This is a genomic window from Hahella ganghwensis DSM 17046, assembly GCF_000376785.1.
GTDB classification, from domain to species: Bacteria; Pseudomonadota; Gammaproteobacteria; order Pseudomonadales; family Oleiphilaceae; genus Hahella; species Hahella ganghwensis.
On record NZ_AQXX01000117.1, the window covers coordinates 1 to 57,671 of the forward strand.

The 57,671-nt window shown below is 49.5% G+C and carries 50 protein-coding genes, 1 tRNA gene and 1 pseudogene (1 of these 52 running past the window's edge); 23 read left to right on the forward strand and 29 right to left on the reverse strand.

Annotated elements, in window-relative coordinates; translation table 11 throughout:
* The 13 genes and pseudogenes from F566_RS36345 to pnp all read left to right on the forward strand — a co-directional run.
* Window positions 1-287 (forward strand): annotated as a pseudogene (locus F566_RS36345) (IS4 family transposase); the annotation flags it as partial.
* Between the two features lie 79 nt (window positions 288-366).
* Window positions 367-1,203: a dihydropteroate synthase gene (gene folP / locus F566_RS0114525; RefSeq protein ID WP_026180019.1), complete on the forward strand. Its 837-nt coding sequence runs from the start codon at window positions 367-369 to the stop codon at window positions 1,201-1,203.
* 19 nt (window positions 1,204-1,222) lie between these two features.
* Complete coding sequence (glmM, locus tag F566_RS0114530; RefSeq protein ID WP_020407730.1) at window positions 1,223-2,557, forward strand: phosphoglucosamine mutase; 1,335 nt, start codon at window positions 1,223-1,225, stop codon at window positions 2,555-2,557.
* A gap of 106 nt (window positions 2,558-2,663) precedes the next feature.
* The gene (gene tpiA, locus F566_RS0114535; RefSeq protein WP_020407731.1) at window positions 2,664-3,410 is read left to right on the forward strand and encodes a triose-phosphate isomerase; all 747 of its coding nucleotides are present in this window, start codon (window positions 2,664-2,666) and stop codon (window positions 3,408-3,410) included.
* A gap of 12 nt (window positions 3,411-3,422) precedes the next feature.
* A complete protein-coding gene (gene secG / locus F566_RS0114540) occupies window positions 3,423-3,803 on the forward strand; it encodes a preprotein translocase subunit SecG (protein WP_020407732.1) in 381 nt (126 codons plus the stop codon).
* A 33-nt stretch (window positions 3,804-3,836) separates the two neighbouring features.
* Window positions 3,837-3,922: transfer RNA gene (locus tag F566_RS0114545), tRNA-Leu, on the forward strand.
* 224 nt (window positions 3,923-4,146) lie between these two features.
* Complete coding sequence (rimP, locus tag F566_RS0114550) at window positions 4,147-4,599, forward strand: ribosome maturation factor RimP (RefSeq protein WP_026180020.1); 453 nt, start codon at window positions 4,147-4,149, stop codon at window positions 4,597-4,599.
* A gap of 18 nt (window positions 4,600-4,617) precedes the next feature.
* Window positions 4,618-6,111 carry a transcription termination factor NusA gene (nusA, locus tag F566_RS0114555; protein WP_020407734.1) on the forward strand — a complete coding sequence of 498 codons (1,494 nt, stop codon included), beginning with the start codon at window positions 4,618-4,620 and terminating at the stop codon, window positions 6,109-6,111.
* Between the two features lie 25 nt (window positions 6,112-6,136).
* Window positions 6,137-8,749 (forward strand): translation initiation factor IF-2, encoded by a 2,613-nt coding sequence (gene infB / locus F566_RS0114560; protein WP_020407735.1) that lies wholly within the window; start codon window positions 6,137-6,139, stop codon window positions 8,747-8,749.
* 61 nt (window positions 8,750-8,810) lie between these two features.
* Window positions 8,811-9,230, forward strand: a complete 420-nt coding sequence (gene rbfA, locus F566_RS0114565; RefSeq protein ID WP_020407736.1) for a 30S ribosome-binding factor RbfA — start codon at window positions 8,811-8,813, stop codon at window positions 9,228-9,230.
* 59 nt (window positions 9,231-9,289) lie between these two features.
* Window positions 9,290-10,270 carry a tRNA pseudouridine(55) synthase TruB gene (gene truB / locus F566_RS0114570; protein WP_020407737.1) on the forward strand — a complete coding sequence of 327 codons (981 nt, stop codon included), beginning with the start codon at window positions 9,290-9,292 and terminating at the stop codon, window positions 10,268-10,270.
* Between the two features lie 92 nt (window positions 10,271-10,362).
* On the forward strand, window positions 10,363-10,632 hold the full coding sequence (gene rpsO / locus F566_RS0114575) for a 30S ribosomal protein S15 (RefSeq protein ID WP_020407738.1): 270 nt from the start codon (window positions 10,363-10,365) through the stop codon (window positions 10,630-10,632).
* Window positions 10,633-10,922: 290 nt separating this feature from the next.
* Window positions 10,923-13,031, forward strand: a complete 2,109-nt coding sequence (gene pnp, locus F566_RS0114580) for a polyribonucleotide nucleotidyltransferase (RefSeq protein ID WP_020407739.1) — start codon at window positions 10,923-10,925, stop codon at window positions 13,029-13,031.
* 29 nt (window positions 13,032-13,060) lie between these two features.
* Here the strand turns inward: pnp and F566_RS0114585 are convergent, their stop codons facing one another.
* The 8 genes from F566_RS0114585 to F566_RS0114620 all read right to left on the reverse strand — a co-directional run bounded on the left by F566_RS0114585 (window position 13,061) and on the right by F566_RS0114620 (window position 21,565).
* Entirely contained in the window at window positions 13,061-13,906 is an 846-nt protein-coding gene (locus F566_RS0114585; RefSeq protein WP_020407740.1) for an alpha/beta hydrolase, read from the reverse strand.
* On the reverse strand, window positions 13,893-15,785 hold the full coding sequence (locus F566_RS32980; RefSeq protein WP_020407741.1) for an Lnb N-terminal periplasmic domain-containing protein: 1,893 nt from the start codon (window positions 15,783-15,785) through the stop codon (window positions 13,893-13,895). Before F566_RS32980 ends, F566_RS0114585 begins: the two co-directional genes overlap by 14 nt.
* A gap of 173 nt (window positions 15,786-15,958) precedes the next feature.
* Window positions 15,959-16,432 (reverse strand): DUF3015 domain-containing protein, encoded by a 474-nt coding sequence (locus F566_RS0114595; protein WP_020407742.1) that lies wholly within the window; start codon window positions 16,430-16,432, stop codon window positions 15,959-15,961.
* Window positions 16,433-16,600: 168 nt separating this feature from the next.
* On the reverse strand, window positions 16,601-17,302 hold the full coding sequence (locus F566_RS0114600; protein WP_020407743.1) for an ABC transporter ATP-binding protein: 702 nt from the start codon (window positions 17,300-17,302) through the stop codon (window positions 16,601-16,603).
* Complete coding sequence (livG, locus tag F566_RS0114605) at window positions 17,302-18,057, reverse strand: high-affinity branched-chain amino acid ABC transporter ATP-binding protein LivG (protein WP_026180021.1); 756 nt, start codon at window positions 18,055-18,057, stop codon at window positions 17,302-17,304. Before livG ends, F566_RS0114600 begins: the two co-directional genes overlap by 1 nt.
* Before the next feature lie 4 nt (window positions 18,058-18,061).
* The gene (locus tag F566_RS0114610) at window positions 18,062-19,357 is read right to left on the reverse strand and encodes a high-affinity branched-chain amino acid ABC transporter permease LivM (protein WP_020407745.1); all 1,296 of its coding nucleotides are present in this window, start codon (window positions 19,355-19,357) and stop codon (window positions 18,062-18,064) included.
* The gene (gene livH / locus F566_RS0114615) at window positions 19,357-20,283 is read right to left on the reverse strand and encodes a high-affinity branched-chain amino acid ABC transporter permease LivH (protein ID WP_020407746.1); all 927 of its coding nucleotides are present in this window, start codon (window positions 20,281-20,283) and stop codon (window positions 19,357-19,359) included. Before livH ends, F566_RS0114610 begins: the two co-directional genes overlap by 1 nt.
* A 160-nt stretch (window positions 20,284-20,443) precedes the next feature.
* On the reverse strand, window positions 20,444-21,565 hold the full coding sequence (locus tag F566_RS0114620) for a branched-chain amino acid ABC transporter substrate-binding protein (RefSeq protein WP_020407747.1): 1,122 nt from the start codon (window positions 21,563-21,565) through the stop codon (window positions 20,444-20,446).
* 394 nt (window positions 21,566-21,959) lie between these two features.
* On the opposite strand from F566_RS0114620, the gene F566_RS32985 reads away from it, so the two are divergent.
* The gene (locus tag F566_RS32985) at window positions 21,960-22,736 is read left to right on the forward strand and encodes a DUF3047 domain-containing protein (protein WP_020407748.1); all 777 of its coding nucleotides are present in this window, start codon (window positions 21,960-21,962) and stop codon (window positions 22,734-22,736) included.
* On the opposite strand, the gene lon is transcribed toward F566_RS32985, so the two are convergent.
* Window positions 22,737-25,166 carry an endopeptidase La gene (gene lon / locus F566_RS0114630; RefSeq protein WP_020407749.1) on the reverse strand — a complete coding sequence of 810 codons (2,430 nt, stop codon included), beginning with the start codon at window positions 25,164-25,166 and terminating at the stop codon, window positions 22,737-22,739.
* A gap of 266 nt (window positions 25,167-25,432) precedes the next feature.
* On the opposite strand from lon, the gene F566_RS0114635 reads away from it, so the two are divergent.
* Window positions 25,433-26,293, forward strand: a complete 861-nt coding sequence (locus tag F566_RS0114635; protein ID WP_020407750.1) for a tetratricopeptide repeat protein — start codon at window positions 25,433-25,435, stop codon at window positions 26,291-26,293.
* Window positions 26,294-26,320: 27 nt separating this feature from the next.
* Here F566_RS0114635 and F566_RS0114640 read toward each other — a convergent pair whose 3' ends face one another.
* From F566_RS0114640 to F566_RS0114660, 5 genes are all read right to left on the reverse strand, one after another.
* A complete protein-coding gene (locus F566_RS0114640; RefSeq protein WP_157496801.1) occupies window positions 26,321-26,869 on the reverse strand; it encodes a hypothetical protein in 549 nt (182 codons plus the stop codon).
* 270 nt (window positions 26,870-27,139) lie between these two features.
* Window positions 27,140-30,019 (reverse strand): FAD-binding and (Fe-S)-binding domain-containing protein, encoded by a 2,880-nt coding sequence (locus F566_RS0114645; RefSeq protein ID WP_020407752.1) that lies wholly within the window; start codon window positions 30,017-30,019, stop codon window positions 27,140-27,142.
* A 103-nt stretch (window positions 30,020-30,122) separates the two neighbouring features.
* Entirely contained in the window at window positions 30,123-30,776 is a 654-nt protein-coding gene (locus tag F566_RS0114650) for a LutC/YkgG family protein (protein ID WP_020407753.1), read from the reverse strand.
* Between the two features lie 4 nt (window positions 30,777-30,780).
* A complete protein-coding gene (locus F566_RS0114655; protein WP_020407754.1) occupies window positions 30,781-32,253 on the reverse strand; it encodes a LutB/LldF family L-lactate oxidation iron-sulfur protein in 1,473 nt (490 codons plus the stop codon).
* Window positions 32,250-32,999, reverse strand: a complete 750-nt coding sequence (locus F566_RS0114660) for a (Fe-S)-binding protein (protein WP_157496802.1) — start codon at window positions 32,997-32,999, stop codon at window positions 32,250-32,252. Before F566_RS0114660 ends, F566_RS0114655 begins: the two co-directional genes overlap by 4 nt.
* Window positions 33,000-33,322: 323 nt before the next feature.
* On the opposite strand from F566_RS0114660, the gene pdhR reads away from it, so the two are divergent.
* From pdhR to aceF, 3 genes are all read left to right on the forward strand, one after another.
* Window positions 33,323-34,087 carry a pyruvate dehydrogenase complex transcriptional repressor PdhR gene (pdhR, locus tag F566_RS0114665; RefSeq protein WP_020407756.1) on the forward strand — a complete coding sequence of 255 codons (765 nt, stop codon included), beginning with the start codon at window positions 33,323-33,325 and terminating at the stop codon, window positions 34,085-34,087.
* Window positions 34,088-34,382: 295 nt separating this feature from the next.
* On the forward strand, window positions 34,383-37,061 hold the full coding sequence (aceE, locus tag F566_RS0114670; RefSeq protein WP_020407757.1) for a pyruvate dehydrogenase (acetyl-transferring), homodimeric type: 2,679 nt from the start codon (window positions 34,383-34,385) through the stop codon (window positions 37,059-37,061).
* A 15-nt stretch (window positions 37,062-37,076) separates the two neighbouring features.
* Window positions 37,077-39,044, forward strand: a complete 1,968-nt coding sequence (gene aceF, locus F566_RS0114675; protein WP_020407758.1) for a pyruvate dehydrogenase complex dihydrolipoyllysine-residue acetyltransferase — start codon at window positions 37,077-37,079, stop codon at window positions 39,042-39,044.
* A 303-nt stretch (window positions 39,045-39,347) separates the two neighbouring features.
* Here aceF and F566_RS32990 read toward each other — a convergent pair whose 3' ends face one another.
* Window positions 39,348-39,575: a DUF1127 domain-containing protein gene (locus F566_RS32990; protein WP_020407759.1), complete on the reverse strand. Its 228-nt coding sequence runs from the start codon at window positions 39,573-39,575 to the stop codon at window positions 39,348-39,350.
* A gap of 88 nt (window positions 39,576-39,663) precedes the next feature.
* Here F566_RS32990 and F566_RS0114685 point away from each other — a divergent pair, with 88 nt between their 5' ends.
* A complete protein-coding gene (locus F566_RS0114685; protein WP_020407760.1) occupies window positions 39,664-40,578 on the forward strand; it encodes a LysR substrate-binding domain-containing protein in 915 nt (304 codons plus the stop codon).
* A gap of 30 nt (window positions 40,579-40,608) precedes the next feature.
* Here the strand turns inward: F566_RS0114685 and trpC are convergent, their stop codons facing one another.
* The 6 genes from trpC to rpe form a co-directional block, all read right to left on the reverse strand.
* The gene (trpC, locus tag F566_RS0114690) at window positions 40,609-41,409 is read right to left on the reverse strand and encodes an indole-3-glycerol phosphate synthase TrpC (protein ID WP_020407761.1); all 801 of its coding nucleotides are present in this window, start codon (window positions 41,407-41,409) and stop codon (window positions 40,609-40,611) included.
* Between the two features lie 24 nt (window positions 41,410-41,433).
* Entirely contained in the window at window positions 41,434-42,471 is a 1,038-nt protein-coding gene (gene trpD, locus F566_RS0114695) for an anthranilate phosphoribosyltransferase (RefSeq protein WP_020407762.1), read from the reverse strand.
* Between the two features lie 64 nt (window positions 42,472-42,535).
* Window positions 42,536-43,114: an anthranilate synthase component II gene (locus F566_RS0114700; protein ID WP_020407763.1), complete on the reverse strand. Its 579-nt coding sequence runs from the start codon at window positions 43,112-43,114 to the stop codon at window positions 42,536-42,538.
* A 23-nt stretch (window positions 43,115-43,137) separates the two neighbouring features.
* Window positions 43,138-44,613 (reverse strand): anthranilate synthase component I, encoded by a 1,476-nt coding sequence (trpE, locus tag F566_RS0114705; protein WP_020407764.1) that lies wholly within the window; start codon window positions 44,611-44,613, stop codon window positions 43,138-43,140.
* Between the two features lie 318 nt (window positions 44,614-44,931).
* Window positions 44,932-45,639, reverse strand: a complete 708-nt coding sequence (locus F566_RS0114710) for a phosphoglycolate phosphatase (protein ID WP_020407765.1) — start codon at window positions 45,637-45,639, stop codon at window positions 44,932-44,934.
* Window positions 45,640-45,641: 2 nt separating this feature from the next.
* Window positions 45,642-46,319 carry a ribulose-phosphate 3-epimerase gene (rpe, locus tag F566_RS0114715; protein ID WP_020407766.1) on the reverse strand — a complete coding sequence of 226 codons (678 nt, stop codon included), beginning with the start codon at window positions 46,317-46,319 and terminating at the stop codon, window positions 45,642-45,644.
* A gap of 330 nt (window positions 46,320-46,649) precedes the next feature.
* On the opposite strand from rpe, the gene F566_RS35495 reads away from it, so the two are divergent.
* Window positions 46,650-47,873, forward strand: coding sequence for a DUF3530 family protein (locus F566_RS35495; RefSeq protein ID WP_157496803.1), 1,224 nt, complete (start codon window positions 46,650-46,652; stop codon window positions 47,871-47,873).
* A 66-nt stretch (window positions 47,874-47,939) separates the two neighbouring features.
* Here F566_RS35495 and murU read toward each other — a convergent pair whose 3' ends face one another.
* The 7 genes from murU to F566_RS0114755 all read right to left on the reverse strand — a co-directional run bounded on the left by murU (window position 47,940) and on the right by F566_RS0114755 (window position 54,902).
* Window positions 47,940-48,629 carry an N-acetylmuramate alpha-1-phosphate uridylyltransferase MurU gene (gene murU, locus F566_RS0114725; RefSeq protein WP_020407768.1) on the reverse strand — a complete coding sequence of 230 codons (690 nt, stop codon included), beginning with the start codon at window positions 48,627-48,629 and terminating at the stop codon, window positions 47,940-47,942.
* The gene (locus F566_RS0114730) at window positions 48,617-49,660 is read right to left on the reverse strand and encodes an aminoglycoside phosphotransferase family protein (protein ID WP_020407769.1); all 1,044 of its coding nucleotides are present in this window, start codon (window positions 49,658-49,660) and stop codon (window positions 48,617-48,619) included. The genes murU and F566_RS0114730 overlap by 13 nt, the downstream gene beginning before the upstream one ends.
* A 331-nt stretch (window positions 49,661-49,991) precedes the next feature.
* The gene (locus F566_RS0114735; RefSeq protein WP_020407770.1) at window positions 49,992-51,689 is read right to left on the reverse strand and encodes an AMP-binding protein; all 1,698 of its coding nucleotides are present in this window, start codon (window positions 51,687-51,689) and stop codon (window positions 49,992-49,994) included.
* A 319-nt stretch (window positions 51,690-52,008) separates the two neighbouring features.
* Window positions 52,009-52,800, reverse strand: a complete 792-nt coding sequence (locus F566_RS0114740; protein WP_020407771.1) for a substrate-binding periplasmic protein — start codon at window positions 52,798-52,800, stop codon at window positions 52,009-52,011.
* Window positions 52,801-52,994: 194 nt separating this feature from the next.
* Complete coding sequence (locus F566_RS0114745; protein ID WP_020407772.1) at window positions 52,995-53,360, reverse strand: cupin domain-containing protein; 366 nt, start codon at window positions 53,358-53,360, stop codon at window positions 52,995-52,997.
* Window positions 53,361-53,598: 238 nt separating this feature from the next.
* Complete coding sequence (locus F566_RS0114750; protein WP_020407773.1) at window positions 53,599-53,937, reverse strand: P-II family nitrogen regulator; 339 nt, start codon at window positions 53,935-53,937, stop codon at window positions 53,599-53,601.
* Between the two features lie 353 nt (window positions 53,938-54,290).
* Window positions 54,291-54,902, reverse strand: coding sequence for an NADPH-dependent FMN reductase (locus F566_RS0114755; protein WP_157496804.1), 612 nt, complete (start codon window positions 54,900-54,902; stop codon window positions 54,291-54,293).
* 91 nt (window positions 54,903-54,993) lie between these two features.
* Between F566_RS0114755 and F566_RS0114760 the strand changes: the two genes are divergently transcribed.
* Window positions 54,994-55,926, forward strand: coding sequence for a LysR family transcriptional regulator (locus tag F566_RS0114760; protein WP_020407775.1), 933 nt, complete (start codon window positions 54,994-54,996; stop codon window positions 55,924-55,926).
* 27 nt (window positions 55,927-55,953) lie between these two features.
* Here F566_RS0114760 and F566_RS0114765 read toward each other — a convergent pair whose 3' ends face one another.
* Window positions 55,954-56,427, reverse strand: coding sequence for a hydrolase (locus F566_RS0114765; RefSeq protein WP_026180024.1), 474 nt, complete (start codon window positions 56,425-56,427; stop codon window positions 55,954-55,956).
* A gap of 467 nt (window positions 56,428-56,894) precedes the next feature.
* On the opposite strand from F566_RS0114765, the gene F566_RS0114770 reads away from it, so the two are divergent.
* Both F566_RS0114770 and F566_RS0114775 read left to right on the forward strand, forming a co-directional pair.
* Entirely contained in the window at window positions 56,895-57,431 is a 537-nt protein-coding gene (locus F566_RS0114770; RefSeq protein ID WP_020407777.1) for a tetratricopeptide repeat protein, read from the forward strand.
* A gap of 137 nt (window positions 57,432-57,568) precedes the next feature.
* Window positions 57,569-57,671: the beginning of a tetratricopeptide repeat protein gene (locus F566_RS0114775; RefSeq protein WP_169334446.1), read on the forward strand. The gene runs 908 nt beyond the window's last position; the window shows 103 of its 1,011 coding nt (coding positions 1-103); its start codon is at window positions 57,569-57,571; the stop codon falls past the right edge of the window.

Here is a 57,671-nt window from a genome sequence, read left to right on the forward strand (position 1 = left end):
TGCTGTGCTACAACATCATAAGGCGAGAAGCATCGATTGCGGCGGTAAGCTTTGATCGAGCCCCGTCTGACATTCGCTTCAAACCAGTGTGTGATTATATTGCTGTTCAGTTAATTGTGATGGCGGCTTCCAATCCGATATCTGGAACAGGTCGGCGCTTGTCAGAGTTAAGATCGGGAATTAGTAGTCTGTTTTTGGAGAGGCGTCCGAGGCCTACGACACCTCGGACGGTTAAGATATCAAAGACCCGATATCCAGTAGATCGCAATGCTGCTCCTCTTAAGTGAACAGCATTGCGGTATGTCCGGGTCTTTTTATTTGTGGCGCTACACTGAATTTATTTTTTCTTGTATTGGTGACGGTTTCATGCAAATAGAATTTCCCCATAAAACTCTAGGCTTATCCGATCCTTGTGTGATGGGAGTATTGAATGTTACCCCTGATTCTTTTTCTGATGGTGGTCGTTTCAATCGGGTTGATGCAGCTCTTCGGCAAGCTGAAAAAATGGTCGAAGAGGGGGCTGCATTTATTGATGTCGGTGGTGAATCGACCCGGCCGGGGGCTGCCGTTGTTTCAGAATTAGAGGAGTTGAATAGGGTTTGTCCTGTGGTTGAGGCAATTTGTCGTGAGCTGGATGTCATTGTTTCGCTGGACACCAGTACTCCGGCAGTTATGCGCGAAGGGGTCGGGCTTGGCGCAGGCATGATAAATGATGTGAGGGCCCTGGAGAGAGAAGGGGCTGTTTCTGTGGCCGCAGAAGTTGGAGTGCCTATATGTCTTATGCATATGCGCGGCACTCCTCAGACAATGCAGGATGATCCACGCTATGTTGATCCCGTCGAGGACGTGAAAAAATATTTGCTGGAAAGAGTTGATGAGCTTAGAGCGGCTGGAGTGCCCAAAGAGAAGCTCGTCATTGATCCTGGTTTTGGTTTTGGTAAGACGCTGGAGCATAATCTTCGCCTTCTGGATCGAATTGCGGACTTTGTGGCTTTAGGGTTTCCGGTTCTAGCGGGAATTTCACGTAAGAGTATGCTGGGAGCGATAACTGGGCGGGAAGTTGGAGAAAGGTTGTCAGCGAGTCTCTCTGCTGCCGCATTGGCTGTGTATAATGGCGCTCATATAGTTAGGGCGCATGACGTTGCAGCGACAGTGGACGCAATTAAAGTGGCGGCAGCTGTCCGGAGGTCGCGAAGCGAATAGAATTATGACGAGGTGGTAAGTGGGTAAAGAGTTTTTTGGTACCGATGGTATTCGTGGCAAAGTTGGTGAAGGAGTGATTACGCCTGAGTTTATGCTGAAGCTTGGGTGGGCAGCTGGAAAGGTTTTTCGGCAGGAAGGAAAGCGAAACAGGGTTTTGATTGGTAAGGATACTCGCATATCCGGCTACATGTTTGAGTCTGCCTTGGAATCCGGGTTGGCGGCCGCTGGAGTTGATGTAGCAATGTTGGGGCCTATGCCTACTCCGGCTATAGCGTATCTAACGAGAACTTTTCGGGCCTGTGCTGGTATCGTGATCAGTGCTTCCCACAATCCTCATTACGATAACGGGGTTAAATTCTTTTCCGCGCAAGGGACCAAGCTACCTGATGAAGTGGAGCTGCAGATAGAAGATTACCTCCGTCAGCCCATGCAGGTATGTGACTCCAGTATGCTGGGTAAGGCGGCAAGATTTGAAGACGCAAAAGGTCGATATATCGAATTTTGTAAGAGTACAGTGCCCTTTAATATTTCACTGTCAGGATTGAAGATCGTTTTGGATTGTGCTGACGGGGCAACGTACCAAGTGGCGCCTAGTGTATTCAGGGAGCTTGGAGCCAAAGTTGAAACCATGGGGGTCAGTCCTGACGGTTTGAATATAAATCATCAGGTTGGTTCAACGCACCCTGAAGCGTTGGCGGCGAAAGTGCTGGAAAGTGGGGCGGATCTTGGTATTGCATTTGATGGTGACGGCGATCGAGTGGTTATGGTGGACCACAAAGGCGAAATCGTTGATGGAGATGAGTTGATCTTCGTTATCGCCAGAGATAAGCAGGATAAGGGGAGGCTTAGTGGCGGTGTCGTCGGAACCTTGATGACTAATTTTGGTGCGGAGCTGGCCTTTCAGAAGCTGGGGATTCCTTTTGTCAGGGCAAAAGTGGGCGACCGTTATGTTATGGAAATGCTCCAGAAGAATCAGTGGGCCCTGGGGGGAGAGGGGTCTGGTCATATTGTTTGTCTGGATTGTACAACCACTGGTGATGGGGTTATCTCTGCTCTTCAGGTGCTGGTTGCAATGGTTAGTCAGGAAAAATCTCTGAATGAGCTCAAACAGGGAATGGCTAAGTTACCTCAGCATATGATCAATGTGCGTGTCGCAAATAAGGTTGATGTGGAGATTGATTCAATCCAAGCGGCAGTTAAGGTAGCTGAAGAACAGTTGGCTGGCAAAGGACGTGTTCTGTTGCGGCCCTCGGGAACCGAGCCTGTGATACGAGTGATGGCAGAGGGGGAAGACGAAGGCCTGGTTGTTGCCGTAACTCAGGAGCTGGCCAAGGCCGTTGAGAAGGCTGTTTAAAGTCTGTTTTGTCTCGTTTTTATATGTTGGTAGATTGAGATAATCCGCTTGTATCTTGATACTACTTTCGGTAGTATTTGCGCCTCGCTGCGATCTGGGAGATAAAATGCGTTCAAAATTGGTGGCTGGAAACTGGAAGTCCAACGGTAGCTTGGTGTCAAACAAGTCTCTGTTGAGTGCTCTTAAAGAGTGTTCCATTGGGCCTGATGTGAACGTATTGGTTAGTCCTCCTTTTGCGTACCTCTCAAGTGTTGTTGAAGACTTGAAAGGAAGCAGGATCGAAGTTGGGGCTCAGAACTGTTCGGCCTATAATAGCGGAGCCTTCACTGGAGAAGTGACGGCAGAAATGCTAAAGGAAGTTGGTGTCGAGTGGGTCATTATTGGGCACTCCGAAAGACGTGCATTGTTCGGTGAGCGTAATGAGGATGTTGCGGCTAAAGTGTCGAAAGTTTTAGCCGCTGGCCTCAGGCCGATTGTGTGTGTTGGTGAGACGCTTGATGAGCGGGAGAATGGGCGTGCTGAAACTGTTTGTATCGAGCAGTTGGACGGCGCCATGGCTGAAGTGAAAGTTGATGAGCGGTGGGTGATAGCGTACGAACCAGTATGGGCTATCGGTACCGGTAAAACTGCTTCAGCAGAAGACGCTCAGGCGATGCATAAAGTGCTTAGGGCTCATATTCGGACAGTTTGCGGTGATGTCGCTGAGAAAGTCGTAATTTTGTACGGCGGCAGTGTGAAGGCCTCAAATGCTGAAGAGCTATTCGAGCAAGAGGATATTGATGGTGCGCTGGTAGGTGGTGCGTCATTGAAGGCCGAAGAATTTGCCGCAATTGTTTCTGCGGCGGGTAATTAAGGTGGATGTGTAATGGAGTTGATCGAAACTCTGGTTGTGGTGGTACATGTGATTGTCGCCGTAGGTGTGATCGGTCTGGTGCTGCTGCAGCAAGGTAAAGGGGCCGACATGGGTGCTGCATTTGGTGCAGGCGCTTCCCAGACACTTTTCGGGTCTCAGGGTAGTGGCAACTTCTTGACCAAAATGACATCCTTTTTGGCTATAGTGTTTTTTATTAGCAGTTTTGCGCTTGCTTTTTTTGCCAAGCAAAAATCTGAGAATATTGCGCAACAGGATTTTATTCCGCAGGTGATCGAGAGTGCGCCAGAGCAGGAAGTTCCTGCGCTGGATGAGGCGACAGCTCCTCCTGCTGAAGAAAACGCGGCTGACGAAAGTAAGCCGGTTTTAGAATAAGCGACTCAGTTCAGGCTGGTCGTTAATAGAATTGCCGAAGTGGTGAAATTGGTAGACACGCTATCTTGAGGGGGTAGTGACCTCTGGTCGTGCCGGTTCAAGTCCGGCCTTCGGCACCATCTTTTGAATACAGGCGCATTGCGCCTGATGTATCCCCGCTCAGGCGTTGCCTGATTTGAGCGTAGCCTATATAATTTGTCGCGCTGTTCCTGTGGGAAGCATGTTGTAAAAACCCCTTTTAGAAGGGGTTTTTTATTAGCTGTTAAAAAAAACAGCGTTCAGGATGGGCTTTAGGCCCATTTTTTGTTTGAGTTTTCAGCTATTTAAGCTGATGGAGGTCTTTTTGGCACGACAAGATCGGCTGATCGAATTGTTGCGACCTGTTGTCGAAGGTTTAGGCTATCTCTTTTGGGGGATAGAATATCTGGCGCAGGGGCGAAGAAGTGTCTTGCGTGTTTTTATAGATAAGGAAGAAGGCATTACTGTTGAAGACTGCGAAGCAGTTAGTCGACAAGTAAGTGCAGTAATGGACGTCGAAGATCCGATTTCTGGCGAATATACACTCGAAGTATCCTCACCGGGCTGGGATCGGCCTTTGTTTGAGGAAAGTCACTACAAAGCTTACGTTGGATCAGTCATAGAAGTTCGCTTACAGACGCCTTTTAATGGGCGGCGCAAGTATAAGGGGACTCTCACCGCAGTAGAGAATTCTGAAGTAGTAATGCGGGTGGACGATGAAGAGTTCACCTTCCCACTGGAAGTTATCGATAAAGCGAATATTGTGCCGCAGTATTGATGGGGATACGGGGTAAAAATGAGTAAAGAAATTTTATTGGTTGTTGAAGCCGTCTCAAACGAAAAGGGCGTTGATAAAGAGGTCATCTTTGAAGCGATTGAGCTTGCATTGGCGACCGCGACCAAAAAGCGTTACGAGGACGAAGAAGCCGATATTCGTGTCGATATTGATCGTAAAACCGGTGAGTACAGAGCCTTTCGCAGGTGGCTGGTCGTCGATAACGATGCAGTGCCGGCCCTCGGTACAGAGCTGACCTTTCAGGAAGCTGAAGAGATTAGTTCTGAATTGCAGCCTGGTGATATCCATGAAGAAGAAGTTGAAGCAGCAGCTTTTGGTCGAATTGGTGCCCAGGCTGCTAAGCAGATAATCGTTCAAAAAGTACGGGAAGCTGAGCGCAGCAAAATTGTTGACAGCTATCGAGAGCGTGTTGGCGATCTGGTTAACGGCTCTATCAAGAAAGTGACCCGGGATAATATTATTGTAGACTTGGGAAATAATGCAGAAGCCCTGCTGCCTAAGGATCAGTTGATTGGTCGTGAGACTTTTCGTGTAGGTGACAGAGTTCGGGCTTTACTTCTCGAGATCCGAATTGATAACCGTGGTCCTCAGTTGATGCTGAGTCGTTCCAGTCCTCAAATGCTGATGGAGCTGTTCCGGATTGAAGTTCCGGAAATCGCCGAAGAGGTCATCGAGATTAAGGCTGCAGCACGGGACCCCGGTTCCAGAGCGAAAATAGCAGTTAAAACCAATGACGGCAGAATTGATCCGGTTGGTGCCTGTGTTGGTATGAGGGGATCCAGGGTTCAGGCTGTTTCCGGAGAGTTGGGTAACGAGAGAATCGATATCGTGCTGTGGGACGATAACCCTGCTCAGTTGGTTATCAATGCTATGGCTCCGGCAGAAGTGGCATCCATCATTATTGATGAAGATACCCATACAATGGATGTTGCTGTATCTGAAGACAACTTGGCAATGGCTATCGGCCGAAGTGGTCAGAACGTGAAACTAGCTGCTGAGTTGACAGGCTGGGACATCAATGTGATGACCGAGGAAGAAGCAGGTAAGCAGCAGGAAGAAGAATTCGGGAAATTTGTCCAGAATTTCGTTGATCAACTTGATGTCGACGAAGAATTGGCTGAGTTCCTGGTGTCGGAAGGTTTTACCTCTTTGGAAGAGGTGGCCTATGTGCCGATGGAAGAGATGCTCGCAATTGAAGGTTTTGATGAGGACTTGGTTTCTGAGCTACGTAAGAGAGCCAAAAATGTATTGGTTAACCAGGCCCTCGCCAGTGAAGAACAGTTGGAAAAGTCTGAGCCTGCCGAAGACCTTCTGACTATGGAAGGTATGGACAAGCACTTGGCGTTTGTCTTGGCCAGCAAAGGAATTACAACAATGGAAGATCTGGCAGAACAGGCAGTAGATGATCTCCTGGATATCGAAGGGGTAAATGAAGAGCGGGCTGCACAGTTAATTATGACAGCACGTAAACCCTGGTTCGAAGATCAGCAGTAAGATAAACGGGAGACAGGAGACAAGCATGGCAGAAGTTACAGTAGAACAGCTTGCCCGGGATGTTGGTGCTCCCGTGGATCGTCTGCTAAAGCAGATTGAAGATGCGGGTTTAAACCAGCGGAGCGAGAAGGATTTAGTGACTGATGATGAAAAGCAGCAACTGCTGGCTTTTTTGAAAGAAAGTCATGGCGAATCCTCGGCTGAGCCAAAGAAAATTACATTAAAGCGTAAAACCACCACTACTTTAAAAGCCGGGCAAAATCGTTCGGTTAATGTAGAAGTGCGCAAGAAGCGGACCTACATAAAGCGTAGTGAAGTATCACCTGATGCGGAAGCAGTGAAGGAAGAAGCTGTTCGAGCAGAGGCTGAAGCAAGAGAAGCTGAAGAAAAAGCGGCGGCGGAAGCTGCTGCCAAGGCCGCAGAGGAAGCAAAAACTGCTGAAGAGCCGAAGTCCACAGAAGAACTCAAGGAAGAGGCTGAGGTAGTGGCAAAAGAGGAAGATAAGGATGTCAGCAAGGAGACTCTGAAAACAGAAGAAACTACAGCTCCTGATGTGGCTGAAAGCGCGGAAGAGAAAACTGAAACTCCGGCTGAGAGCAAGGAAGATGCCGAAGAGGGTGATGGTTCTGCGGATGATAAGGGCGAGAAGAAAAGTAAGCATCGCCGGCATAAAGAGGAATCAGAAGGGCGCGAGCTGGATGCTGAAGAGATCAAGCGTCGCGAAAAGCATAAACCCAAGCCGGTTCCTCAAAAGCCAAAAGTGAAAGCTGTTGCTGTTGATGATGGTCTGGAAGAAGAGCTTGAAGAGCAAACACTTGCGGCTCCCAGAAGGGTTCGTCAAAAACGTAAGAAACACAAGGGGCCTGTGGACAAGTCTTCAGGGCCAATTGTAAGAGAGGTTGTTATTCCGGAAACTATTACTGTATCTGAGCTGGCGCAAAAAATGTCGGTGAAGGGGGTTGAGGTTGTCAAGAAACTCATGTCAATGGGCGTCATGGCGACAATCAACCAGCCAATAGACCAGGATGTGGCACAACTGGTTGCTGAGGAAATGGGACATAAGGTGAAACTACTGCAGGAAGATGCGGTAGAGACAGAAGTTCTGGATTCCATTTCCTATGAAGGGGAATCTACTACCAGAGCACCAGTGGTTAGTGTAATGGGCCATGTTGACCATGGTAAAACTTCCCTGCTGGATTATATCCGCCGGGCGAAAGTTGCCGCAGGCGAGTCCGGTGGTATTACCCAGCATATCGGTGCATACCATGTGGATACTCCTAAGGGTATGGTGTCGTTTCTGGATACTCCAGGGCACGCAGCGTTTACCGCAATGCGGGCAAGGGGTGCGCAGTGTACTGATATCGTTATTCTGGTTGTTGCAGCCGATGATGGTGTAATGCCTCAGACAGAGGAAGCTGTCCAACACGCGAAGAGCGCAGGAGTTCCTCTGGTTGTTGCGGTTAACAAAATGGATAAGGAAGAAGCCGATCCGGATCGTGTGAAGAGTGAACTGGGTGCCTTGGATGTTATCCCTGAAGACTGGGGTGGTGATATCCAGTTTGTGCCTGTTTCTGCTCACACTGGTCAAGGTATCGACGAGCTGCTTGAAGCTGTTCTTCTACAGGCTGAAATGCTTGAGCTCAGTGCTGTACCGAATGCACCTGCCAAGGGTGTCGTCATCGAGTCCAGTTTGGATAAGGGGCGTGGATCGGTAGCAACTGTTTTGGTACAGAACGGAACTCTTAATCAGGGCGATATCGTTCTAGCCGGTGATTGCTACGGTCGCGTTCGTGCCATGATTGATGAGAATGGGAAGCAAGTGCGAGAAGCCGGGCCCTCCATTCCCGTGGAAATTCTTGGTTTGAATGGTACTCCTGATGCCGGTGACGAATTCTTTGTCGTAGGTGATGAGAAGAAAGCTCGTGAAGTGGCGGAATTCCGTGCCAGTAAAGAACGTCATACCAGATTGCAACGCCAGCAGACTGCTAACCTTGAAAATCTCTTCGAGAGTATGGGTAAAGGCGAAGTTAAAGAACTCAACCTTATTGTCAAAACTGACGTTCGTGGGTCTTTGGAAGCTTTGTCTGCAGCCTTGAATGATTTGGGCAACGAAGAAGTGCAGGTGAAAATAGTCGCCAGTGGTGTCGGTGGTATCACTGAAACAGATGCTAACCTGGCACTTTCTACCAGCGCCATAGTCATCGGTTTTAATGTCCGTGCTGACGCATCTGCCAGGAAGATTATTGAGAAAGAAGGCATCGAACTGCGTTACTACAGTGTTATCTACAACATCATTGATGATGTGAAGAAAGCTCTGACAGGTATGCTTGCGCCAGAATACCGCGAAGACATTGTAGGAACCGCAGAAGTTCGTGACACCTTCAAGAGTCCCAAGTTTGGGCAAGTGGCTGGTTGTATGGTCACTGAAGGAGTGGTTTACCGGAATAAGCCTATACGTGTACTGCGAGACAACATCGTTATCTTCGAAGGTGAGCTGGATTCTCTACGTCGATTTAAAGATGATGTTGGTGAAGTGCGTTCTGGTACAGAGTGTGGTATCGGGGTTCGCAACTACGAAGTAAAAGTAGGCGACGTGATCGAAGTATTTGATCGTGTCCGGGTTGAGCGCTCACTTTAACCCGTACCCTAGGGCAATATAGGCCGGAGAATAAAATTCTCCGGCCATTTAAGGTATTTTTATGGCGCGTGAATTTAGTCGCCTGGATCGTATAGCCGACCAGATCCAAAAAGATCTGGCTCAGTTGATTCAGCGGGAGCTTAAAGATCCCAGATTGGGGATGGTGACGATTAATATGGTGAAGGTCAGTAAAGATCTGTCTTACGCCGATATTTATGTCACAGTTCTTAATGTCAGGGATGTCGATGATAAAACAGCTACGGAAGAGTCGTTAAAGGTTCTCAAGCAGGCCGCAGGTTTTTTGCGTGCGGAGCTTGGTAGGGCTATCAAGTTGCGGGTAATGCCTCAATTGCGTTTCCACTACGATGAGACTATTGGTCAGGCTCAGCGGTTGGGTGAACTCATCCAACAGGCGAGAGTTAAAGACGGCCGTCCTGTAGCTAATGCTGATGAAAAGTCTGAAGACGAATCCCAGCAATAACTCTCACTCCATCAACTTTGCGTACGCTCTACAGTAATAAATTCGCAGGTAATCGGTAAATGGCGAAACGTCGCAAAGGTCTTCCTGTCCATGGGGTTGTCGTTTTGGACAAACCTCTGGGCATCACTTCAAATGCTGCACTGCAGAAAGTCCGCTGGTCACTGTATGCCCAAAAGGCTGGCCATACGGGGGCTCTTGATCCTCTAGCTACGGGCGTACTGCCTTTGTGCTTTGGAGAGGCAACCAAGTTTAGCCAAATATTGCTTGAGTCTGACAAGGAATATGTTACCAGGGCTAAGCTAGGTGAAACGACTACAACCTCCGATACTGAAGGAGAGTTGTTGGATCAAAGAGAAATTCCTGCCGATCTCGATACAGGTAGTCTTGAGGTTGTGCTTGATCATTTTCGGGGAGAGATTGAGCAGGTGCCTTCTATGTATTCGGCTCTCAAACATAAGGGAGTGCCTTTGTACAAACTTGCCCGAAAAGGCAAGGAAGTAGAGAGAAAGGTGCGGAAGATAAATATCTTTGAGCTGGAATTGCTGGAGCTGGATATTCCCTATATTGTTCTACGAGTCAAATGCAGCAAAGGGACCTATATCAGGAACCTGGTTGAGGATATTGGTGAAAAGCTTGGGTGTGGTGCCCATGTCGTGGAATTGCGGCGGACAAAATGTGGTCCTTTTTCCTTGGAGCATGCTCAATCTTGGTCCATGTTTGATACTGATGAAAGGGCTTCAGAAGATTTGGTCAAAAAAATTCTGCATCCGGTAGATACTGCAGTGCAGGATTTTCCAAAATTAATCTTGAATCAAGTGGATACGGGCTCGCTTATCAGGGGCCAAACGGTTAAAATATCGCCTCCCGAAATTCCGGACTTGTTGGCCTTAGGGAATTCCGAAAGGAAATTTCCTGTTGTGCTTCGGCTCTATCGTGAGAACGATGGGCAGTTCTTGGGATTGGGAGAAATGAATTTGGCAAATGAACTAAGATCAGTTCGTTTGCTAAGTACAGATGTTCTTAAATTGGATCTGGCCTAAAAGTCTTTTCCATAACGAGAACATACATTAGTTGGTCCGGCTGTTAATATGCATGGTCGGCACCGAATCCAGGCATATTTGGAGATAGTAATATGGCTTTGTCAGCTGTAGAAAAAGCGGAAATTCTGAAAGAATTTCAAACTAAAGAAGGTGATACTGGTTCTCCTGAAGTTCAAGTAGCTCTGTTGACTCATAATATCAACAAGCTGCAAGGTCACTTCCAGTCAAACAAGCACGACCACCATTCTCGTCGTGGTTTGATTCGCATGGTTAACCAGCGTCGTAAATTGCTCGACTACCTGAAAGGCAAAGATGCTGATCGCTACGTAAACCTGATTCAGAAGTTAGGTCTGCGTCGATAAGATTGTCAGGATATTGCTGAAGATAGCGGGGTGTCGGCGAAAGTCGGGACCCCGTTGTTCTATAAGGGGCCTCCGATTTATTCGATGAGCGGTTCTGTACGGAAAGTCAGTGCAGACTATCAGTCGAACAATCGAATAAATCAAAGGTTACCTTGGAACATAGCAATATCTGGCACTGGCAATCCTGACATCTGTCATTCGTACGAGCACAAAAAACCAATGTCCGCATTGGTACAATTTTAAAATATCGAAATTATCACTACTCAAAGTGATTCTCGTAAGGAGTCCAAGTGAACCCAGTTACAAAAACATTTCAATATGGCAATTCCACTATCACCCTGGAAACCGGACGTGTAGCTCGTCAGGCAACAGGGGCAGTGATGGTAACCATGGACAAAACTGTTGTCCTGGTCACTGTTGTTGGTGAAAAAGAGCCGCAAGCCGGACGTGATTTTTTCCCATTGTCTGTTCATTACCAGGAAAAAACATACGCAGCAGGTCGTATTCCTGGTGGTTATTTCAAGCGTGAAGGTCGCCCGTCTGAAAAAGAAACTCTGACCTCCCGTCTGATTGACCGTCCTATTCGTCCATTGTTCGCTGACGGATTTATGAACGAAGTACAGGTTCTCTGTACTGTGATGTCTGTTGATAAAGAGAACGATCCCGATATTGCCTCTATTATCGGTACCGCTGCTGCACTGGAAATTTCCGGTATTCCTTTTAACGGTCCTCTGGCGGCAGCTCGTGTTGGCTATACTGATGAAGAAGGCTACTTGCTGAATCCCAGCTTCTCAGCTCTGGAATCATCCAGGCTGGATATGGTTGTTGCCGGTACTGAAGAAGCTGTTTTGATGGTTGAATCAGAAGCTAAAGAGCTGACCGAAGATCAGATGCTGGGAGCTGTGCTGTTTGCGCATCAGGAAATGCAGTGTGTCATTGCTGAGATCAAGGAATTTGCGCAGGAAGCTGGTGCCGAGAAATGGGACTGGCAGCCAGAGGCTCCCAACACTGTTCTGGCTGAAGCACTTAAAGAGCGCTATTCAGCCGCTATCACCGAAGCATATGGCATCAGTGAGAAGCAGGTTCGCTATGGTAAGCTGAGTGAAATCCGTCAACAGGCAGAAGCAGAGTTTGTCGGAGAAGAAGAAGGTCAGTGCGACGCTGAAGAATTGAAGAAGTACCTCAGCAAGCTAGAAAAAAATATCGTTCGTCAGAACGTTATTGAAGGCAAACCTCGTATTGATGGTCGTGACTCAAAAACAGTTCGTCCTATCAGTGTAGAAGTTGGTGTGCTGCCTGGAGCTCACGGTTCTGCTCTGTTTACCCGTGGGGAAACTCAGGCAATCGTAACTGCTACGTTGGGTACAATGCGTGATGCTTTACTGATTGATGCATTGGAAGGTGAACGTAAGGATCCATTCCTGTTCCACTATAACTTCCCTCCTTATTCTGTTGGTGAAACCGGACGTATTGGTGCCACTGGCCGTCGTGAAATCGGTCATGGTCGTCTGGCGCGTCGTGGCGTTCAGGCAATGATGCCGAATCAGGAAGAGTTTCCATATGTTGTTCGTGTGGTTTCTGAAATCACAGAATCCAACGGATCAAGTTCTATGGCCAGTGTTTGCGGAAGCAGCCTTGCATTGATGGACGCAGGTGTGCCTTTAAAAGCGCCTGTCGCCGGTATTGCAATGGGATTGGTCAAAGAAGGTGAAAACTTTGCAGTTTTGACTGACATTCTGGGTGATGAAGATCACCTGGGTGATATGGACTTCAAAGTTGCTGGTACTAGCGAAGGCCTCACCGCTCTTCAGATGGATATCAAGATTAATGGTATTACTGAAGAGATCATGGAAACTGCACTGAATCAGGCTCAGGATGCACGACTGCATATCCTTGGCGAAATGAATAAAGTGATCTCTGTTTCTCGTGAGAATGTGGCTGATAACGCGCCGAAGATGGTTTCCATCCAGATTGATCCTGACAAGATTCGTGACGTTATCGGTAAGGGTGGAGCGACAATCCGTTCTATCTGTGAGGATACTGGTGCCTCTATCGATATCGAAGACAACGGCGCTATCAAGATCTATGCAGAAACGAAAGTGGCGGCTGATGAAGCTATCTACCGCATCACCGAAATTACTGCAGAAGCGGAAGTTAACAAAGTCTACAAAGGTAAGGTTGAGCGTATCGTCGACTTTGGTGCCTTCGTAAACATTCTTCCTGGCAAAGATGGTTTGGTTCATATTTCTCAAATTGCGCAGGAGCGAGTTGAGAACGTGACTGATTACCTGAAAGAAGGCCAGGAAGTGGTTGTTAAGGTGTTGGATGTTGATGCACGTGGTCGTGTAAAACTGTCCATGAAGGAAGTGACCGAAGAAGAAAAAGCCCAGTTTGCCTGATCGTATTCGGTGTTAAAGAAAGCCGCGATTTATCGCGGCTTTTTTGTTTGTGATTCAGCCATGAATTCAAGTAAGGCCTGTTGATTTGAGCGCACCATAAAAGTATACCCGTGTGGCGTGTCGGTAATGAGTCTGGATTTTGGAGGGCTGGAGGCTGTGTAAAGGTCCTGGCCGTGAGAGAAGGGAATCACTTCATCACGAGTGCTGTGTATCAGGAATTTCGGAAGGCCCTTGAGTTGTGCCAGGTTATCATCCGGATCTGGGCCTGAAATAACTATCCAGCTTAGTGGATATTGGAAAGCCCAGGTGATCCAGGCGGCGGAGAGCTTTTCTCTGGCAATTCTTTGATAGCTGGCAAATGAGGCATCGATTATAAGACCGTTAATCTGAGCTGCCACTGCAGGTCGTTGGGCGACAAATCCACTGGCGAGAGCCCCACCAAGGCTTTGCCCTACGATAAAAATGGATCCACTTTCTCTTTCATTAAGCCAGTCATAGGCGGCCTGTGCATCCAGAAAGGACTTATCGACAGTCGGTGCTCCCGGTGATTTGCCGAATCCTCTGTAGTCAAATATAAGAAGGTTATATCCATACTGGTTTAGCCAGGCCAGATTAATAACATGACTGGATAGGTTTTGAGCATTGCCATGAAAAAACAATACAGAACCCTTGGTTTGTCTAGTCTTGGCAGGCAACCACCAGGCATGAATTTGGCCGCCATCTTCCGTATCCAGAAACAAGGCTTGATAATCAGGGTTTAGTTCTTCGGGTGATGAATACTGTTTCTGGTCCGGATAAAAAAATACGCTACTACATCCGGTCAATAACAGTATTGTTAAGAGGCTCGCTAATAATCGAGCGTTAGAAATAACCATACCAGCCCAGTCCAATATCCATTTCACTGTCATATTTAGAATGCATGTCGGTCATGCGGAGTTGAAGTGCATGATGCTCATTAATGGAGAAGCTCAACTTTGCCTCAACAAATCGACGGTCTTCATTATCATTTAAACTATCGAAGCGTTGCTCAGCCGAGACGAGCAGCCGAACACTCTTACTTTGGTAACTGGTCTGTATCAGAGCACCGCCTTCCAGCATGCCTCCGCTCGGTAATAGCTTAGACGGCTCAGCTGAGGCTGTCAGTGCCGCGGTCGCCAGAGCAGGACCTACCTGATAGGTAAGGCCAGCAAAACCATCCACATAAGGCGACAGGTGCCTCTGTTCGCCTGATATCCAGGATCTCCGCGCGCCACCTCCCGCTTTCCAGGACAATGGAGAGAAGAACCGATCCCGGGGGGTGAGGGAGATAATTTCAACAAATTTAAATTGCTCCAGCTGTAACTCATTATTGTGTGTGTACCAGCGTGCCTGAGTGTTAAAAAACTGAAGATGGGCTCCTTTTCGATATCCTGGCAGGGGGTCGTCCAGGTCATGATAAGCGGGGCGCCACTCAACTGCGACGTAATGGTTATCTCCAAACTGGCCACCGAAAAGGCCGAATCTTAGAGTATCGTGCCCCTCGTCATCACGAATCCCCGGAGTTGGAGGAGATCTCGGGGTTGTCTGTAATTTGATTTCTCCGCGCTTTTTCAGCAAAGCGAAAGATACCGGCGCAGAGATTTCCCGGGGGAGTTTTTCATCAATTGTCCTGAATTGCTGTAACTCGTAGGCAGTTTCCAGACTGTTGGCCTGATCTTCATCCGACATGGGGGCCGGTAGGTCAAAGTCCATTTCCAGATAGCTTTCAACAGCATCCTTTTGAGAAGGGGATAGTTCGTTAAGTTGATATTTGATGATGGATGATGTCGATGGGCGATACTGAATGTTGCTGACAATGCCTTTATCAACAACCACGCGCACGGTATCCGAGGGTATGGCTCTTAGTGTGGGAAGTGCGTCAGTCAGTTCAATGCCAGGCCTTGCAACATCAATAAGGGTAAACAGTCGATATGCGCAGTTCTCGTCGAAGAAGTAATAGTCGAATCGGATATCTTTGATTTCCCAGGTATGCAGAAGTAGTGTTCTGACTTCCTCTGAAGAGAGGTCGAGTCGGTATTCCCAAAGGTCTCGGTTTTCAATGTCACTGTAGAGCTTCAGTTTCTGATAATAGGGCTCTACTGTTGTAATGCCGGGATAGCCACCGAAGATACCTCTGTATGCGAACATCAACTCGTTATCATGTGCTTCAGCATTGGCCGCATAGCTGATCGTGCGTGCCAGCAAGAGGTTATCAGCTCCCATGCCGGCCGGGTCTACCCGTAAGAAGGTGTGGCCGAACATTGAGGAGGGACTGTTGAGATAAGAAGCAGCGAATACCAGAGTAATATGTTCGGCATTCAGTTGTTGCAGCCAGTCCTCAAGTTCCGGACATGAAGTATTGGGGAGAGCTTGGGTCGGCGCAAGGGCTTTTCTGAGCCATTGGTATCTCGCAGGGAAGCGGCAGGCTGGAGAGACAGAATCAGAAGCAACCGATATATTGGTGTCGTTAATTGCTTTAATAAATGCTTTCAGCTCGTCTTTGGCATCACGATCTCCGGTAGGAGAATAGAAAAAGCGTGGGTCATCTGCCTGGGACCTGAAGGTATTGGTAAATATTCCCTGCCGGTAATGGAGAAGGTTATACCAGGCTTTCGAACTGGCGAGAGATGTCAGTGTATCTTCATCCAGATTAATTTCTGCCAGAGACAGGCTCGGGATTAAAGTCAAAAAGCTGATGATGAAGCATCGGGCAAGGGTGGTAACCTGGGTGAACAAATTCAGGGTCCTTCTTGGCACTGTAGAAAAATTACTCAAAGTTGCTGGAGATAATCAGACTTCGAATTCTATAAATGAAAGATTACACAAATAGCGGATTGTACAGACAAAAAAAGAGGCGCATAAAGCGCCTCTTCGATTAAATGTCAGTAAACCTTTTCAGGTAAGTACTGTTAGCCCAGGTATTTAGCCAGGCTTTGGTCTTGACCCATGATTTCAGCCAGGTTGCTGATCACTTCTGAGGAAGTGATTTCATCGCTGGTATAAATCTGATCAAAGTTAGTTTGAACAGTCTGCTTGAACAGGTCGCGATCAGCGCCTTCGATGTTCATCAGGGTCGCCAGTGTTTCAATGTGCTCACCGCTGCCACGGCTCATGTCGCGAGCGACTTTTTCCATGTTTTCATCAACAAATACTGATGCCATGGAGGTTACAGGCTGGTTAGCATTACAGCCTAGAGTACCGGTGGTCATACCGAAAGTCTGGTTACCAAGAGTACCGTTAGTAGTTGCTGCCAGAACGTGAGGTCCTACACCTGATTGTCCTTTGAAAATCATGGAGCCCACGCCACAACCTGGGCCACCGTCGGCAACTGCGAAACCTGACACAGACACAGCAAGTGCAGCGGCTATCCAATGTTTCTTCATTCTCGTCTCCTTAAGTTCTTTTTTCGTGATTGGCATTAACAAGGCCAGAAAATACTCGCTAGTGTCCTCTTCGAGCACTAGACTTTAGTCATTGAAGCAATAGTTCGGCTAAAGCGCAAGTAAGCCATATTGGCTATAAACAACATTTTGTTCTTTAACCGATGCCTCTTAACCTCCGAGATATGCCTTGCGAACGTCTTCGTTAACCAGCAGGTTAGCTCCGGTATCTTCCATTACAACTTTACCATTTTCAAGCACATAGCCGCGATCAGCCAACTTCAGTGCCTGGTTAGCGTTCTGCTCAACCAAAAATATGGTCATGCCTTCCTCGCGCAATTGGGAAATGGTGTCGAAAATCTGATTGATAATAATCGGCGCCAGACCCAGTGAAGGCTCGTCCAATAACAGCAATTTGGGGTGGCTCATTAAGGCTCTGCCGATAGCCAGCATCTGCTGTTCACCACCGGACATCGTACCTCCTCGCTGACTTTGACGCTCTTTGAGTCTAGGGAAGAGTTCAAAGACATAGTCCAGGGTCTTGTAAAAATCTTCCTTGGGAGTAAAGAAGCCGCCCATATGCAGGTTTTCAGTGACCGTCAGGCCCGGGAATATGCGGCGTCCTTCTGGAACGACGGCAATGCCACTGCGCATGATGTCTGCGGTTGGCTTATGGGTGATGTCCTCTCCCCGGAACATGACTTTTCCGCTGGAAGCCCTCGGGTCTCCGCACAGGGTCATCAGAAGGGTGGTCTTGCCGGCACCATTGGCACCGATCAGTGTGACAATCTCACCCTCATTAACATTCAGGCTGATGCCGTGAAGCGCTTCAATCTTACCGTAGTGAGTATGAATATTTTCAAATGACAACATTATTCTTCTCCCAGGTAAGCCTTGATGACTTCCGGATTTGATTTGATTTCATCCGGTGTTCCCTGTGCCAAAGGTGTACCCTGGCTAACTACGTAAATTCGATCAGAAATGCCCATGACCAAGCCCATATCGTGCTCGATCAGCAGTACTGATACGTTGTAGTCATGTTTCAGGCTGACAATCAGTTCGTCCAGATCGCGAGTTTCTTTGGGGTTCAGGCCAGCTGCCGGCTCGTCCAGCATCAGCATATCCGGTTCTGTTACCATGCAGCGGGCAATTTCCAGACGCCGTTGCTGACCGTATGCCAGATTGCCTGCTTCTCTGTTAGCCATAGGAAGAAGGTCAACCTTTTTCAACCAATATGCTGCACGCTCCATAGCCTCACTTTCTTTCTTTCGGAAAGAAGGGGTTTTCAGCAATCCTGATAAAAGGTTGGTATTAACGTGACGATGCTGAGCTACCAGTAGGTTTTCAATCACCGTCATGCTGTTAAATAGACGCACGTGCTGGAAGGTTCTGACCATTCCCAAACGTGAAATCTTGAAGTCCGGCATGCCTTGAATGGCTTTGCCCTGAAACTTGATATCGCCGGAAGTGGGCTTATAAAAACCGCTGATACAGTTAAATACAGTGGTTTTTCCTGCGCCGTTTGGTCCTATGATGGAGATGATTTCCCGCTCATTGACATCGAGAGAAACACCGTTCACCGCCAACAGGCCACCAAAGCGCATCGATAATCCGCGTACACTTAACATCAGTTTACTCCTGTTTCAGTTCGATATGGGGGCGCTTCATGGGGAGAAGTCCCTGTGGGCTCCAGATCATCATGAGCACCATCATCAAGCCGAACATGAGTTCGCGGTATTCCTGGAACTCACGAGCAAGTTCCGGAAGAATTGTGATCAGAATCGCCGCCAGAATAACACCGATTTGTGACCCCATACCGCCCAATACAACAATCGCCAGAATGATGACGGATTCCTTGAATACGAATGATTCAGGGTTAATAAAGCCTTGACGGGCCGCGAAGAAGCAACCTGCGAAACCTGCGAATGCTGCACCGATCGTAAAGGCTGAAAGCTTGATCGCCGTACGGTTCAGGCCAAGGGAGCGACATGCGATTTCGTCTTCACGAAGCGCTTCCCAGGCGCGCCCAACCGGCATTCTCATCAAACGACGGATAACATACAGGGTAAAGAACACCAGCACCAAAGCGAGAAGGTAAAGGAAAACAACCTTCATAGCCGGATCATAGGAAATGCCAAAGAATTCGTGAAAGGGGACGTTGCCTTCACTGGCCCGGCGTGAGAACTCAAGACCGATGATGGAAACGTCTGGTTCTGTCTGGATAGCAGGCAGGGTTGGCTTGGGGATTCCACCGATACCGTTAGGACCATTGGTCAGCTCGGTCAGGTTGTTCAGAAGAATACGGATAATTTCACCGAAGCCCAGAGTGACGATCGCAAGATAGTCGCCCCGTAAACGGAGAACCGGGAAGCCAAGAACAAAACCGAACAGTGCTGCGAGCAGGCCACCAAGCGGTAAGCATGCCCAGAATGACCAGCCCAGGTTTTCGGCCAGCAGGGCGTAGGTGTAAGCACCAACTGCATAGAAAGCTACATAACCCAGATCCAGTAGACCGGCAAGACCGACAACAATGTTAAGGCCAAGACCAAGCATGATGTAAATCAATACCAGGGTGGCGAGGTCTGTTGCGCCGCGCTCCATCATAAACGGCCAAAGCAGTGCAACGACAACAACGAAAAGAACACCTGGCTTTACCAGCTTTGCCCGGTTTTCTTCTGCGGGCAGCAGATTGCTGATCGTGCCAGGCTTAGGTTTGACTTTGCTGAGTTGGCCGAGAATCTGTTCTTTGAAAAGCTGAACAAAGAATACTGCCAAGACACCAATGGCGACGTAAGACAGAGTAGTCGCTGAAGACGATGCCAGAATCAGACTGACCCCTTCAGTCGTCAGCTGTAGACCTAATAGCGGAAATGCCAGAATAAAAGTAACGCCGGCTGCAAAGAAAGCCGATGACAGGTTGCTTCTCATCAGATTTTCTCCACTTCCGGTTTACCTAGAATACCTGTTGGTTTGAACAGGAGTATCAGTACCAAAAGACCGAAAGATACAACGTCTTTATATTCGGTGCTGAAGTAGGCTGCAGTCATACTCTCTGCAATACCGAGAATGAGGCCGCCCAGCATCGCACCAGGAAGGCTGCCGATTCCGCCCAATACTGCTGCTGTAAAGGCTTTCAGGCCTGCGATAAAGCCGATATAAGCGTTGGCAACACCGTAGTACATTCCCAACAGGGTGCCGGCAACTGCCGCCAGTGCAGCACCGATAACAAAGGTTGCCGCTATGACGTTGTTGGTGTTGATGCCCAGCAGCCCAGCCATTTTCAGGTCCTGAGCTGTTGCCCGGCAGGCACGGCCCAGGCGGGAGCGGTTAATAAATAGAGTCAGGGCTGTCATGGAAATGACAGTTACAACAAAGATGATAATCTGCATGTAGGAAACAGAGGCCTGGAAGCCGTCTTCAGGGCCGAAATTCCAGCCGCCGGTGACCACGCTGGGCATGGCAATATCCCGGGCGCCTTGTGATATCCGGACATAGTTCTGTAGAAAAAATGACATCCCGATTGCAGATATCAGAGGAATCAGTCGGTTACCACCACGTAAAGGCCTGTAAGCGACCCGCTCAATTGCCAGTCCGAAGGTGCTGGATACCAGCATGCTGGAAATCAGGGCAACAGCAAATACGATGGGCAGAAAGTCGATGCCCAGCATTGCCAGCCCGGTAATCGCCATAAAGGCAATGTAGGTGCCGATCATATACACCTCGCCGTGGGCGAAGTTGATCATGCCGATTATTCCATAGACCATGGTGTAGCCTATGGCTATCAGGGCGTATGTGCTCCCGATAGTTATGCCGTTAATTAGCTGCTGTAAGAAGTAGAGGGTCACTTCAAGCATTGGATGGGTACTCCAATTTTATTCTATGTGTCGCCTTGTGAGCCTTTGTGGGGATTTAGGCGGCGGGGTCCAATAAAAACACCTTCTTACTTGGGCTGTAATTGTTTGATTCAGTTACAGATTCGGTGAAGAAGGTGTTTTATTGATAGCTAAGTTAAGCCTAGTTTACTGTGCTTTTGCTACCATCTGCGTGCCAAGTGTAGACTTCAAAATCGAAGCCTTTCAGATCGCCTTTGTCGTCAAAGGAGATCTTGCCCATTGGCGTAGTGAAGGTATTGGAGCGCAGGTAATCCTGGATCGCATCAGTTTCCTGAGAGTCAGTGCCTGCGATTGCGTCAGCAATAACTTTTACAGCTGTGTAAGAAGTCATGACGAAAGCACCGCTTGGGTCCTGGCTTTTGGCTTTGAATGCTTTTACCAGGTCCTGGTTTTCTGGGCGTTGGTCGAATGCGGGCGGCAAAGTTACCAGCAAACCTTCTGAGGCTTCACCAGCAATCTGGCTGATATCTTTGTTACCTACCCCTTCAGGGCCCATGAATTTGGCATCGAAACCTTTTTCAGATGCCTGACGCAGCATTTGACCCAGCTCAGGGTGGTAACCACCGTAGTATACGAAGTCAATTTTCTCTTTCTGCAGTTTGGCGATCAAAGGCGAGAAGTCTTTATCGCCTTTGTTGACCCCTTCAAACAGGGCAACATTAACGCCTTTCTCTTCAAGCGTTTTCTTTACAGCGGTAGCAATACCTTCGCCATACTGTTGCTTGTCGTGAATGACGGCAACATTGGAAGGTTTGATGGTTTCTGCGATAAAGCGACCTGCAGTGGGTCCCTGGTGGCTGTCCAGACCGATAGTACGGAAAATCATGGTGTAGCCACGTTGAGTGATTTCAGGGCTGGTAGAAGCCGGAGTGATCACCAGGATGCCTTCATCTTCGTAAACGTCAGAAGCTGGTTGGGTAGAACCTGAACACAGATGACCAACTACAAATTTGATACCGTCGTTGACAATTTTGTTCGCAACAGCAACCGCTTGCTTGGGTTCACAGGCGTCGTCATAACGTATGGCTTCAAGTTTGTCACCGTTGACGCCACCTGCCGCATTGATTTGCTCAACAGCCATTTCTGCGCCGATGACTTGCATATCACCATATTGAGCTACATCACCGGTCTGTGGGCCTGCAATAGCGATTTTGATGGTTTCTGCATTTGCCAGGCTGAAGCTGCCAGCCAGCAAGACAGAGGCGCTTAAACCGAGCACTTTCTGAGCGACTTTCTTTTTCATTATATTGTCTTCCCGAATTTAGTAGTTTTAATCGTGTTTCCGTTGTGTGGCCGGAGCATTGGAAGGTGGTCAGATTGGCTGGGTCACCTTCAAACCGCACCGAACATACGGTAAAACAGTCTGGAATATAACCCCAAAGTACAAACAAGAAAAGGGTCGGCGACTGTTACACGACGGATATCAGCCTGTAACAGGGTATACGCACTGTCAAAGGCTAGGCTACACCCACTGTGATCCATGTTTTAGTTAAAAAAAAAGGTGCCTCAACAGGCACCTTCAAAGCGTCTATAAGAAAGACAGGACAAAACATCATCACAACTGGTAAGTTGGCAAGTATAGATTTAATTATTTATTGATCGACATACGTGATTGCCGCAGTTTTTAAGGGGTTCTAATGGGAAAAATCCCGCGTCGTTGCATGATCGGGTTCTGTTGTTTTCTGTTCATAAGCACTTATGGACAGGGAGAAGCTGGGAGCCTGAAGAAGACGGATGACAGTGTGCTGCCGATCCTGGGCCCGACTGGTCTTGCTTTCGGTGAGAACGAAGCGCAATTACCGTCAGGGTGGAAACCTGTCACATTTCCAAAAATATCTACCCACACGATATATCAAACCACTGTGGAAGAGGGAGTCGAGTCGATTAAAGCTTACTCCAATCAATCTGCCTCCGGTCTGATAAGAGAACTGGCTTATTCCACGGAACAATTTCCTTATTTGCAGTGGCAGTGGAAAATCTCTTCTATATATATAAAGGGCGACTATCGCAAGAAATCAGGTGATGATTATCCTGCCCGCGTCTATGTCACCTTTGATACCAGCGGAGTGGAACTGAGCTGGTGGGAGGAAATGCAGGTAAAGACCTATGAAATGATTTATGGAGAACGCCCGCCGCTTGCGACTCTTTCATATATATGGGCTAACCGTGGAGAGATTGGAACCATCGCCGATAATCCCTATACCAGCCGCGTCAAAATGATCATAGTGCAGTCCGGGAACGACAATGCGGGGCAGTGGGTGAGCGAAAGGCGGAATCTCAGGGAGGACTTTAAGGCGGCCTTTGGTTATGAGCCGCCATCGGTTGCAGCAGTCGCGATCATGACGGACAGCGACAATACCGGCGAGCAGACAGAAAGCTGGTTTGGGGCGATTCAGGCAACGAAAGGCCCTTGATTACCCCTCGAACATGATGCTCTGGACCTGTTGGAAGTTTTTCGCAAAGTGTACGTTCATGCCTTCCTGGATGTAGTCCGGCAGCTCTTCGAAATCCCGGCGATTTGCTTCAGGCAGAATGATCTCTTTGATGCCAAGTCGCTTGGCGGCAATTACCTTTTCGCGAATGCCTCCGACAGGGAACACCTGGCCGGTCAGAGTGAGCTCCCCTGTCATGGCTACATTGGCCTTGGGGGCCTGTTTTCTGGCCAGTGATAATAATGCGGTTGCCATGGTGATACCGGCGCTTGGTCCGTCTTTCGGCGTCGCGCCTTCAGGGACATGAAGGTGCACAAATGCCTTGTCGAAGAAAGATGGATCCCCTTTGAATTTTTTGAGATTGGCGGATACGTAGCTGTAGGCTATCTCAGCAGATTCCCGCATCACATCACCCAGTTTCCCTGTGAGCTTGAAGCCTCTGTTACTGGAGTGGATCAATTGCGCTTCTATGGGGAGTGTCGCTCCACCCATCGCGGTCCAGGCCAGGCCTGTTACCACGCCGATACCTCCCAGACTGGATTCCTTTTTAAAGAGAGGAGGGCCCAGATACTCGTGTAGCTGTTTAATGCCAATGCGCTGGGATTTGTCTGGTTGTTCCATCAGTTTGACGATGCCTTTGCGCACGATTCTGTGAAGGAGTTTTTCCAGGTTTCGGACGCCGGCTTCGCGGGCGTAGCCTTCTACTAATTCCTTTAAAGCCGGATCGGTAATCGCCAGCTGTTTTTTCTTCAATTTGGCTCGGCCCAGAAGTTTTGGCCATAAGTGATTTTTGGCAATCTCAACTTTTTCTTCCGTGATGTAACCTGAGAGCCTGACGATATCCATTCTGTCCAGTAAAGGACCCGGAATGGTGTCGAGCTGATTGGCTGTGCAGACAAACAGGACTTTTGAAAGATCGACACGCAGATCAAGATAATGATCCAGGAACTCACTGTTCTGCTCGGGGTCCAGTGTTTCAAGTAATGCACTGGCCGGGTCGCCCTGGTAGGAAGAACCTATTTTGTCGATTTCATCCAGCATGATCACAGGGTTGGCTGTCCCGACATCTTTCAGCGCCTGAACCATTTTGCCTGGGAGTGCGCCGATGTAAGTGCGACGATGGCCTTTGATTTCTGCTTCATCGCGCATGCCTCCCAAACTGAGGCGATAGAATTCGCGTCCAAGTGCGCTTGCAATGGATTTACCTATGGAGGTTTTCCCCACCCCTGGCGGGCCGACCAGTAATAGAATAGAACCGGAGACCTCGCCCTTAAAGGCGCCTTCCGCCAGAAACTCGATAATGCGGTCTTTGACATCGGCCAGCCCATCATGTTCCTGATTCAGGATGTCCCGGGCGTTAGCGATATCCAGCTTGTCTTTGGAGGCATGCCCCCAGGGGACCTGGGTCAGCCAGTCAAGATAATTGCGGGTCACCCCGTATTCGGGAGAGCCGGTTTCCAGCACGGATAGCTTTCTGATTTCATCGCTAAATCGCCTGCTGACATGCTCGGGAGGTTCTAAAGCTTCCATTCGCTCAGAGAACATATCGATATCGGCTGTGCGGTCATCCTTGGCGAGGCCAAGCTCTTTCTGGATGATTTTCAACTGTTCCCGTAAAAAGAATTCCCGTTGCCTTTCTGAAATTTTCTCATTGACTTCGGCACTGATTCGACTTTGTAGCTGGGCGACTTCCAACTCGTTTTTCAGCAAAAGTAGTACTTTTTCCATCCTTCTCAGCAGCGGGACAGTGTTGAGTATTTCCTGCAAGCGGTGTCCTTTGGCTGAAGTGATGGCGGCGGCAAAGTCTGCCAGAGCTGAGGGCTCATCCGGACTGAAGCGACTGAGATAGTTCTTCAACTCTTCACTGTAAAGAGGATTAAGAGGTAATAGTTCCTTAATGGTATTGATCAATGCCATGGCGTAGGCTTTGACTTCGTTTTCCGGCTCCTTGGCTGGTTGCGGATATTCCACCTCCACCAGATAGGGCGGTGTGCGGCGCAGCCATTGAACAATCTTGAAGCGCTGCAGCCCCTGCGCGATAAACTGAAATTTGTCATCCTCCTGGGATGGCTTGTGAATCTTTACGAGGCATCCATAAGTGGCCAGGTTTTGGCTGTCAGGTACCTTCTGCGGGTCATTACCTTCTTCTACAAAACATAAACCCATAACCTGATGGTCAGTATTGGATACCCGTTTGAAGGTTTCTTCCCATTGTGGGGCATTGAAGACCAAGGGTTGCACCTGGGCTGGGAAGAATGGGCGGTTCGTTACCGGCAACAAATAGATGCGTTTGGGTAACATCTGGTGTGGGAGAACCAGGGCGCCTGATGGCTGGCTGCCGGACTCTCCGTCATCACGGCTGATGAATTCCGCTTCCAGATCCAAGTCATTTTCCAATTCGATTTCGCTCATGATACTTTGCTTTCCGTTGTCCGGTTAACGACCAATATTTCGTAACGTTGGGGTGAAGTTATCGGAGTTAAACCCCGGCTTATGGAATTGATTCAGTGAAAGTTGTTTTATCTGGGGGAGTAATAAATCGTGCTAGTCTTAGAGAGTCTGTCAGTTTCATTTTCTTCAGCAGGGTGGATTGGAAAACTGCTGCAATGCCCACATACTTCATAAATATGCCTCGCCGGGGCTAGGACTTAACCTAACCATTTCAAGAGAATTAGCCGATGTCGTCTGAATTGATCTTTGATGCTGATCTGCAAAACTTTCAGGCTTCTGTATTGGATAAATCCATGCAGGTGCCTGTGTTGGTCGACTTCTGGGCGGATTGGTGTGCCCCGTGCAAGCAGTTGATGCCCGTACTAGAAAAGGTCGTGGCGGATTTTAAGGGCGGCGTCATATTGGCGAAGGTCAATGCGGACCAGCAAAAGGAGTTGACCGCTCATTTTGGTGTCCGCAGTTTACCGACGGTTAAGCTCATCGTTCAGGGGCGTATCGAAGGGGAGTTCTCCGGTGCTCAAACAGAAGCGCAAGTGAGGAAATTACTCGAACCCTATGTCAGCAGTCCAACGGATGACCGTCTCGGCGAGGCAAATCAATTGGTTGAAGAAGGGGAGTATGATCAGGCCTTTGTGATACTTCAGGAGCTCAATCAGGCAGAGCCGGACAATGCGGAAGTCCTGTTGGCGATTGCGACATTGAAACTGGTGCAGGGTAACGCTCCGGAGTGCCGGCAAATTCTGGATAGTATTCCGAAGGAGCAGCGTGACAGTGCTGAGTTCAAACAGCTGTTGTCTCGCGTAAGGTTTGCTGAAAAATCAGGGGATCTGGAAGATCGAGCATCGCTGCTGCAAAAGTTTGAACAGGATGCTCAGGATCTGGAAGTTCTTTTTCAGCTGGCCTTGCATGATGTCAGGTCAGATGACTTTAACGCTGCTATTGAGCGGTTGATGGAAATACTCAAGAAGGATCGTGAATATAAGGATGGCAAGGCGAAAAGCACATTGATTGAGCTATTTGATATGCTTGGTGCGGCACACCCGCTCGTTCGTCAGTACCGCCGCCACTTGTATACACTCTTACACTGAAGCCCCTTTACTCAATGTCATACCGGACTAGCGCGTTTTGATGATAATCCGTGCGTCTACCGACATGGACTGAATCGCGAAGTTGCCGCGATTGTCATCCATGCTGAGTGTGCTGCGCATGTTGGATATATCGACCTGATTCACTGTGTTGGATAAATTGATATTTACTCCCTGGTCCACTTCATGAGAGTGGTTTTTGTTGTCTGCCTTATCCCGATTGATAACGACCAGAGCCAGTGAACTTTCCACATGAGCATTGCTCTGGGTAATCTCTGTATAAGTGACCAGCGACCTGTTCTGAATCTGTTGGCCGGAGTCTTCTGGCTCGGGTGAATGAGGTGTTCTGGAAGTCTCATTGGCAACAATCATTTCCTTGCGTACATGGGCATGTGCTTCGGCGGTGGCTTCATCAGCGATCTGAACGGATTTTCCTGTGGCAGTGGCTGGTAGACCGGGGAAGTGGATTTCTGCCATTCCCGTTTCATCCAACGGCTCGACTGCTGCCAGGTGAAATGACCATGAGCTCAATCCAAGCAGCAGACAGGTAGATGCGAACAGCAGACGGGTATTCATCATTTATTCCCGGGATCTTTATAAGCGTACAAAAATGTTTTAGGGAGCCACCGGTTATCATTTGTAAGGGTAATGTAACAGATGTTTTCTTTTTGTAGTCTAGCGGCTCCGCATAACGCAATGAAGTGGCAGCTTATAATAAAGCTGCCCTAATTGTGGAAGTTTGAACCTGCTCGCGTTTGATGCTGTAAGAGATTCCTACGGATACTCAGTTTTCGCCAGAGTTGTTTGTCGATAGGCGCAGGTCTGGCTTTTTAGCCTGCCGTTTTTACTTCAGGTTCTGGGTTTTGGCTGACTGACTTTATCGACCAACAGGCTGATGCCGTGATAGTGGATACCGGAGTGGAGTGATAAGCCGATTTCACAGCTACGGCTGTTGGAAATGCCCGCTTCACATTGATTCTCCTGTATCTGGGTTTTTAACGGAGCGAGGGCAGAGGCATTCAGTTCTGGCTGGGTAAAGCCCTTATCACCAGCGAATCCGCAGCAGGTAATATCATCTGGTATTAACACGCTGGTGCAGCAGGTCCTGGCAATGGCTGTCAACTTGTCTGCAATTCCCATTCGGGTGGTGCTGCAGGTAATATGAAGGGCGGTCGGCATATTGGTCGGCGTGATTTCCAGCCTGGGCATTAGATGGTCATGGATGAAATCAACCGTATCCAGCAGTCGCAGGCCTGAAAACCCGGATAGAGACTTGATTTGATCCAGAAGCCTCATCGTGCAGGGGCTGGTGTCCGAAAACACAGGTAGTCTACCTTCTTCGCTGGCCTGCCACAGGGCGTTCAAAAGTTGTTCTGCTTTCTGGTTGGCCGTATCAAAGAATCCCTTGCTTTGAAAAGGCATGCCACAACAATGGCTGTCGATATTTTCTGGAAAAATCACCTGAAAACCGGCCTTGGCAAGCAGAGATAAGTTTGCCTGAGTCACTGATTGTGACTCCGAGTCTCCTCTGGCTGGTCCCATGGTACGGGTGGCACAACTTGAAAAATAAACGACTTTGTCCGGTAACTGACCATGCAAGGGATCCGTTGAGCAGGGCGAATGGTCCTTAACCGGTGTTGATTCGGTCAGACGAGGTGCCACTTTGGGGAGATAAGGATGCCAGACAGGAACTTTGCCTTTGGTGACTTTGTTGATCGCTCGGGTGCTCCCTTCCAGAACACCTCTGCCCATCAGGCCATGAAGAATATCCGCGGTTCCCAGCATGGCTCTGGTGGCTCTTGTAATACCTCGAAAGTGATCCGCAGCCCACTGAGCTTTGTCGGTATGAATCTTGTTGTGCTGGTGGCGATGCATTCTGGTCAGATCTCCGGTGTTGATCCCTACAGGGCAACTGGTGGCACAAAGTCCACAGGCTGCGCAGGTGTCATCACCCTGATAGAGGTAATCCTGTTGCAGTGTTTTCAGCAGCGCCGGGTTTTCAGAAGAACTATCCAGTCTTTCTATCTCTCTGGAGATGACAATACGTTGCCTGGGCGTCAGGCTGAGATTCCGTGAAGGGCAAACAGGTTCACAGAATCCGCACTCGATGCACTTGTCTACAAGTGGGTCCACTGGTGGCATCGGTTTCAGGTTTTTGAGGTGGATTTCCGGGTCGGCATTGAGGATGACTCCTGGATTCAGGAGATCATCCGGGTCCAGGAGTGTTTTGATTTCCTGCATGATGCCATAAGCATTTTCGCCCCATTCAAGAGCGACAAAGGGCGCCATATTTCTGCCGGTGCCGTGTTCTGCCTTTAGTGATCCGCCATATTCCACAGCAACAAGTTGAGCAACGTCGTCCATCAGGCATCGGTATCTTTCGATGGCATCGGGATCATTCAAATCCTGTGCAAAAACGAAATGTAGATTGCCCTCCAGTGCGTGACCGAAGATTAGCGCATCGTGATAGTCGTACCGCTCAAATAATGCCTGGAGTTTCAGTACGCCATCTGCCAGATCCGGTACCGGAAAGGCGACGTCTTCTATTACCACCGTTGTGCCGTTTTTTCTCAGCGCTCCCAGAGCTGGAAAAAGGCCTTTGCGTATATTCCAAAGTTGGGCAATTTGTTCCGGTATTTGAGTGAAGGGTAATTGATTGAGAATGTTATAGCCGGAAAGAACCTCGTTGATTGTGTCAATCTTTGTCTCCAGAGAAGACTGATTTTGAGCCCGGGTTTCAATAAGTAGCGCAGCGGCCCCGTCAGGCAGGTGCTTTACGAATTCCGGTACGCCGGTTTTATTTTCAATGGCGGACAGGCCTCGCCGATCAATCAACTCTACGGCGTCTACCGGTGACGATTTGAGTGCGGCAACTGCCTCACAAGTGGTTCTGACGTCAGCAAAGAATACCAGGGTTGTGGATTTGGCCGGGTGGTCTTCAACGGTACGGTAGGTGATCGAGGATATAAAACCCAAAGTACCCTCTGAACCGATCATCAGATGAATGAGGATATCAATAGGGTCCTCGAAGTCAATCAGAGCATTCAGGCCGTATCCGGTGGTGTTCTTTAACCGGTATTTATGCTGAATTTTCTCCTTCAGGGCGTTATTGCTCAGAATTTTTTGTCGTAGGTTGGACAGCCCCTTCAGAGTATCCGAGTGGGTGTCCTGAAAGCGCTGGCGACTTTCCTGATCGGCGGTATTCAGTATGGTTCCGTCCGCCAGGATAAGTCGCATATCTGCCAGCGTATGGTAACTATTATGCCGGGTGCCACAACACATTCCGCTGGCGTTGTTCGCTGCAATGCCACCAATTTTAGCGGCGTTGATTGAAGCAGGGTCGGGTCCGATCTTGCGCGCGTAGGGTGCCAGATGGCGATTTGCATGAGCGCCAATAATGCCGGGTTGTAGCTTGATTCTCTGACCACCGTCCAATATTTCGTGTTGCTTCCAGCCCTGCAATTGAACCAGCACCGAATCTGTGACCGCCTGCCCGGAGAGGCTGGTGCCGGCCGCTCTGAACGTCAGTGGAATTCGGTAGTCCCCGGCGGCCTGCAGGAGTATGACGACTTCAGCCTCTGATTCTGCTCTTACAACCAGCTGTGGTATTAACCGGTAAAAGCTGGCATCCGTTCCATAAGCCAGTCGTCTCAAAGGGTCTTTGATCAGACGTTCCGGGGGAATCACAGTGCTAATTCTCTCAATAAAGGAAGTCAGATCAGAGTTCATCGTTGCTCTCTATTATCCAATTATCCAGCTATTCACATTTAGCTAGTTGTTCTCATGTGCCAATATGAGGTGGCATATGGGTTAACCTCGGGAGGACCGGTGGTCAGTCTTCAACTAAGAGAATGATCAGTCGTTTTGGCCCATGTGCCCCGTAAGCCAGGGTTTGTTGGATATCAGCGGTTTTTGACGGACCCGATATCAACAACAGGTTGGTCGGTAGGGGGAGCATCTTATCTTTGTCTGCAAAGGCCTCCGTCTGGTTCTGGTAAAGAGTGTCGACGTTCAGCCAGACATAGCTGACGGGAGGGACCAGCGAGAGTGTTCGTGGTTCTGTCGGTCCTGTTTTCAGTATGAGTGTTCCGGTTTCCGCGATACCAGCTGCCGCAATGGAAAAGCCAGCTTCTACCCGGTGAAAAAGTTGTTCTTTTATCCCTTCGATTTCCTGGTCGTAAGTGATGACTTCGATAGCTGAATGATTAGCCTCGTTCGATAACAGAGCTTCGGTGAAACGACCTTTTCCGGCGACCATCAAATTGTTGATCGATTGTGATTGCAGGTGTTTAAAAAGATCTTGCTGCCAGCGGCTAATGCTTGTTCTGATGATTTCACCATGAGCTGCTTCCATTGCAGTAATAAAGGCCTCTGGTTTATTGGCGACCTGAACCACTCCGACAGAGCCGCTTTCCGATGTTGCCGTAACAGGATTGGAAGAGCGGTATTGGCGCAGGCGTTGCAGAATATTTTGTCGGCTGTTCATGCGATTACTTCGTCTCCTGTTTTGTCGGTTTGATGACATGACTGGGAGATTGAGATTGGTGTGCCTTTACCAGCTCATGCAAGGACTTTTCGGCAGGCCGGGGGGCGCTTCTATAGCGAGTCCAGGGACCGATACTGGAAGGCATCAAGTTACGAAACCGGGTGGCTCCCCAAAGTGTCAATCGGTACCACAGTGGGGAGCTGTTCAGATATGTCCAGAACTTCCAGATCAGGGACTCAACCGGTTTTCTCAGGCTGCCTCTACCAAGAGTTTGTGAGTCTGCACTATCGATATTTCCCTCGTGCCGTAAACGTCGGATCAGATTGGGTAATGGGATGTTGACAGGGCAGGCATCCCGGCAGGCGCCGTTTAATGAGCAGGCTTGAGTAATGCTGCCGGCCTTGTCCAATCCCCAGATTTGTGGTGAAACCACTTGGCCGATTGGACCGGGGTATGTGGAACCGTAGGCGTGGCCGCCGATTTTTGTATACACCGGGCAGTGATTCATACAGGCACCGCAACGGATGCAACGTAACGTCTGTTGCAGTTGTTTGTCGGCATACATGCGCGACCGGCCGTTATCCAGTAGAACCAGGTGGACTTCTTTCGGGCCGTCCAGTTCGTCCGGTTTGCGTGGTCCGCTGATCATATTGAAGTAGGTGGTGATCGCCTGCCCGGTGGCTGAGCGAGTGAGGAGTCGGTACAACGGTGGTACATCTGTCAGGGACTCAACCACTTTTTCAATACCGCAAAGCGCAATGTGAACAGGAGGCACCGTGGTGCTCATGCGTCCGTTGCCCTCGTTTTCCACCAGACAAAGAGTTCCGGTTTCAGCGATAGCGAAATTAACGCCCGACAGTCCGACATCTGCCTCAAAAAACTTTTGTCGCAGAACTTTCCGGCCAGTACCAATCAGTTGATCCACATCTTCGGTGTAATCAATCCCTGGTATTTTCTCGTGAAACAGACGGGCAATCTGCTGTTTATTTTTGTGAATGGCGGGCATGATGATGTGCGAGGGAGTTGAGTGATCCAGTTGGACAATGTATTCCCCCATGTCACTTTCCAGTGCTTCTATGTCATGATCAGCCAGAAAGTGGTTCAGGCCAATCTCTTCCGACGCCATGGATTTGCCCTTGATCATTCGGGTGGCCTGGTGGTCCTTCATGATACCGAGAATAATGTTGTTGGCCTGCTCAGCCGTTTCAGCCCAGTGCACTCTGATACCGTTATTGACGCATTGGCTCTCCAGTTTTTCGAGCAATTCAGGCAATTGTTGTAAGCATCGGTTTCGGATTTGCTCACCTCGATGACGAAGCGCTTCCAGGTCTTCCGGATCTGGGAACATCGCGGCTCTTTTCTGCATGAGAAAATCCATCGCACCGCGAAAGTTGTTTCGTAATTCCTGGTCCTCCAGAGCTTCAATCACACGGCTTTTGAAGTTTCGATTAATATGGCTTGCGTCCGGAGCTGTCATTGAGTGCGCTCCCATATGAATGAAGCGATATGCTGGCCTTTGAGTGGATCTTTCCTCTTTTCCAGAGCGCCTGTGATATTCATCATGCAGCCACAGTCTCCTGTTACTAGCTGGTCAGCTCCTGTCGCCACGAGGTTGTCACATTTGTCCTGCACCATGGCGTTGGAAATTTCAGGGGCCTTAACGGAAAAGGTTCCTCCAAATCCACAGCATTCATAAGCGCGTTCCTGCTGAACGATAGCGACATTATCCAACTGGTTCAGTAGTTTCTGGGTCTGACCGGAGATGCGCAGATGGCGCTGTGCGCTGCAGGAGTGATGCACCACTACTTTGGCAGGGGCTCCCATATCTTTGAGCTCAATCCGGCATACTTCAACGAGGAACTCTGTCAGTTCGTAGGTCCGATGAGCCAGATCCCGGGCGAGTTTCTCCTGTTCGGTTCCGGCAAACAGGGAGGGATAGTGCTCTCGAATCATGCTTGCACAGGAAGCAGAGGGGACTACTACAGGTATCTCTTCCGGGAAACAGGCGATCTGGGCTGCTGCGACGGATCTGGCCTCGTCGTCGTAACCAGAATTATAAGCGGGCTGGCCGCAACAGGATTGCTCTGGCGGGTAGCTGACCTTGATGCCTTCCCGTTCCAATAACTGGATTCCGTGCAGACCGGCTTCAGGGTAAAACAGGTCGATCAGGCAAGTGCCGAAGAAGTAAACGTGCCCGGGTTTTTCCGGATAGAGTCTGCTCATAAAAGGTGCCATGTGTATACAGTCATTATTGGCGGTCCCCTGTGGGTGAAGGAGACGTGATATTTAAACAATTGTTTGAGTAATATTGGTAATACCAATTTACCAAATGCTTTTGATAAATTATGCTGCCTGTACAGGAGAGTCAATAGTATGGGCGTATATTCTGGTTAATTTGTGCTCAATTTAGACTTTGGTCTAAGCTCTGATGCGTATATTGAGGAGATATGTTAGTCTCCCGCCCGCTCGGATTGGTCATACCACTTGAGTGGTCATACCATTCCGATATCATGCTAAGCTTAGTTGCAGGAGATGACGTCAACGCCATGGCCCAGGTAAAGCCTTTGAAACAGCCAAAACTGGCGGATGTCATTCTGGATAGTCTGGAACAGATGATTCTGGAAGGTAGTTTGAAGCCCGGTCAGCGGCTTCCTCCCGAGCGGGCTCTGGCGGTCCAGTTTGAAGTGTCACGTCCCTCAGTCAGGGAAGCCATTCAGAAACTGGAGGCCAAAGGGCTGGTGGTACGTCGCCAGGGGGGCGGCAATTATGTCTCCCAGGATCTGGGAAGCAGCTATACTGAACCATTGTTTGCGCTGATCAGCCAACATCCTGAAGCTCAATACGATTTGCTGGAATTCCGGCATGCTCTAGAAGGCGTTGCCGCATACTATGCTGCAATTCGCGGAACAGAGGCAGATCGAAAAATTATTGAAAAACGCTATCAGGACTGGCTGCACTATCACGATGTCAAAGACTCCGAGCATGAAGCAAGAGCTGATGCGGAGTTTCATTTGTCGATAGCCGAGGCGGCACACAATGTGGTGCTGCTTCATACTATGCGCGCATTGTTTACGCTGCTAAAACAGAATATTGTGAGCAACCTGCATTACCTTTACGAGGAAGAGGTCATGCGGACGAGAATAAAAGAACAGCACACGCGTCTCAAGAACGCGGTGCTGGCAAGAGACCCGCAGGAGTCCAGGTCGGCAGCCCACGACCATCTTGCATACGTAGAAGAAATACTATTAGAAAAAAGCCGGGCTGAGTCCAGAAATATGAGGTCTCTGAGGCGACTTCAGAATCTGGATTAGAAAGCTGTCGGGGGCGCCTAATCGGTGCCACTCAGTCGGGGGCATCCAGTCAGGATCACTCTGGCAGACTTTAATTCCGGCAACCGAGTCTGCATAAAGACAGACCGGTAGAACAAATTGCTGCAGGGTGTATCAATTACCGTCATGGCAATGTCTGTGCACGGTCACTTTTTCAAGGAGTTGGTCTGCAACTCCGCTGGGGACTCCGGAAAGGTTTTCGGTTGGCGAGCACTCACGAGGGGCTCGTTCGCCTGTAACACAATTACAAACTCTAGCTCTAAAAGGAGTAACCTCTATGCATCAAGATGCCGATCCTATCGAAACCCAGGAATGGCTCGAGTCCATCGAGTCTGTTCTTGAAAACGAGGGCATCGAGCGTGCGACCTATCTGCTGACTCGGCTTGCTGAGCGGGCAACTAGGGACGGGACGCAGCTGCCATACTCAATCACCACTCCCTACCGTAATACGATACCAGCCTCCAAAGAAGCCCGTATGCCGGGAGATTTGTTTATGGAGCGTCGTATCCGGTCATTAGTACGCTGGAATGCGCTGGTCATGGTACTGCGTGCCAACAAGCGTCCTGGTGATCTGGGTGGGCACTTATCCTCCTTTTCTTCCATCGCCACGCTATATGATGTTGGTTTCAACTATTTCTTCCACGCGGGAGATGACAAGCGTCAGGGTGACCTGATCTATTGGCAGGGGCATACCTCCCCAGGTGTTTATGCCCGTTCTTACCTGGAAGGGCGCATTACCGAAGAGCAGATGGATAATTATCGCCGTGAAGTCGACGGTAACGGTCTGTCTTCTTATCCGCATCCCTGGCTGATGCCGGGTTACTGGCAGTTCCCAACGGTATCCATGGGGCTTGGACCGATACAGGCTATCTACCAGGCTCACGTCATGAAGTACCTGGACAACCGGGAAATGACCAAGACAGAGGGTCGGAAGGTCTGGTGCTACGTAGGTGACGGCGAGTGTGATGAGCCGGAAACTCTGGGGGCTATCGGTCTGGCCGGACGTGAGCGTCTGGACAACCTGATCTTCGTAATCAACTGTAACCTTCAGCGTCTGGATGGCCCTGTTCGTGGTAACGGCAAGATTATTCAAGAGCTGGAAGGCATATTCCGCGGTGCCGGTTGGAACGTTCTTAAAGTGGTATGGGGACGTTTGTGGGATCCACTGCTGGAAAAAGACACCAATGGCTCTCTGCAGCGTCAGATGGACCTTGCCGTTGATGGTGAAATGCAGAACTTCAAATCCAACGGTGGCGGCTATACCCGGGAAAACTTCTTCGGCAAGGATCCTGAGGCATTGAAGCTGGTAGAGAACATGTCTGATGAAGACATCTACAAGCTTAACCGCGGTGGTCATGACCCATACAAAGTTTATGCCGCTTACCATGCTGCGGTGAATCATAAAGGTCAGCCAACGGTTATCCTGGCGCATACCGTTAAAGGTTACGGCTTCGGTGAACAGGGCGAAGCCCAGAACACCACGCACCAGTTGAAAAAGCTGGATATTGAAACGGTGAAGAAATTCCGTGACCGTTTTGGTGTACCCGTATCCGATGACGAAATTGAGAATCTGCCATACTATCGTCCGTCACCGGATTCCCCGGAAATGCTTTACATGAAAAAGCGCCGGGAAAGCCTGGGTGGTTATCTGCCGAAACGCCAGCCGGATACACAACCTCTGCCGATTCCTGAATTGTCAGCCTTTGACGCTGTATTGAAAGGAAGCGGTGATCGTGAAATCTCCTCGACCATGGCGTTCGTGCGTGTCCTGAACACGTTGACCAAAGACAAGCAGATCGGTAAGCGTATTGTTCCGATAGTTCCTGATGAAGCACGTACTTTTGGTATGGAAGGCATGTTCCGTCAGTTGGGGATTTACACCTCTGAAGGTCAGAAGTATGTCCCGAACGATCGCAATCAGATCATGTACTACCGTGAAGACAAAACCGGCCAGATCCTGGAAGAAGGGATTAACGAAGCTGGTGCCATGTCTGCCTGGATTGCCGCAGCAACGTCCTACAGCACCAACAATCATCCGTTGATTCCGTTCTACATCTACTATTCGATGTTTGGATTCCAGCGGGTTGGCGATCTGGCCTGGGCGGCCGGTGACATGCGTGCCCGAGGTTTCCTGCTGGGTGGTACCGCAGGTCGTACAACACTGAACGGTGAAGGTCTGCAGCACCAGGATGGCCACAGCCACATTCTTTCTGCCACGATTCCGAACTGTATTTCTTACGATCCGGTATTCGGTTATGAAGTGGCAGTGATTGTTCGTGAAGGCATGCGCCGCATGTATGCCGAGAACGAAAGTGTGTATTACTACATCACTCTGATGAACGAAAACTACGTGCATCCGGAAATGCCGGAAGGTGCGGAAGAGGGCATCATCAAGGGAATGTACCTGTTCCAGGAAGGTGAAAAGAAAGGCGGTAAGAAAGGTAGTAAGAAATTTGATGCCAAAGTTCAGTTGCTGGGCAGCGGGACAATCTTCCGTGAAGTCCTGGAAGCTGCTGAGCTGTTGAAGAAGGATTACAACATTGATAGCGATGTCTGGTCTGTTACCAGCTTTACCGAGCTGGCTCGCGACGGCCATCACGTACGCCGCTGGAATATGCTGCATCCTGAAGAGCCGCGCCGTGAGAGTTTTGTGAAGTCGATGCTGAAGGATCGTGAAGGTCCTGTGGTAGCGTCCACGGACTATATGCGTCTGTTCGCCGATCAGGTCCGTCAATTCATTCCTCAGCAAACGGTTCATGTTCTGGGTACGGATGGTTTCGGCCGCAGTGATACTCGCGAGAAGCTACGTCATCACTTCGAAGTCGACAGGTATTATGTGGTGGTTGCCGCACTTGACTGTCTGGCGCGTGAAGACAAGATCGAGCGCTCTGTAGTGTCTGATGCGATCAAGAAATACGGTATTGATCCTAACAAACCTAACCCCATCAACAGCTGATAGAAGGAGACTGACGTGAGTAATATCGAAGTCAAAGTTCCTGACATCGGCGGTGCGACCGATGTCGAGGTTATTGAAGTTTATGTAAAGGCCGGTGACGATATCGCGGTTGATGATCCATTGCTGGTGCTGGAATCAGACAAGGCATCTATGGATATCCCTGCGACTCATGCCGGTAAGATCGCTGAATTGAAAGTTTCTGTAGGTGACAAGGTCAATGAAGGTGATGTGATCCTGTTGCTGAGTGGCGATGGTGATTCTGGAAATGATGGTTCTGATAAAACTGCTGAACCTGCAAAAGAAGAAGCACCTGCTGCAGCTGAACCAGAAGCGGCACCTGCCGAGTCTGCACCAGCTTCAGGCGGTACCAGTGTGGAGACCGTCACCGTTCCTGATCTTGGTGGCTTTGAAGATGTCACTATCATTGAAGTCAGTGTGAAGGAAGGGGATGAAGTGGCTGCAGAGGATCCGATCCTGGTATTGGAAACGGATAAAGCCACCATGGAAATTCCTGCACCTAAGGCCGGTAAAATCCAAAAGCTGCTGGTGGAGGCCAATGGCAAGGTCAGTGAGGGAACACCTATCGCTGAATTGCTGGTTGCCGGTGGTGGTACTGGCGAAGCTCCAGCCCAGGCAGAAAGTGCGCCATCTCAGGAAGCTGCTCCCGTGAAGGAAGCGGCGCAAGAGGCTGCAGCTCCGAAATCTGGTGGTCTGCAAACCGTCACAGTTCCGGATATCGGTGGCTTCGACGGTGTAACGATCATAGAAGTGACCGTGGCTCCAGGTGATCGCATTGGTGTCGATGAATCGATACTGGTGCTTGAATCCGATAAAGCCACCATGGAAGTTCCATCCCCAGTAGCCGGTGTTGTGAAGAAGATTCTGGTCAACGTTGGGGAAAAGGTGAGTGAAGGAACTGCCATTGCTGAGGTAGAGGCAGAAGGTGGAGCGGCCAAGCCCGCACCTGCGCCAGCTGCCGCATCTGAAAGTAAGCCTGCTCCAGCAACGCCTGCGCCAGCCGCACCACCTGCTCAGCCATCGACTCCTGATGTTTCTGTGACAGGCGGTAAGGTTCATGCAGGACCTTCGGTGAGAAAGCTTGCCCGCGAATTTGGCGTCGATCTTTCCCTCGTTAAAGGTTCCGGTCCCAAAGGTCGTATCCTGAAGGAAGACGTGCAGTCATTCGTTAAAGCCGGCATGCAACAGCTGAAAGCTGGCGGCGGTGCGGTTGCAGCGGGCTCCGGTCCTGGACTGCCTGCGGTCAAACTGCCCGACTTTTCACAGTTCGGTAAGATTGATCGCCTGCCGATGTCCCGGATTCACCAGTTGACTGCGGACAACATGTCCCGTAACTGGTTGACGGTGCCACATGTTACCCAGTTTGATGATGCTGATATCACTGATCTGGAATCTTTCCGTAAAGACCAGAAAGCCCTGGCGGAAAAGAAAGGAGTGCGTTTGACTCCGCTTCCTTTTATGTTGAAAGCCTGTGCTTACGCATTGGAAGCTTATCCTCAGTTCAATGTTTCTCTGGACATGGAAAAGAAAGAAGTGATTCAAAAGCACTTCATCAATATCGGTGTGGCAGTAGATACCCCCGCTGGTCTGTTGGTTCCGGTTATCCGAGATGTTAACAAGAAAGGGATCTGGGAGCTGGCTCGTGAGTGTGCTGAGCTGGCGGCCAAGGCGAAAGACAAGAAGCTTAAGCCTAACGAAATGCAGGGCGGTTGCTTCACGATCTCCAGCCTGGGAAGTATTGGTGGCACCGCGTTCACTCCCATTGTGAACACTCCGGAAGTTGCCATTCTGGGTATATCAAAAGCCTCGATGAAGCCGGTATACGACGGTAAGGGCTTTGTTCCCCGTCTGATGTTGCCGTTGAGTCTGTCCTACGATCATAGAGCTATCAACGGTGCTGATGCCGCTAAGTTCACAACTTTACTGGGTGAGCTGCTGGGCGATATCCGTAAGTTGCTGCTCTGATCGAGATACTTTTCATATCACATATAAACCGGGCCTAGTGTCCGGTTTTTTGTTTTCAACCTATCACCACTTCCTATGAAGGTGGTCGTCATCGTGTAAGTTCTGCCATAAAGAATGGCCCATGCGAGATACTCCCGTTTGTTGTCAGCAAACGAAGGAGTAAAAAGCACGAGCCGATATGAATCCGCTTCTATTTTCTTTGTTTCTCAGCGTGTTGTGAGCAACCAAGCAACACTACTCGCGCCGCTGATCTGTTTTCAGGTGCTAGATGGTGTCATGTGAATCGCCAACAGACTCTGGTCATTACTCCCAGAAATGTTTTCCTGCTTCCCTGATTCGATCACTTTCGCTCAACCCCAGGTCTTTCAGCATATAGGGAGAAAGTGTCGCCAGTTGCCTGCGTTCCCTGGAAACTGCCCATCGACGGCTGGTCCAGTGCAATAGTTGTTTTATTTTTTCTAATAAGAGCCGAGGTAAAGGTGCTCTGTCATCTAATTGAATATTGAATCGTGGTGTTGTACGTGCTTTCATAATATCTCTCCTCTCTATGGCTTTTATTTAGCCAGAAAGGAAAAAAGCAAAATAACGTTATTTTCTTTTTTAGGTATTAGAAAAACTTATGAGTGAGCGATGGCCCCATTTACTGAAAGCTTTCTGGGTTCTCGATGTTGTGGTTCGCAAAGGAAGCTTTTCTGCGGCAGCAGACTATCTGCATGTGAGTCAATCTGCTGTCAGCCAGCAGGTTAAATTGCTGGAGGAGGAATTCGGGCCGTTGTTTGAAAGACAAGGCAAGCAGATTATTCCCACTGAAATCTGTCGTCGCTTTGTTTCCCATTTACGCAAAGGCTTCTCCCACATTGAAGAAGGGGTAGCGATCACTTCCCGATGTTGCAATCAGATTACTCTGACAGTATTGCCCTCATTTGGCGGTGCATGGTTAATACCCCGATTGTACAAATTCACGGAGTGCCACCCGGAAATCGAAGTGCGCCTGACCATGTCGGATACGCTGGCCGATTTTAGTGACGGTGGTATTGACGCCGGTATTCGGCTGGGGCTGGGTGACTATCCGGATCTGATTGCAAAGCCTCTGTGTGATGATGAGTTGTTTCTGGTCTGCAGTCCTTCGTTGAGAGACGAATTTCCTGCGTCTCCGCAGTTGTCGGATCTCAGTCAGCATCTACTGATTCATGATAATGCCAGGTCGCCACAGAACTGGCCGGCATGGGTGTCGGCAACCGGACAGAAAGAGGTGCCAGTGAAAAGAAAACTGATGATCAGTGATTCCAGCCAGGTGATTCGAATGGCATTGGGTGGACGTGGAGTGGCGTTGGTAAGAAGAGTTCTGGTGGCTGATGAGTTGGCTGACGGAGGGCTGGTAAGGTTGTTTGATATCAGCGTTAAGCTGAAGCAACGTTATTACTTTGTGATGCCCAAGCGGTCTCGGGGGAATGCCGCGCTCACTGCATTCTATGAGTGGTTACTGGAGGAAATCAGGCCCTATCAGGAGGTCGCTCAGGAAGCGGGCACATGACATTGTCTGTCATTGCACCCGCTGACGGGGTCAGTCAAAGAACAGTTCCCTTAATTTCAGGCCGGGATCGTCTGCCCGCATAAAGGATTCACCAACCAGAAAGGTGTTGACCTGATGGCTTTGCATCAGTTTTACATCTTCACTTGTGTGGATACCACTCTCTGTGACAATGATTTTGTCTTCTGGTATCTGCGCCAGTAGGTTGATCGTGGTGTCCAGACTGACTTCGAAAGTATGGAGGTCCCGGTTATTGATGCCCAACAATGGCGTGTCGAGAGTCAATGCCTGATGTAGCTCCGTTTCATTGTGAACTTCCACCAGCACATCCAGACCAATCTCCCGGGCTTGATGACAGAACCGCTGCATTTCTTCCTGTGTTAAACAGGCGGCGATCAGCAGAATGCAGTCTGCTCCGATCAAACGGGATTCGAATACCTGGTACTCATCAACAATAAAGTCTTTGCGTATGACAGGGAGTTTGCAGGCATTGCGTGCCTCAACCAGATAGCTGTCCGCGCCCTGGAAGAAATCGATATCAGTCAATACCGAAAGACAGGCCGCTCCACCGGTAGAGTAACTCCTGGCAATATCCCCGGGAGCAAAGTTTTCTCTGATAACGCCTTTGCTGGGAGAGGCTTTTTTGATCTCAGCGATCACTGCAGGCTGGCCAGTATCCAGTCGGGACTGGATAGCGCGGACAAAACCTCGTACCGGTGATGCCGCTGTGAGTTTTTCCTTGATGTCGGCAAGTGATTGGCGTGACTTACGTTCAGCCACTTCCTCTTTCTTTCGCTCGACAATTTTCTTAAGGATCGTCGGTGTCTCATTCATAGGTTCTTATGTCCTGCTGACGCTTCAGTCTTCTTTAAAGTAGGCAGTGAAACTGGCCAGTTCTGAAAGCTTCGCCAGTGCCATTCCAGATCCTATGGCATCCTGTGCCATGGTGACGCCTTCTTTCAGAGACGATGCCAGATCGGCGGCGTAAATCGCCGCGCCTGCGTTCAGTGCAATAATATCCCGGGCCTTTTGGCTCATTTCATCATTGTCTTTACCCAAAGCCCCTTTGATCAGTTTCAGGCTTTCGTCAGCGCTGGTGACGGTGAGTCCAATCAGGCTTTTGCTTTCAACGCCAGCCTCTTCCGGAGTTATCTGGTATTCAGTCACTTCGCCATTTTTCAGTTCGGCAACGTGGGTGGGTGCCGCTAGGCTGATTTCATCCAGGCCATCGTCAGCATGGACCACCAGTACGTGAGTGCTGCCAAGTCGTTTCAACACTTCAGCCATTGGTCGGCAGAGTGCCTTGTTGAATACCCCGATCACCTGCTTTTTCACATTGGCCGGGTTGGTCATGGGGCCTAACATGTTGAAAATGGTCCGCACTGCCATTTCCTTACGTGGGCCGATGGCGTGTTTCATCGCGCTATGATGTGCGGGCGCGAACAGAAAACCCACGCCGATCTCTTTTATAGCCCGAGCGACCTGTTCTGGTGTCAGGTTCAGATTGACTCCTGCGGCCTCCAGAACATCGGCGCTTCCAGTGCTGCTGCTAACGCTGCGATTGCCATGCTTGGCCACTTTCCCGCCGGCAGCGGCAACGACAAACGCACTGGCGGTGCTGACGTTGAAAAGATTGGCACCATCTCCGCCGGTACCACAGGTATCTACCAAATGCGGGTCTTCAATTTCAACACCGCTGGCAAGCTGGCGCATCACCATAGCGGCGCCGGTAATTTCGTCGATTGATTCGCTTTTCATACGCAGACCTACCAGGAAACCACCAATCTGTGCCGGTGTGGCTTCTCCTGTCATGATCTGTTGCATGACATTCTGCATTTCTTCTGTGCTCAGGTCCTGATGATCAATGACCCGGGCGATTGCTGCTTTAATATCCATAACTCTATCCTGCTTGTTCTTTTACTGAGGTCTTAAATGAAAATGACTGCCGTTTTCCGGGTCGTCAGCGTTTCAGAAAGTTTGCCAGTAAATCATGACCATGCTGGGTCAGAATGGATTCAGGATGAAATTGAACCCCTTCGATATCCAGTTCTTTATGGCGTACGCCCATGATTTCTTCCATCGATCCATCTTCATTCTCGGTCCAGGCTGTCACTTCCAGACAGTCAGGCAGAGTGTCTGGCCGTATCACCAGTGAGTGGTATCGGGTGGCTTCAAAAGGATTGCTGAGTCCACTAAAAACCCCGATATTATTGTGGTGAACCATGGAAGTCTTGCCGTGCATTACTTTGCCGGCCCGAACGACCTCACCACCGAAGGCCTGGCCGATACTTTGGTGTCCCAGGCAAATTCCCAGCAAAGGGACTTTCCCGGCAAATTGTTTAATGGTGTCGATGCTGATCCCGGCCTCGTTCGGAGTACAGGGACCTGGTGATATCACAATTTTTTCGGGATTCATTTTAACAATGTCCTGCACCGATATTTCATCGTTGCGAAAAACTCGGACATCGGCACCCAGCTCTCCAAGATACTGGACGACGTTATAGGTAAAAGAATCGTAGTTATCGATCATGACCAACATTGGATCAACCCTCTCGAATTCGGTTATAGACCTTTTTGTGCCATTGCCACTGCGCGAAATACCGCGCGCCCTTTATTGAGGGTCTCTTTCCACTCCAACCGGGGAACAGAATCGGCGACGACGCCAGCACCCGCCTGGAGATAAAGAACCTGATCTTTGATAACAGCCGTGCGAATCGCGATTGCTGTATCCATATTGCCGTTCCATGATAAATATCCCACTGCGCCGCCGTAAACGCCACGCTTGACCGGCTCAAGCTCATCGATGATTTCCATTGCTCGAATTTTAGGGGCTCCACTTAAAGTGCCTGCAGGTAAAGTAGCCTTAAGCACATCGATCGCAGATAAGCCCTCTTTTAGTTTTCCGGTCACGTTTGAGACGATATGCATAACGTGCGAGTAGCGTTCGATGATCATTTTGTCAGTCAGGGTGACTGAGCCGATCTCGCTGATGCGGCCGACGTCATTTCTGCCCAGATCGATCAACATCAGATGTTCTGCCAGCTCTTTCGGATCCGCCAGCAACTCGGCTTCGAGTGCCTGGTCTTCAGTTTCGTTGCGCCCCCGTTTACGGGTTCCTGCGATTGGTCGGACGGTGACTTCGCCATCTTCCAGGCGAGCCAGAATCTCCGGTGATGAACCGACCACATGGAAGTCATCCAGATGCAGGTAATACATGTAGGGAGAAGGATTCAGACAGCGGAGGGAACGATAGAGATTAATGGGAGGAGAGGTGAAGGGGGTGGACATGCGTTGTGATACGACCGTTTGCATGACATCACCAGCCAGCACGTACTCCTTGATCCGGTCTACTGCTGCTTCAAAGTCAGGTCGAGCAAAGCGGGATTGGAAATCGTCTTCTTCTGCCTGCTGTTCATGCTCAACATGTAGGTTGTGCTCAGGCAGCGGTTGTCGGAGTCTTTTTTCCAGATCATCCAGACGCTGCTCCGCTTTCGTTAGACCTTGCTCATCGGCCGGGTCCACATGGTAGATCAGGATCAGGCGACCGCTCAGATTATCGAAAACCACAACTTCATCTGACACCATCAGCAGGATATCCGGTGTGTTGATTTCATCCGGTGGCACGCTAGCGGCGAGCTTGGGCTCGATATAACGGATGGTGTCATAGCCAAAGTAGCCGACCAGGCCGCCGTTAAATCGTGGCAGGTCTTCCAGATCCGGGACTTTGAACCGCTGCTGGAATTCCTCAATAAAGCCCAATGGATCTTCCGTCTCATACGACTCGACTTCAGTGCCGGAGTTTGTGATGGAAACCTGGTGTCCGCTGACTTTCAGTACTTGCTGACAGGGCAGGCCGATAATGGAGTAGCGTCCCCACTTTTCGCCGCCCTGTACGGATTCCAACAGGTAGCTGTAGGGTTGGTTTGCGAGTTTCAGATATGTTGACAGAGGAGTATCCAGGTCGGCCATGACCTCACGGACCACGGGAACCCGGTTGTATCCTTGTTGCCTGAATTGGGCAAGTTGCTCAGGAGTCATATTCTTAAACCTGTATCAGCGGCCTGACATCCATGCTGATTGTATTTTATGCCATGAAGTTTGACTTCGGTTCATGGTGTATGAAGGCGCAGGCCAATTGTCCGAACCAATTGCTTATGCCGGGAATCTCGATGCCGGTCGCTAAGCTTGAAACGATAAATTGAACAGTGACGATGACGTACTGGTGATCGTCGGGGCAAAAGAAGAATGTACGGCGCCTAGCGCCATCGAAAGGAGGCACCTGATGCAGGTTGGATGAGGATATGAAGTGTTGTTGTGTTCACAGTTATGCTCTGTTACATCAATCAAGCCAGTAGCTTACAAAAGCTCTGTCAATGAATCAACCAGCAAGTCCGGTCCTGCTTCACAAATGTTCTCGCCATGATTGTATCCGTAGCTGACGCAGACCGCAGGAATATCCGCTGCTCTTGCAGCATTCAGGTCATGAACCGAGTCTCCAATCATAATGGTGTCGGTCGTTGCGACGCCGAGTTCCCGGCAGGCATGCAGTAGTGGTTCCGGGTCAGGTTTTTTGACAGGGAGAGTATCCCCGGACAGCATGATGGAAAAAAAGTCCGATATTCCCAGCTCGCGACAAAGTGGGCCGGTGAACTGCCCGGGTTTATTGGTGATCAATCCAATGGCGATGCCCTGCTGGTGCCAATGCTCCAAAAGGTTGCGAGTCCCTTTGTACAGAGCGCTTCTGTTGGCGAAATGTCCCTGGTAGTAATCGAGAAAGCTTAGATAGGCTTTGTGATAAGTGGTGTCTGGAACAGTCTCCGTTGAGCTGAGGGAGAGAGCATGAGCCAGTGAGCGTTTAACCAGCATGGGCGCGCCGTTTCCTACCCACAAACGTACTTTCGCCTCGCCGGCAGCCGGAAGTCCCATATCGACAAGGCTATGATCGATTGCATCGGCCAGATCCGGGACGGAGTCCACGAGTGTGCCGTCCAGGTCAAAGAGCGCCAGTTGGAACTGGCGCTCTTTGATACGAGTCAGTAATGGATGGTTTACCTGAACTGACATACTTACAGGCTGTCTGCCAGGGCGATCTGGCTACGCATCTGAGCAATCGTGGCGGCATAGTCATCGGTGTTGAAAATGGCGGAACCTGCCACGAATGTATCGGCACCGGCTGCGGCGATTTCCCGAATATTGTCCACTTTAACACCGCCATCGATTTCCAGACGGATTGGCAGGCCGCTGCTGTCTATTTTGGCGCGTGCCTCTCGCAGCTTCTGCAGAGTCCCGGGAATGAACGCCTGACCGCCGAATCCCGGGTTCACGCTCATCAGCAGAACCATGTCCAGTTTGTCCATAACATAGTCCATATAATGCAGGGGAGTTGCCGGGTTGAACACCAGGCCTGCTTTACAACCTGCAGATTTGATCATTTGCAGGGAGCGGTCTATATGCTCAGAAGCTTCTGGGTGGAAGGTGATATAGGTTGCTCCGGCTTCGATAAACGATTCGATCATGGCATCCACCGGTTTGACCATCAAGTGAACATCGATGGGGGCTTTGATGCCGTGATCACGTAGTGCTTTGCAGACCATGGGGCCGATTGTCAGATTGGGTACATAGTGATTGTCCATAACATCAAAGTGTACGATATCCGCGCCGGCTTTCAGCACGTTCTCAACTTCTTCTCCCAGGCGGGCGAAGTCTGCGGACAGGATGGAAGGGGCAATCATTGGGGCAGCCATGGTATAGCGTCTCCGGGTCAGGTGTATATTTCAGGCTCAAGGGCAGCGATCAGATCAACATGCCCCGGCCGCAAAGTCGGCTATTGTAACGTGCTAGGCCCTGCGGTCCTATACTGTTATGGTGAATAGGGGAAAGATTGGATCGTTTCCGGTCGTTATCAGTGAATGAAGCTGATAACCGTGAAAGTCTGACAGGCGCTGTCTGATCTAATGTGTGGCAAGCTGAAAGTTTCAGGGTCAGCAGGTTAGTTGTGCCTGGATGTCAAAAGTCTGATGTAGGGATTATTTTTTCTGAGAAATATGAAATCCATTATGAAGAAACACTGGCAGATGATGAGAGAACCCCCAAAAACCTCTAATGCTCATGCAGGGCTTCAAGGTATAGCTCGGAAATGTATAGCTCGAAAATCCATCGCCTGGAAAGGTATATGGGCGCTGCTTCTCTCCCTGTGCTTCTCGTCACTGCTGTGGGCGGCAGAAACTGAACCGGAGCCGGAGGCGGACAAGCCTTCTATGGCCCCAAAAGCCACAGAGCGAGCCACCGTCAACACAGAAAAATCCCGGTTATTACAGCTGGCGCAATCCATCGATGCCAAGCAAGTGCTTTGGCTCAATGGCCGGCAGGGAGATGTCGCAGCCGTCATGGCGCTTTACCTGCCGGCTAACAAAGCGGCAGCCGAAGGGGCGATACTGATGCTTCACGACATTGATCAACATCCAGACTGGCCCGGTGTCGTGGGTTCGCTGCGGCACTCTCTGCCCGATGCCGGCTGGCACACTCTGTCATTGGCTCTGTCATATCAGGATGAGCGCGAAATCCCGAAACGGGTATTGCTCACGCGTACCGATGCTGCGTTCCCGTTTCCTGATAAGGGAGCGAAAGAAAATGCGACTGAGCAGGCAGAGGAAGGCGCCTTGCCTGAAAGTGATGTAGAGCCCACTGGCGAGCCGGAACTGACCGATGCTGAGCTTGAAGCCACCAATGAAGCAACAGAGCAGTTGGAGGAAGAGCTGATTGCAGAGGGGGCGACGAGCTCAGAAGAAATTGATATCAATGCTCAGGATGGCGGCGTCAGTGAGACGAAAGCACCGCCGCCGGGCATTGGGAATATCGAACGGATTAACCTGGGCCTCAGTCAACTGCAGGGGTTTGGGCTTCAAAACCGGGTAATGCTGGGGGTTGGCCAGGGAGCAGAGGAAATGGTGCGTTTCCTGATTGCCTATCCGGATTATGCGCAAAGTCTGCAAGGATTTGTCTGGGTGGATGCAGAGTTTGATCAGAATTTATTGGTTGAACTAAAAGAAGCAGCACCGGGCTTTTTGGAGCGCAAGGTATTGGATGTATACGATTCTACCCGAGAGGATTTGGATGAATCGCTGGAGTCGCGTCTCGATTTTGCCCGGCGTAACGGGATGGTAGCCTATCGTCAGGATGGCTTGGCGGGCAGTACTTTATTAATCGGCAGTGGTACGCAGCAATTGCAGAACCGCATTAGATCCTGGCTTAAAAAGCAGGCGCCGGGAATGAGGTATACAGGCCAAACCCGGCAGTAACTCTCTCTGTTGAACTTCACCTTTCTTTTGGCTTGAATCCTTCCGTTGGGTGCAACCTCCTGCCGCTTAGAGTCCTTCAGCCGATAGTTTTTCATCCAGCCATTGCAGGCGATCGGGAGTGCCGATGTCATACCATTGACCGGTATAGTGTTCGCCGCTGACTCTGCCTTTTCTCATGGCTTCCCGGAGCACAGGAGGAAGCGGATAAACGCCACTGGGAACGGCTTTAAACAAACTTGGGCGGTAAAGACTGATACCGGAATAAGTCAGCATGTTGTCTCCCTTGGTGTGAACGCGGTGGTCCTCGTCCAGAGAGAAGTCCCCGGCTGGGTTATGCTCGGGATTGTCGATCAACACCAGATGAGCCAGATCATCCGGTTTCATTTTTTGTCCTGCCAGTAAGGCAAAGTCCATATCGGTCCATGTATCCCCATTTACCAGTAGAAAAGGTTGATCTTCATCGTTGTTCAGCAGGGGGAGAGCCTTCCGGATTCCTCCGGCGGTTTCCAAAGGCTCATTCTCAGCGGAATAAAAGATTGATGCGCCATATCGGGAGCCGTCTCCCAGGTAATCCTCAATCTGCTGACCCAGCCATGCATGATTAATGACCAGTTCCGTGATCCCTGCCTTCACTAGCTTCGTGATGATGTGCTCTATCAGAGTCTGTGACCCGGCTTTCAGCAAGGGTTTAGGGGTCTTTTCCGTCAGTGGGCGCATTCGAGTGCCCAAACCGGCGGCGAGTATCATGGCGCGCATGGAGAATCCTCACTTTTATTAAGTGACTGCAGGTATTGATTGAACATCGGTTGGAGTTCGTCCTCTAACCAGTGGCGGAAGGCTTCCAGTTCAGGGTAACGGCGGCTGGCGGAGAGGATATACTCAAGAGTAAGCGGGATATCCTGAAGGTAGCCATGTTTGTTATCCCGGAGTGACAAACGGGAAAACAACCCTGCTACCTTGATATGTCTTTGCATGCCGATAAGATCGAACCAGCGCTGGAATGCCTCTTTGCTATAGGCCTGCTCTCCCTGCTGGGCGCGATAGTCATTGAGAATATCAAGGTAGTCGTTCAGCCATGTAGCTACTTGTTCTTCCGGCCAGCATATATAGCAGTCTTTCAGCAGGGAAGCGACATCGTAGGCTATGGGGCCAATAACGGCTCCCTGGAAGTCGATGAGGCCGAGGCTGTCGTCCTCTCTCACCATCAGGTTACGTGAGTGGTAATCCCTGTGCATGACTACTTGGGGCTGACTTTGGGCGTTTTCAGTCAAGAGATCAAAAGTGTGATTCAAGCACTGGGATTGTTCTGGGGACAGAGACAAACCGAGTAGCTTTTCCAGAAACCACTCCTTGAATATCCCTAGCTCAAAGCGGCACATGGATTCATCAAACGGTGGGAGCGGGTAATCCTGTGGAATGGGAGCCTGATGAACAGCCAACAGCATCTCCAGTGCTTGGGGATATAGTTTTTCCGCGTCTGTTCCTGCCCGAGCCAGAAAAGTGGTATCCCCGAAGTCTTCCAGCAACATAAAGCCCTGCTCCAGATCCACCGCGTAAACCAGCGGGACAGGAATACCTGCCTGGTGCCAGGTTTTGGCAATGGCAAGAAACGGGTGGCAACTCTCTTTGTCAGGCGGAGCATCCATCAGTGCATAGTGCTGATAACCGTATTGCACACGGAAATAGCGTCGGAAACTGGCATCGTCGGACAGTACCGAGATCTCAAAATCTTCGTGATTAAAAAAGCCGGTCAACCACTGGTGAGCGAGTTCTAATCTGGAATCCATTAACAATAAGTGCCTGCGATTACATCTTGGGAGCAGGAATTATGCCGTGACTGATGATGGGGAACAATGTTGTATTGACGGCAAATAACGCAACTTTCAGCATTGGATTATCTATTGATAGCTAAATAGTAAGCCGTTTGGGGTGAGGCAGGTCTGATTCGGACATTGCGCTACGATTAAGTCCATCACCCTGAGGCGCACCTGTATTGGCATGGATAACTGTGCCTTTTGAAGTGATAACGGTGACACCGGAGGGCAGTCCCAAAGCGAGGGCGGGAGCCTGTGTGGCCCTCGCCCCTGCCTTTCAGGTCAGAGATCAGGAATCAACCTGTCAGGCGCCTTCCCACACAACGGTATCGCCAGATTGGTCAAGAGCTGTCATCAACGGCCCATACCGCTCTTCCAGTTTGTTTCTTTTGACTTTCAGTGTTGGAGTAACCAGCCCCGTGTCGGGGGACCAGTCTGTCTGTGAAACCACTACGCCAGAGATCTTCTCGTGATTCAGCAGAGTTGAATTGAGCTGCTTGAGAAATTCGACGATTTCTTTATTCAATTCCTCTTTAGGAGCATTCTGCACTTGCTCGCTCAATGTGACCACAGCCACCGGCTGTTTCAGACCGGTACCGGCAATGCAGATCTGCTCGAAACCTTTGAAGGATGACAGCTTGGCTTCGATGGGGGCTGGAGCCACATATTCCCCTTTCTCCGTTTTAAATATCTCCTTTACCCGTCCCGTGACCTTCAGGTAACCCTCCGAATCGATCTCACCCAAGTCTCCGGAACGGTAGTATCCATCATCGGTGAGCGCTTCGCGGGTTTTTTCCTCGTCCTTGTAGTACTCCGCCATCACTGTGGGGCTTTTGAACAGAATCTCTCCCTGTTCGCTAAGCTTGAAACCATTTTCTGGCATTGCTTTACCGACAGAGCCCTGTTTGTTGTGGCCAGGTCTACCGATAAATCCGTAGGCAAAATTCTCGGTCATGCCATAACCTTCTACGATTTCAATGCCCAGCTTGGCGTACCATTCCAGAAGTGCGGGTGATATCGGCGCAGCCCCCGAAACGATAATTCTGGCCTGGCCAAGACCCAGAGCTTTCCGAAGCTTTTTCTTGATCAGGCTGCGAACGAGGGGAACTTTCAATAGTTTGTCCAGTTTCTGTTGTGGCACCTTGGTGAGAATGCCGCCCTGGAATTTTTTCCATAAACGGGGCACAGAGAAGAACACCGTCGGCTGAACGGAAATCAGGTCATTCTGGAAAGTATTCAGTGACTGACTGAAGCTGATGACCATCCCCGAATAGAGACTGGCGGTTTCTACCAGCAGGCGTTCAGCAACATGCGCCAATGGCAGGAAAGACAGGCAGCGATCCTGATTGCTGAGGTTGAACGTATCCAGAGCACGGAAGCCGACATGGCGTGGGGCGCGGTAACCGTGTACAACTCCCTTGGGGTATCCGGTGGTGCCGGAGGTATAAACGATGGTCCAGACATCACTGTCAGCTGGAACCGGGCTTTCCGGGAAAGGGGCTGTACTGCGTATCAAGTCGGCCAGCATGTGATCGACTTCGTTCTCGCGCTGAAAGTCTCCGTCTTCTCCATGGAAGGAAAAACCGATTTTGACGAGTCCTTCCGGTACACTTCCGCCGAGTCTGTCCCAGACCGGTTTATCCAGTTTGCCAATAAAGAGCGCTTTACTGTCGGAATGCTCCAGAATATAGCGGAAGGTTTCCGGGGTCTGATCCACGTAAAGCGGCACACTGATGAACCCGCCCAGTTGCAGTGCCAGATCAGTGATGATCCATTCGGCGCAGTTTTTTGAGAGCAGGGCAATTTTGTCACCCTTCTGGAAACCGAGTTTGTACAGGGCATTGGTCAGGCGTCTTACCTTGTCGCCAACCTGGGCCCAGGTAAACTCATTCCATTGACCATGAATGGGTTGTCGAAGATAGATGGCATTCGGTGTGTTTTTCTCCCATTGATAAAACATCTCAATAGGGGACTTTCCTTTGGCAAGTTCTTTGAGGCTCATACTTTCCTTCCTGATGTATACGATTGTTATTTAACGGGGTACTCCCGGTTTTTATTGTTACTGTCCGGCGGGGGACGATTATTCTTATTCTGTTATGTGGCATTGCTGACAACGGTAGCATACGTAAGTACCTGGGGTTTTGATTCCCCAAGTCAGATTATTCGTTTGCGATGGGTCTTTAGCGCCAGAAAAGATGCTAGCCCCCTCTTCGTCGAGGGGGCGTGACTGCATTCACAAAATGAGCGTCACTCTCTTTTTATTGCACCGATAACCGCAAAATTAAGGCTTTGGCCTGCTCCTGGTTGCAATTTCACGTCATCTAATGGAATTCGTGAGCCAAAGGCATCAGTTCCCCGATCCCAAATCGGGCTCCCAGGTTTTGGTAGGCCGCTTCGTCTCGAAATTGACGATAGGCTTCTGCAAAGTCCGTGGTCAGATGTGACTCTATCTGACGTGAGAAGGCAATATACATTCGTTTGCCCTCAAATACAGCGCCTTCCAGTCTCTGTATTTGTGCATCAATGTTGGCAATTTCCTCCCGGGCTCTTTTAATCGCACTGGTCGCTCCAAAAATAGCGTCGTATCGACCACTGATCAGCATCACAAAGAGCTGATTCTGGGTCACCGTGGGCTGCTCGATCGGTGCTCCGTTTTTCAGCAGGCGGATGATCTCGTCATTCATGTAATATCCGCCGGGCATGGCGGTCCGCCAACTTCTGACCATGTATTGCAGGGGCGGGGTGTAGACAATTGTATCTGCGTCCGTTTTCCGGATGTAGAGAGTGGTTCTGGAAATATGAAGCAGATTGTCAGGGTGAAATACGGCGAACTTTTCTCTGTCAGTGGATTTCGCAACATAAGTGACGGCGTGGAACTCGCCATTTTCCAAAGCTCTTATCGCCCACTTCCAAGGGTGTCGCTGAAACTGCAGAGTCCATCCCAGTCGTTTAGCAACCTCCCTGACCACTTCAACATGAAACCCGGTCAGTTGTACGTTGTCGTCGATATACTCAAATGGGGCATTATTGGCTTCTTCCATACCGACGACCAGAGTGGTGGCGATTGTGCACTGACTCCACCAAAGCAGGAAAACAAGGGATAGCATGCGCATGAGATTTACCTCCCGCACCGTTGAGGGCTTGCGTCCTTGCCTCAGAATGCGTTGGTGATTTTGGGAAGCCGGTACAGTCTTCTTCGGTTTTTTAAATACCAACACATAGGTACAAGTATATATCTCCTATCCCCGGTTATCCTGATTTAACGAAAAACAGTCATTGGGTAGTTTGGTTTTTCGCGGGGGAATCTTTAGATCCAGACGTCATTGTCGGCGGTAAGTTCTCCCTCTTCAGAGCCAGTATTCACGACTCCACGAGGTTCAATAATCATGACTTTGACTTCTGTTTCGGCGTAGGGTTTGTGTTCAACTCCTTTGGGTATGACATACATTTCTCCGGGACCGACCTGTAGCTGACCATCCTTAAAGTCGATCCTCAGGTGTCCTTCCAGAACAATAAAGGCTTCGTCGGTATCCGGGTGATCGTGCCAGACAAACTCGCCATGTAGCTTGACGACTTTAAACTGATAATCATTCATCTCGGCAATCACTTTGGGGGACCAGTGCTCCTGAAATAAATTGAATTTCTGAGCGAGGTTGATAGCTGCGTATTCCATGCTAAGTCTCCGAAGTCAAACGTATTAATAACCCTAGGTTGAGCTACAGGTTGAGCCAAAGGTTGAGATTGTTATCCTGAATGCGGAGAGGGAAAATTGCCAGAACAAAATTGCTGAGTTAGAGGCCTGACAGGACTACCGGCCCACATGGTCTTGGCAGAGAGTAACCGTTTCATGGGCAGACGAACTGCCTTTAAGCGGTCTGACCTATACCTGATTTTTTGTAGTATCGGTGGTCTTAAATTGCCTGTGGACCTGTCTCGCCGGTTCGGATTCGCACGACTTGAGTCAGGTTGAAGATAAATATTTTTCCGTCACCGATTTTGTCCGTTTTGGCTGCTCTTGTTATGGCCTCGACAACCGCTTCTTCCAGTTCGTTATCGAATGCCACTTCCAGCTTTATCTTGGGGACAAAGTCGATGACATATTCTGCACCGCGATAGAGTTCCGTGTGCCCATGTTGCCGGCCAAATCCTTTCACTTCGGTGGTGGTCATTCCCTGGACGCCGACAATTGACAGCGCTTCACGTACTTCCTCCAATTTGAAAGGTTTTATGATGGCGGTGATCAGTTTCATGTTACAGACCTCCGAAAATATGCGGGATGGTTTGGGGTATTGCCATGGAATGTCTCTCTGGAAAGGTCACGCATAGAGCGTGCCAGCCTGTCATCATGTGATATATCAGAGAGTTGGAAGAGGGCGGTGGGAGTTACCTGAGATGTGCACCAGAAATGGTCGATATGCATTAGGATGGCCAGCCCTGGTGCACAAATTAGTAGTGCACAGATTAGTAGTGCACAAAGTAATAGTGCACAGAGTCGAGTGACCTTTCGGGTCCTGGCAACCTAGTGACGTTTGTTGAATAGCCCGTTTTACAAGGCCAATTCTGGGGGAAAAACAGTCCAGAAAAGGCCTTGTATCTCGTCAGTCTATAGAAACGTTTCCGCGCGGGCCTTGGCGATCATCACGAGTTCGGTGGTCATTGCTTCCAGGCGATCCGAGAGAACTTTATCTATGATATTGCCTCTCTCATCAAAGGCTTTAAAGGCGGCAGGAACGGCAACCTGTTTTGCAATGACGAGGCTTCCCACACTGGTCAGGATATCTCTCAGATGGCTCAAACCACGAATACCTCCCAGACCTCCGGGTGAGGTTCCCATGATTGCGACCGTTTTCCGGTCAAAGTCAGGCTGATAACCAGAATCATCATGACCCGGGCGTGATAACCAGTCCAGTGTGTTTTTCAGCACACCGGATAGCGAACCGTTGTATTCGGGGCTGGCGATCATCAGTCCATCGGCCTGTAGAAAAAGTTCTCTGAGGCGATCCAGATGCTCAGGTGTTTCTCCGCTGGCTTCCAGGTCTTCTGAAAAAAGTGGCAGCGGGAAATCGCGCAGGTCGATGACTTCAACCTTGGCGCCAATCTGTTCGGCTTGACGAGCGGCGTTGTTGACCAGCTTTTTATTCCACGAATCTGCTTTCAGGCTACCGGCGAAGGCCAGGATTGCGGGTGTTTTAGCGGTGTTCTCTGAATGGATCATGATGCGGCTCCTGTAATAAATCTCAATTGTTGGAGCTATTTTGATCTGTTCCTCATTGAACAAAAACAGAATTAGTGCAAAGCTAATGTGCATGAATGCACAGAAGTCAACACATCGACATCCAGTACTCAGTGGTGCTCAGGCCGGAGACTGGAGCGATATTTATTTTGCCTTTCAGGTCGCCAGGCTCGGTACCCTGTCTGCTGCTGCAGAAGCACTGGATGTACATCATTCAACAGTGTTACGCCGTATAGACAGTCTTGAAAAGCGATTGAAGATCAAGCTCTTTCACCGGCATGCCCGCGGCTATGCGCCCACTGAGGCAGGTAAACTTTTGTTTCAGACGGCAGAGCAGACACAAAGTGAATTTGACCGATTAATGGGGCAGCTTTCAGGGCTGGACCAGCAACTGACTGGAAGCCTGATCATCACTACAGTGAATTCATTCAGTGCTGCATTGATGCCAATCCTGGCAGAGTTTCAGAACCAGCATCCTGGGATTCGCATAGAGTTTGTGGCGGACTCTCGGATATTCAAACTGGAATATGGCGAAGCGCATATCAGCGTTCGTCCCGGAGTAAGACCAAAGGATCCTGACCATATTGTGCAACATCTTCACACGATTCCTTCATCCCTATATGCATCGTCCAGGTACATTGAGCAGTTTGGCAGAATGGAAAAACGCGAAGAGGTTGCCGGACACCGGTTCATTGGTTCCATTACACCCTACAACAATGTTTCCGCGATGGCCTGGTTGAATAAGCATGTGCCGGATGAGCAAGTGTATCATCGTGGATCGGATTTCATTTCCATGATGCATGCCGCTGAAGTCGGTCTTGGCATAGTGCCTTTGTCATGCTGGTTAGGGGATTCCAGTCAAAAACTGGTCAAAATGTTAGATCCTCCTGAGGACTGGGATTCCCCTGTCTGGCTGGTCACACATCGGGACATTCACCGGACTCCCAAGGTTCAAGCCCTAAGTCAGTTCCTGAAACTGAAAGTGCCGCAGATTGGCTCTGTTTAGCTGTGAGTGCCGGATGATCAGTACTAACTATACCTGGGCCAGGATAACCACGTAATTCTCCCCATATTTCTTTGCACATTTGGGACAGGTTGTGTAGAAGAAGTAGAGCTTTTTGATTTCCCTGCCTTGCTCTTGAACATAGGACCTCATTTCTTCGATCCACTGTGTCATGTGACGATAAGAGCCTTCGAATACTTTGGAAAGAAAGGTGCCTGACAGGGTGGTCGTTTCCACACCTTTGATTTCTTTAGAAATGGGAAGATACACATCTGATCCCCAGAGAGATTTTTCGTCCGATAGAACAAACATATCCTCCGAGTCTGCTCCGGCAGCTTCAATCGCTTCCATATCGCGTTTCATCACCGCCCCGAAGTTAAGAGGGATATGAAACAGGCTGATGACGTGATCTTTCAGAAAGCGTTTATCGTTCCAGACAATCTCCCTGTCTTCCCATGGTTCCGGATTGAATCTTGGACAACATTCTGTTGTTTGCTCAGTCACACTCCTCTCCTTGTACGCGTCCTTATCAACGATATGAATCATGACGGCTTTCCTATGATTCCGTTGTGGGAGATTAACCTGAAACGGGGAGGAAGGAATTGATTTGGAGCAGGTAAAGAGCCAGGATATCGCTCTAGCTGGAGTTCTTTTAGATTACGAAGATTCAGGTTTGCAGCAACCGGTGTAGTCCTTAAACTGAATTGGCATGTGAAAGAATAAAGAGGAGACAGGTTTATTACCTGGAATTAGAGACTTTCTTATATCGCAGAGGAAGATTGTTGCCTGTATAGCTTTTCAGTTTTGATATTGTCCCTGTGATCTCAGTGAGTTTGGGCTCTACTAGTAGGCAAGACTATATTCTGACCAAACTGCTTCTCAAAATGGCGATACACTGTTATCATTTCGCGCAATTTATCATGATGGGGCCTTGGCGTCTCTGCTAGTAAACATGGACTTGAGCTTTATATATGTTGGATCTGTCTTTATTCGAAGGTGATGAACTGCTGGCACTCGCTAAGCTGGATATTGAAAACAGCCGTATTGACTTCGCTTTGGCAAAGCTGAAGCAGGCGAATAGCTTGCCTGATCCTCAGCCAGAGTGTGATTCCCTTTTAGCCAAGCTATATGCTCAGCTAAATCTTTTTGACAGGGCGTCATATCACTACGAAAGCTACTTAATGAAAAAGCCTGATGCCTTATTGGAGCGTTTCCAGTATGGCATGGTCTATTACGAACAAAGTATCAAGGAAAGAGCACTTCTTGTATGGAAAGAAGTGTTGGACGAAGTTCCAACGTTTCCTCCTGCCCTCTATTACTGTGCTTTGGTGTCTTGGGAAGAAGATAACGAGCCGGAAGCTCGAAGGTTAATTGATATTCTTCTGAAATCCGCTCCCGCAGACAACCTCTACTTTAAACGTGGCAAAGAATTATTAAACGCTTTGGACAATAATGTTAATGCGGGCTCAGTTACACCTCCCCGATTTGAAAATCAAAAAATCAACTGATAGAGAGCTTTATGTCCTTAGCCGAAATTAAGGAAAGAGTCGGTCGTCTGAAGCAGTTTCTCATTCAGGATCCTCAAAACTTTTCTTTACATCTTGACCTGATTCGTCAGCTAAGTCTGTTGGGGGATTTTAAATCGTTGCAAGAGCAGTTCAATACTGCGAAGGAGCTGTTTCCTTCACATCCTGGGCTTTTGTATGAAGAAGCCTTGATGTTTTTGTCTACTGGCAATTTTGATGAAG

Coding starts and splice junctions, on each gene's coding strand:
- F566_RS0114620 (WP_020407747.1), bottom strand. CDS start 21,565: ATGAAAAAGAAAGTCGCTCAGAAAGTGCTCGGTTTAAGCGCCTCTGTC.
- F566_RS0114585 (WP_020407740.1), bottom strand. CDS start 13,906: ATGGTTATTTCTAACGCTCGATTATTAGCGAGCCTCTTAACAATACTG.
- rpsO (WP_020407738.1), top strand. CDS start 10,363: ATGGCTTTGTCAGCTGTAGAAAAAGCGGAAATTCTGAAAGAATTTCAA.
- F566_RS0114660 (WP_157496802.1), bottom strand. CDS start 32,999: ATGAGCAGACTCTATCCGGAAAAACCCGGGCACGTTTACTTCTTCGGC.
- tpiA (WP_020407731.1), top strand. CDS start 2,664: ATGCGTTCAAAATTGGTGGCTGGAAACTGGAAGTCCAACGGTAGCTTG.
- livG (WP_026180021.1), bottom strand. CDS start 18,057: ATGTTAAGTGTACGCGGATTATCGATGCGCTTTGGTGGCCTGTTGGCG.
- F566_RS0114740 (WP_020407771.1), bottom strand. CDS start 52,800: ATGCGCATGCTATCCCTTGTTTTCCTGCTTTGGTGGAGTCAGTGCACA.
- F566_RS0114685 (WP_020407760.1), top strand. CDS start 39,664: ATGAGTGAGCGATGGCCCCATTTACTGAAAGCTTTCTGGGTTCTCGAT.
- nusA (WP_020407734.1), top strand. CDS start 4,618: ATGAGTAAAGAAATTTTATTGGTTGTTGAAGCCGTCTCAAACGAAAAG.
- F566_RS0114640 (WP_157496801.1), bottom strand. CDS start 26,869: ATGATGAATACCCGTCTGCTGTTCGCATCTACCTGTCTGCTGCTTGGA.
- F566_RS0114710 (WP_020407765.1), bottom strand. CDS start 45,639: ATGTCAGTTCAGGTAAACCATCCATTACTGACTCGTATCAAAGAGCGC.
- F566_RS0114730 (WP_020407769.1), bottom strand. CDS start 49,660: ATGGATTCCAGATTAGAACTCGCTCACCAGTGGTTGACCGGCTTTTTT.
- rpe (WP_020407766.1), bottom strand. CDS start 46,319: ATGGCTGCCCCAATGATTGCCCCTTCCATCCTGTCCGCAGACTTCGCC.
- folP (WP_026180019.1), top strand. CDS start 367: ATGCAAATAGAATTTCCCCATAAAACTCTAGGCTTATCCGATCCTTGT.
- trpD (WP_020407762.1), bottom strand. CDS start 42,471: ATGGATATTAAAGCAGCAATCGCCCGGGTCATTGATCATCAGGACCTG.
- lon (WP_020407749.1), bottom strand. CDS start 25,166: ATGAGCGAAATCGAATTGGAAAATGACTTGGATCTGGAAGCGGAATTC.
- F566_RS0114655 (WP_020407754.1), bottom strand. CDS start 32,253: ATGACAGCTCCGGACGCAAGCCATATTAATCGAAACTTCAAAAGCCGT.
- pdhR (WP_020407756.1), top strand. CDS start 33,323: ATGGCCCAGGTAAAGCCTTTGAAACAGCCAAAACTGGCGGATGTCATT.
- F566_RS35495 (WP_157496803.1), top strand. CDS start 46,650: ATGATGAGAGAACCCCCAAAAACCTCTAATGCTCATGCAGGGCTTCAA.
- F566_RS0114750 (WP_020407773.1), bottom strand. CDS start 53,937: ATGAAACTGATCACCGCCATCATAAAACCTTTCAAATTGGAGGAAGTA.
- trpE (WP_020407764.1), bottom strand. CDS start 44,613: ATGACTCCTGAGCAACTTGCCCAATTCAGGCAACAAGGATACAACCGG.
- F566_RS0114610 (WP_020407745.1), bottom strand. CDS start 19,357: ATGAGAAGCAACCTGTCATCGGCTTTCTTTGCAGCCGGCGTTACTTTT.
- trpC (WP_020407761.1), bottom strand. CDS start 41,409: ATGAATGAGACACCGACGATCCTTAAGAAAATTGTCGAGCGAAAGAAA.
- F566_RS0114635 (WP_020407750.1), top strand. CDS start 25,433: ATGTCGTCTGAATTGATCTTTGATGCTGATCTGCAAAACTTTCAGGCT.
- truB (WP_020407737.1), top strand. CDS start 9,290: ATGGCGAAACGTCGCAAAGGTCTTCCTGTCCATGGGGTTGTCGTTTTG.
- secG (WP_020407732.1), top strand. CDS start 3,423: ATGGAGTTGATCGAAACTCTGGTTGTGGTGGTACATGTGATTGTCGCC.
- F566_RS0114770 (WP_020407777.1), top strand. CDS start 56,895: ATGTTGGATCTGTCTTTATTCGAAGGTGATGAACTGCTGGCACTCGCT.
- F566_RS0114735 (WP_020407770.1), bottom strand. CDS start 51,689: ATGAGCCTCAAAGAACTTGCCAAAGGAAAGTCCCCTATTGAGATGTTT.
- F566_RS0114595 (WP_020407742.1), bottom strand. CDS start 16,432: ATGAAGAAACATTGGATAGCCGCTGCACTTGCTGTGTCTGTGTCAGGT.
- F566_RS0114650 (WP_020407753.1), bottom strand. CDS start 30,776: ATGAACAGCCGACAAAATATTCTGCAACGCCTGCGCCAATACCGCTCT.
- F566_RS0114700 (WP_020407763.1), bottom strand. CDS start 43,114: ATGTTGGTCATGATCGATAACTACGATTCTTTTACCTATAACGTCGTC.
- rbfA (WP_020407736.1), top strand. CDS start 8,811: ATGGCGCGTGAATTTAGTCGCCTGGATCGTATAGCCGACCAGATCCAA.
- F566_RS0114760 (WP_020407775.1), top strand. CDS start 54,994: ATGAATGCACAGAAGTCAACACATCGACATCCAGTACTCAGTGGTGCT.
- F566_RS0114745 (WP_020407772.1), bottom strand. CDS start 53,360: ATGGAATACGCAGCTATCAACCTCGCTCAGAAATTCAATTTATTTCAG.
- F566_RS0114645 (WP_020407752.1), bottom strand. CDS start 30,019: ATGAACTCTGATCTGACTTCCTTTATTGAGAGAATTAGCACTGTGATT.
- infB (WP_020407735.1), top strand. CDS start 6,137: ATGGCAGAAGTTACAGTAGAACAGCTTGCCCGGGATGTTGGTGCTCCC.
- F566_RS32985 (WP_020407748.1), top strand. CDS start 21,960: ATGGGAAAAATCCCGCGTCGTTGCATGATCGGGTTCTGTTGTTTTCTG.
- F566_RS32990 (WP_020407759.1), bottom strand. CDS start 39,575: ATGAAAGCACGTACAACACCACGATTCAATATTCAATTAGATGACAGA.
- F566_RS0114755 (WP_157496804.1), bottom strand. CDS start 54,902: ATGATCCATTCAGAGAACACCGCTAAAACACCCGCAATCCTGGCCTTC.
- aceE (WP_020407757.1), top strand. CDS start 34,383: ATGCATCAAGATGCCGATCCTATCGAAACCCAGGAATGGCTCGAGTCC.
- F566_RS0114600 (WP_020407743.1), bottom strand. CDS start 17,302: ATGTTGTCATTTGAAAATATTCATACTCACTACGGTAAGATTGAAGCG.
- murU (WP_020407768.1), bottom strand. CDS start 48,629: ATGCGCGCCATGATACTCGCCGCCGGTTTGGGCACTCGAATGCGCCCA.
- livH (WP_020407746.1), bottom strand. CDS start 20,283: ATGCTTGAAGTGACCCTCTACTTCTTACAGCAGCTAATTAACGGCATA.